Origin of the sequence: Streptomyces sp. NPDC127114, assembly GCF_042677525.1 — a bacterium.
Classification (GTDB): Bacteria; Actinomycetota; Actinomycetes; order Streptomycetales; family Streptomycetaceae; genus Streptomyces.
In genome coordinates this window covers 227180-282458 of sequence record NZ_JBHXTJ010000002.1, presented here as the reverse complement: position 1 = coordinate 282458, position 55279 = coordinate 227180, and the positions used below count along the sequence as shown (strand labels likewise).

The 55279-nt window shown below is 74.2% G+C and carries 54 protein-coding genes, 1 pseudogene and 1 riboswitch (2 of these 56 cut by a window edge); of the genes and pseudogenes, 25 read left to right on the top strand and 30 right to left on the bottom strand.

Translation table 11 applies throughout. The features are described 5' to 3' along the window. Together ACFVGS_RS03370 and ACFVGS_RS03365 are read left to right on the top strand one after the other, a co-directional pair. Positions 1–2093, top strand: partial view of a beta-glucosidase gene (locus ACFVGS_RS03370; RefSeq protein ID WP_385689909.1) — the 3' portion only. The gene continues 511 nt to the left of window position 1, outside the view; the window shows 2093 of its 2604 coding nt (coding positions 512–2604); its start codon lies off the left edge, out of view; its stop codon occupies positions 2091–2093. Between the two features lie 68 nt (positions 2094–2161). Beyond that, on the top strand, positions 2162–2923 hold the full coding sequence (locus tag ACFVGS_RS03365; RefSeq protein ID WP_385689906.1) for a DedA family protein: 762 nt from the start codon (positions 2162–2164) through the stop codon (positions 2921–2923). Positions 2924–2956: 33 nt separating this feature from the next. Here the strand turns inward: ACFVGS_RS03365 and ACFVGS_RS03360 are convergent, their stop codons facing one another. Then, a complete protein-coding gene (locus tag ACFVGS_RS03360) occupies positions 2957–3502 on the bottom strand; it encodes a gamma carbonic anhydrase family protein (protein ID WP_384415966.1) in 546 nt (181 codons plus the stop codon). A 124-nt stretch (positions 3503–3626) separates the two neighbouring features. Between ACFVGS_RS03360 and ACFVGS_RS03355 the strand changes: the two genes are divergently transcribed. Then, positions 3627–4394 carry an acyltransferase gene (locus tag ACFVGS_RS03355; protein ID WP_385689903.1) on the top strand — a complete coding sequence of 256 codons (768 nt, stop codon included), beginning with the start codon at positions 3627–3629 and terminating at the stop codon, positions 4392–4394. Between the two features lie 86 nt (positions 4395–4480). On the opposite strand, the gene ACFVGS_RS03350 is transcribed toward ACFVGS_RS03355, so the two are convergent. Then, positions 4481–5350 (bottom strand): EamA family transporter, encoded by an 870-nt coding sequence (locus tag ACFVGS_RS03350; RefSeq protein ID WP_384416170.1) that lies wholly within the window; start codon positions 5348–5350, stop codon positions 4481–4483. Between the two features lie 104 nt (positions 5351–5454). On the opposite strand from ACFVGS_RS03350, the gene ACFVGS_RS03345 reads away from it, so the two are divergent. Then, positions 5455–6027, top strand: a complete 573-nt coding sequence (locus ACFVGS_RS03345) for a helix-turn-helix domain-containing protein (RefSeq protein WP_385689900.1) — start codon at positions 5455–5457, stop codon at positions 6025–6027. Between the two features lie 44 nt (positions 6028–6071). Next, a complete protein-coding gene (locus tag ACFVGS_RS03340; RefSeq protein ID WP_384415958.1) occupies positions 6072–6653 on the top strand; it encodes a YbaK/EbsC family protein in 582 nt (193 codons plus the stop codon). Between the two features lie 66 nt (positions 6654–6719). On the opposite strand, the gene ACFVGS_RS03335 is transcribed toward ACFVGS_RS03340, so the two are convergent. After that, positions 6720–7121, bottom strand: a complete 402-nt coding sequence (locus ACFVGS_RS03335) for a nuclear transport factor 2 family protein (protein WP_385689897.1) — start codon at positions 7119–7121, stop codon at positions 6720–6722. Positions 7122–7246: 125 nt separating this feature from the next. Next, positions 7247–7675 carry a CoA-binding protein gene (locus ACFVGS_RS03330; protein WP_384415952.1) on the bottom strand — a complete coding sequence of 143 codons (429 nt, stop codon included), beginning with the start codon at positions 7673–7675 and terminating at the stop codon, positions 7247–7249. A gap of 135 nt (positions 7676–7810) precedes the next feature. Here ACFVGS_RS03330 and ACFVGS_RS03325 point away from each other — a divergent pair, with 135 nt between their 5' ends. The 3 genes from ACFVGS_RS03325 (at position 7811) to ACFVGS_RS03315 (ending at position 12864) form a co-directional block, all read left to right on the top strand. After that, complete coding sequence (locus ACFVGS_RS03325; RefSeq protein ID WP_384415949.1) at positions 7811–8437, top strand: YigZ family protein; 627 nt, start codon at positions 7811–7813, stop codon at positions 8435–8437. A 192-nt stretch (positions 8438–8629) separates the two neighbouring features. Beyond that, the gene (locus ACFVGS_RS03320) at positions 8630–9799 is read left to right on the top strand and encodes an exonuclease SbcCD subunit D (RefSeq protein WP_385689894.1); all 1170 of its coding nucleotides are present in this window, start codon (positions 8630–8632) and stop codon (positions 9797–9799) included. Next, positions 9796–12864 carry an AAA family ATPase gene (locus ACFVGS_RS03315; protein ID WP_385689891.1) on the top strand — a complete coding sequence of 1023 codons (3069 nt, stop codon included), beginning with the start codon at positions 9796–9798 and terminating at the stop codon, positions 12862–12864. Before ACFVGS_RS03320 ends, ACFVGS_RS03315 begins: the two co-directional genes overlap by 4 nt. Here ACFVGS_RS03315 and ACFVGS_RS03310 read toward each other — a convergent pair. From ACFVGS_RS03310 to ACFVGS_RS03300, 3 genes are all read right to left on the bottom strand, one after another. Further along, positions 12854–13303, bottom strand: a complete 450-nt coding sequence (locus tag ACFVGS_RS03310) for an Lrp/AsnC family transcriptional regulator (RefSeq protein ID WP_385689888.1) — start codon at positions 13301–13303, stop codon at positions 12854–12856. The two genes, ACFVGS_RS03315 and ACFVGS_RS03310, sit on opposite strands and share 11 nt — an antisense overlap. A gap of 113 nt (positions 13304–13416) precedes the next feature. Then, entirely contained in the window at positions 13417–15135 is a 1719-nt protein-coding gene (locus ACFVGS_RS03305; protein WP_384415938.1) for a DUF885 domain-containing protein, read from the bottom strand. A gap of 49 nt (positions 15136–15184) precedes the next feature. Further along, entirely contained in the window at positions 15185–15682 is a 498-nt protein-coding gene (locus ACFVGS_RS03300; RefSeq protein ID WP_384415935.1) for an Lrp/AsnC family transcriptional regulator, read from the bottom strand. A 66-nt stretch (positions 15683–15748) separates the two neighbouring features. On the opposite strand from ACFVGS_RS03300, the gene ACFVGS_RS03295 reads away from it, so the two are divergent. Continuing rightward, positions 15749–16948, top strand: coding sequence for a trans-sulfuration enzyme family protein (locus ACFVGS_RS03295; RefSeq protein ID WP_384416167.1), 1200 nt, complete (start codon positions 15749–15751; stop codon positions 16946–16948). On the opposite strand, the gene ACFVGS_RS03290 is transcribed toward ACFVGS_RS03295, so the two are convergent. The 6 genes from ACFVGS_RS03290 to ACFVGS_RS03265 all read right to left on the bottom strand — a co-directional run bounded on the left by ACFVGS_RS03290 (position 16896) and on the right by ACFVGS_RS03265 (position 26072). Beyond that, the gene (locus ACFVGS_RS03290) at positions 16896–18356 is read right to left on the bottom strand and encodes a GNAT family N-acetyltransferase (protein WP_385690039.1); all 1461 of its coding nucleotides are present in this window, start codon (positions 18354–18356) and stop codon (positions 16896–16898) included. The genes ACFVGS_RS03295 and ACFVGS_RS03290 overlap by 53 nt on opposite strands. A 97-nt stretch (positions 18357–18453) precedes the next feature. Beyond that, positions 18454–21114, bottom strand: a complete 2661-nt coding sequence (locus ACFVGS_RS03285) for a DUF6493 family protein (protein ID WP_385689884.1) — start codon at positions 21112–21114, stop codon at positions 18454–18456. Beyond that, positions 21111–22517 (bottom strand): SWIM zinc finger family protein, encoded by a 1407-nt coding sequence (locus ACFVGS_RS03280; RefSeq protein ID WP_385689881.1) that lies wholly within the window; start codon positions 22515–22517, stop codon positions 21111–21113. The genes ACFVGS_RS03285 and ACFVGS_RS03280 overlap by 4 nt, the downstream gene beginning before the upstream one ends. 186 nt (positions 22518–22703) lie before the next feature. Beyond that, complete coding sequence (locus ACFVGS_RS03275; protein WP_385689878.1) at positions 22704–24308, bottom strand: alkaline phosphatase D family protein; 1605 nt, start codon at positions 24306–24308, stop codon at positions 22704–22706. A 42-nt stretch (positions 24309–24350) separates the two neighbouring features. After that, complete coding sequence (locus tag ACFVGS_RS03270; protein ID WP_385689875.1) at positions 24351–25850, bottom strand: PLP-dependent aminotransferase family protein; 1500 nt, start codon at positions 25848–25850, stop codon at positions 24351–24353. Between the two features lie 63 nt (positions 25851–25913). Then, on the bottom strand, positions 25914–26072 hold the full coding sequence (locus ACFVGS_RS03265) for a hypothetical protein (RefSeq protein ID WP_384423390.1): 159 nt from the start codon (positions 26070–26072) through the stop codon (positions 25914–25916). Between the two features lie 84 nt (positions 26073–26156). On the opposite strand from ACFVGS_RS03265, the pseudogene ACFVGS_RS03260 reads away from it, so the two are divergent. Beyond that, positions 26157–26993: pseudogene (locus ACFVGS_RS03260) on the top strand (EamA family transporter); the annotation flags it as partial. 54 nt (positions 26994–27047) lie between these two features. On the opposite strand, the gene ACFVGS_RS03255 reads toward ACFVGS_RS03260, so the two are convergent. Beyond that, positions 27048–27890: an alpha/beta fold hydrolase gene (locus ACFVGS_RS03255; protein ID WP_385689872.1), complete on the bottom strand. Its 843-nt coding sequence runs from the start codon at positions 27888–27890 to the stop codon at positions 27048–27050. 164 nt (positions 27891–28054) lie between these two features. On the opposite strand from ACFVGS_RS03255, the gene ACFVGS_RS03250 reads away from it, so the two are divergent. After that, positions 28055–28936, top strand: a complete 882-nt coding sequence (locus ACFVGS_RS03250) for an RNA polymerase sigma-70 factor (protein WP_385690037.1) — start codon at positions 28055–28057, stop codon at positions 28934–28936. A 291-nt stretch (positions 28937–29227) separates the two neighbouring features. Further along, on the top strand, positions 29228–29968 hold the full coding sequence (locus ACFVGS_RS03245) for a GntR family transcriptional regulator (protein WP_385689869.1): 741 nt from the start codon (positions 29228–29230) through the stop codon (positions 29966–29968). 119 nt (positions 29969–30087) lie between these two features. Here ACFVGS_RS03245 and ACFVGS_RS03240 read toward each other — a convergent pair whose 3' ends face one another. Then, positions 30088–31245, bottom strand: coding sequence for an ROK family transcriptional regulator (locus ACFVGS_RS03240; protein ID WP_385689866.1), 1158 nt, complete (start codon positions 31243–31245; stop codon positions 30088–30090). A 152-nt stretch (positions 31246–31397) separates the two neighbouring features. On the opposite strand from ACFVGS_RS03240, the gene ACFVGS_RS03235 reads away from it, so the two are divergent. Then, positions 31398–31766 carry a hypothetical protein gene (locus ACFVGS_RS03235; protein ID WP_384419271.1) on the top strand — a complete coding sequence of 123 codons (369 nt, stop codon included), beginning with the start codon at positions 31398–31400 and terminating at the stop codon, positions 31764–31766. 91 nt (positions 31767–31857) lie between these two features. On the opposite strand, the gene mug is transcribed toward ACFVGS_RS03235, so the two are convergent. From mug to bioB, 11 genes are all read right to left on the bottom strand, one after another. Next, positions 31858–32433 (bottom strand): G/U mismatch-specific DNA glycosylase, encoded by a 576-nt coding sequence (mug, locus tag ACFVGS_RS03230; RefSeq protein ID WP_385690034.1) that lies wholly within the window; start codon positions 32431–32433, stop codon positions 31858–31860. Beyond that, complete coding sequence (purB, locus tag ACFVGS_RS03225) at positions 32430–33872, bottom strand: adenylosuccinate lyase (protein ID WP_384419268.1); 1443 nt, start codon at positions 33870–33872, stop codon at positions 32430–32432. Before purB ends, mug begins: the two co-directional genes overlap by 4 nt. Positions 33873–33945: 73 nt before the next feature. Then, entirely contained in the window at positions 33946–34731 is a 786-nt protein-coding gene (locus ACFVGS_RS03220) for an SGNH/GDSL hydrolase family protein (protein ID WP_384419265.1), read from the bottom strand. Positions 34732–34900: 169 nt separating this feature from the next. Then, complete coding sequence (locus ACFVGS_RS03215; RefSeq protein WP_384419262.1) at positions 34901–35920, bottom strand: hemolysin family protein; 1020 nt, start codon at positions 35918–35920, stop codon at positions 34901–34903. Continuing rightward, positions 35917–37257, bottom strand: a complete 1341-nt coding sequence (locus ACFVGS_RS03210) for a hemolysin family protein (protein WP_384419259.1) — start codon at positions 37255–37257, stop codon at positions 35917–35919. Before ACFVGS_RS03210 ends, ACFVGS_RS03215 begins: the two co-directional genes overlap by 4 nt. Positions 37258–37489: 232 nt before the next feature. Further along, positions 37490–37915, bottom strand: a complete 426-nt coding sequence (locus ACFVGS_RS03205) for a GNAT family N-acetyltransferase (protein WP_384419256.1) — start codon at positions 37913–37915, stop codon at positions 37490–37492. 49 nt (positions 37916–37964) lie between these two features. Next, the gene (locus ACFVGS_RS03200; protein WP_384419253.1) at positions 37965–38855 is read right to left on the bottom strand and encodes a TIGR03621 family F420-dependent LLM class oxidoreductase; all 891 of its coding nucleotides are present in this window, start codon (positions 38853–38855) and stop codon (positions 37965–37967) included. A gap of 55 nt (positions 38856–38910) precedes the next feature. Next, positions 38911–39258, bottom strand: coding sequence for a VOC family protein (locus ACFVGS_RS03195; protein ID WP_384419251.1), 348 nt, complete (start codon positions 39256–39258; stop codon positions 38911–38913). Between the two features lie 130 nt (positions 39259–39388). After that, positions 39389–40108: a dethiobiotin synthase gene (gene bioD / locus ACFVGS_RS03190; RefSeq protein WP_385689859.1), complete on the bottom strand. Its 720-nt coding sequence runs from the start codon at positions 40106–40108 to the stop codon at positions 39389–39391. 68 nt (positions 40109–40176) lie between these two features. Next, positions 40177–41457 (bottom strand): adenosylmethionine--8-amino-7-oxononanoate transaminase, encoded by a 1281-nt coding sequence (locus ACFVGS_RS03185; protein WP_384419246.1) that lies wholly within the window; start codon positions 41455–41457, stop codon positions 40177–40179. After that, positions 41450–42733, bottom strand: a complete 1284-nt coding sequence (gene bioB / locus ACFVGS_RS03180) for a biotin synthase BioB (RefSeq protein ID WP_385689856.1) — start codon at positions 42731–42733, stop codon at positions 41450–41452. Before bioB ends, ACFVGS_RS03185 begins: the two co-directional genes overlap by 8 nt. Before the next feature lie 142 nt (positions 42734–42875). On the opposite strand from bioB, the gene ACFVGS_RS03175 reads away from it, so the two are divergent. From ACFVGS_RS03175 to ACFVGS_RS03160, 4 genes are all read left to right on the top strand, one after another. Beyond that, a complete protein-coding gene (locus tag ACFVGS_RS03175; RefSeq protein WP_384419241.1) occupies positions 42876–44108 on the top strand; it encodes an 8-amino-7-oxononanoate synthase in 1233 nt (410 codons plus the stop codon). Positions 44109–44151: 43 nt separating this feature from the next. Continuing rightward, positions 44152–44763 carry a hypothetical protein gene (locus ACFVGS_RS03170; protein ID WP_384419238.1) on the top strand — a complete coding sequence of 204 codons (612 nt, stop codon included), beginning with the start codon at positions 44152–44154 and terminating at the stop codon, positions 44761–44763. A 69-nt stretch (positions 44764–44832) separates the two neighbouring features. Then, positions 44833–45663, top strand: a complete 831-nt coding sequence (locus ACFVGS_RS03165) for a DUF817 domain-containing protein (protein ID WP_384419235.1) — start codon at positions 44833–44835, stop codon at positions 45661–45663. A gap of 232 nt (positions 45664–45895) precedes the next feature. Then, a complete protein-coding gene (locus tag ACFVGS_RS03160; RefSeq protein WP_384419232.1) occupies positions 45896–46342 on the top strand; it encodes an ATP-binding protein in 447 nt (148 codons plus the stop codon). A gap of 128 nt (positions 46343–46470) precedes the next feature. Here ACFVGS_RS03160 and ACFVGS_RS03155 read toward each other — a convergent pair whose 3' ends face one another. The 3 genes from ACFVGS_RS03155 to ACFVGS_RS03145 all read right to left on the bottom strand — a co-directional run bounded on the left by ACFVGS_RS03155 (position 46471) and on the right by ACFVGS_RS03145 (position 48417). Further along, positions 46471–46947 carry a C40 family peptidase gene (locus ACFVGS_RS03155; RefSeq protein ID WP_384419229.1) on the bottom strand — a complete coding sequence of 159 codons (477 nt, stop codon included), beginning with the start codon at positions 46945–46947 and terminating at the stop codon, positions 46471–46473. 3 nt (positions 46948–46950) lie between these two features. Then, positions 46951–47148: riboswitch (cyclic di-AMP (ydaO/yuaA leader) on the bottom strand. Between the two features lie 314 nt (positions 47149–47462). Continuing rightward, positions 47463–47768, bottom strand: coding sequence for a hypothetical protein (locus tag ACFVGS_RS03150; RefSeq protein WP_384419226.1), 306 nt, complete (start codon positions 47766–47768; stop codon positions 47463–47465). 7 nt (positions 47769–47775) lie between these two features. Beyond that, entirely contained in the window at positions 47776–48417 is a 642-nt protein-coding gene (locus ACFVGS_RS03145) for an ATP-dependent Clp protease proteolytic subunit (protein ID WP_385689852.1), read from the bottom strand. Between the two features lie 56 nt (positions 48418–48473). On the opposite strand from ACFVGS_RS03145, the gene ACFVGS_RS03140 reads away from it, so the two are divergent. Then, complete coding sequence (locus ACFVGS_RS03140) at positions 48474–48758, top strand: type II toxin-antitoxin system Phd/YefM family antitoxin (protein ID WP_384419220.1); 285 nt, start codon at positions 48474–48476, stop codon at positions 48756–48758. A 98-nt stretch (positions 48759–48856) separates the two neighbouring features. Here ACFVGS_RS03140 and ACFVGS_RS03135 read toward each other — a convergent pair whose 3' ends face one another. Continuing rightward, positions 48857–49849 (bottom strand): ABC transporter permease, encoded by a 993-nt coding sequence (locus ACFVGS_RS03135; RefSeq protein ID WP_385689849.1) that lies wholly within the window; start codon positions 49847–49849, stop codon positions 48857–48859. 108 nt (positions 49850–49957) lie between these two features. Here ACFVGS_RS03135 and ACFVGS_RS03130 point away from each other — a divergent pair, with 108 nt between their 5' ends. The 7 genes from ACFVGS_RS03130 to ACFVGS_RS03100 all read left to right on the top strand — a co-directional run. Further along, the gene (locus tag ACFVGS_RS03130; RefSeq protein WP_384419215.1) at positions 49958–50578 is read left to right on the top strand and encodes a TetR/AcrR family transcriptional regulator; all 621 of its coding nucleotides are present in this window, start codon (positions 49958–49960) and stop codon (positions 50576–50578) included. 135 nt (positions 50579–50713) lie between these two features. Next, the gene (locus tag ACFVGS_RS03125) at positions 50714–51016 is read left to right on the top strand and encodes an urease subunit gamma (protein ID WP_384419212.1); all 303 of its coding nucleotides are present in this window, start codon (positions 50714–50716) and stop codon (positions 51014–51016) included. A 16-nt stretch (positions 51017–51032) separates the two neighbouring features. Then, positions 51033–51368, top strand: coding sequence for an urease subunit beta (locus ACFVGS_RS03120; RefSeq protein WP_385689846.1), 336 nt, complete (start codon positions 51033–51035; stop codon positions 51366–51368). After that, complete coding sequence (locus ACFVGS_RS03115) at positions 51361–53082, top strand: urease subunit alpha (RefSeq protein ID WP_385689844.1); 1722 nt, start codon at positions 51361–51363, stop codon at positions 53080–53082. Before ACFVGS_RS03120 ends, ACFVGS_RS03115 begins: the two co-directional genes overlap by 8 nt. 17 nt (positions 53083–53099) lie before the next feature. Further along, a complete protein-coding gene (locus tag ACFVGS_RS03110) occupies positions 53100–53786 on the top strand; it encodes an urease accessory protein UreF (RefSeq protein ID WP_384419203.1) in 687 nt (228 codons plus the stop codon). Positions 53787–53831: 45 nt separating this feature from the next. Then, entirely contained in the window at positions 53832–54509 is a 678-nt protein-coding gene (ureG, locus tag ACFVGS_RS03105; RefSeq protein ID WP_385689841.1) for an urease accessory protein UreG, read from the top strand. Beyond that, a protein-coding gene (locus ACFVGS_RS03100; RefSeq protein WP_384419200.1) for an urease accessory protein UreD crosses the window boundary here: on the top strand, positions 54506–55279 show its 5' portion. 15 nt of this gene lie beyond the right edge of the window; only the first 774 of its 789 coding nucleotides appear in the window; its start codon is at positions 54506–54508; the stop codon falls past the right edge of the window. The genes ureG and ACFVGS_RS03100 overlap by 4 nt, the downstream gene beginning before the upstream one ends.

Below are 55279 nucleotides of genomic sequence, written 5' to 3'. Positions count from 1 at the left end.
CGCTCGGCCAGGACGTGCTGCTCTCGCCGATGGTCAACCTCATCCGCACCCCTTACGCGGGACGGAACTTCGAGACCTTCTCCGAGGACCCGCTGCTCTCCGCAGACCTGGTCGCCGAGGAGGTCCGCGGCATCCAGGCCGAGGGTCTGATCGCCACCGTCAAGCACCTCGCCCTCAACAACCAGGAGCGCGACCGGACCACCGTCGACGTCCGGGCCGACGCCCGGACCCTCCACGAGACCGAGCTGCGCGGCTTCGAGGCCGCCGTCGCCGCCGGCGCGGGCGCCGTCATGGCCGCGTACAACAAGGTCGACGGCGTCCACGCCACCGAGAGCCGGGCCCTGCTCACCGACGTGCTGCGCGGACGCTGGGGATTCGAGGGCTGGGTCATGAGCGACTGGGACGCCGTGCACTCCACCGGGCCCGCCCTCACCGCGGGCTGCGACATGGAGATGCCCGCCGGCGTCCACTACGGCGCCGCCCTGAGCCGCGCCGTGCGCGACGGCCTGGTCGACGAGGGCGCGGTCGACACCGCCGTGCGCCGGATCCTCAGCGTGCGCGCCCGCTTCGGCCTCCTCGACGCCTCCGCGGCCCGGCCGGTCCGCGACCCCGCGGCCGGCGCCCGCCTCGCGTACCGCGTGGCCACCGCCGGTGCCACCCTCCTCCGCAACGAGCGCGGCACGCTGCCGCTCACGGGCCCGGCCGCCCGCTCGATCGCCGTCGTCGGACCCACCGGCGCCGTGCCCTTCGTCAGCGGCGGCGGCAGCGCCCACGTCGTCCCCGACGCCGCCGTCAGCCCGCTCGACGCGCTGCGCGCCCGCGCCGGGGCCGGCGCCACCGTCACGTACGCACTCGGCGAGGACCTGTACGGCAAGCCGCTGCCCGCCACCGGCGCCCGCCTCGAACCGGCCTTCCCGAGCGGCGACATCGGCGTCGCCGCGGGCGCCACCTGGAGCTACGAGGGCAACCTCACCACCACGGCCGACGACGACTGGAGCTTCTTCGTCCACTACGGCGGCGGCCGGCGGCCCACCGTGACCCTCGACGGCGCCGAGCTCTTCCCGGTACGGGAAGGCGTCGCCGAGTACTTCGCCGGCGGCCTCGTCGCGCGCTCCGCCGACGGCCTCGACCTCCGCCGCGCCGACCGCCGCCTCACCGCCGGGACCCACCGGATCACCGTCACCGCGCACGGCGACGCCGTCGGCCTGCGCTTCCGGCTGCGCGCCGCCGACGGCACCACCAGGGCCGCCGACCTCGCCGAGGCCGTCGCCACCGCCCGCGCCGCCCACAGCGTCGTGCTCTTCGCCTACGAGGACGCCACCGAGGGCCGCGACCGCACCCGCCTCGCGCTGCCCGGCGGCCAGGAGTCCCTCATCGCGGCCGTGACCGCCGCCAACCCCCGCACCACCGTGGTCCTCAACACCTCGTCGGCCGTCACCATGCCCTGGCTCGACGCCACCGGCGCCGTGCTCCAGATGTACTACCCGGGCCAGGAGGGCGGCCCCGCCACCGCCGCCGTGCTCTTCGGCGACGCGGACCCGGGCGGCCGGCTCACCCAGACCTTCCCGCGCTCCGACGACGCCCACCCCACCGCCGGCGACCCGCGCCGCTACCCCGGGCAGGACGGCGTCGAGGAGTACGACGAGGGCGTCCACGTCGGCCACCGCTGGTACGACGCCCAGGACGTCGCCCCGCTGTTCCCGTTCGGCCACGGCCTGTCGTACACGACGTTCGCGTACGAGGACCTGCGCGTCGTCCCGGCCGCCGGCGGGGCCGGACTCCACGTCACCTTCACCGTCGCCAACACGGGGACGCGCGCCGGTGTCGAGGTCGCCCAGGTCTACGCCGGGCCCTCGCCCGATCTCGCCGCGCTCGGCGTCGACCAGCCGCGCCGGATCCTCGCCGGCTACCGGCGCCTCGAACTCGCACCCGGCGAGCGCCGCCGGGTCACCGTCCCGGTCGCCGCGCGCACGCTCTCCTCCTGGGACCCGGCCCGGGACGGCTGGGTGCTCGGCACCGGCCGCCGCGAGATCCGGGTCGGGTCCTCCTCGCGCGCGCTCCTCCTCCGGGCCGAGGCCCGGGTCGGCGCGTAGCGGCCCGCCTGCCGCGACCGGGGTAGGCTGCCGGGGATCGGTCACCGACAGGGGGAGAGGAACCCGCCGTGCACGTGCAGGAGTGGCTGGAGACGATCCCCGCGGTCGCCGTCTACGCGCTGGTCGGGGTGGTGATCGGCCTGGAGAGCCTGGGCATCCCGCTGCCCGGCGAGATCGTGCTCGTCAGCTCGGCGCTGCTCGCGTCCCAGCACGGTGAGATCAACCCGTACGTCCTCGGTGCCTGCGCCAGTGCCGGCGCGATCATCGGCGACTCGATCGGCTACGCGATCGGCCGCAGGGGCGGCCGGCCGCTGCTCACCAAGCTCGGCAAGAAGTTCCCCAAGCACTTCAGTGACGCCAACATCGCCCTCGCCGAGCGCTCCTTCGAGAAGTGGGGCATGTGGGCGGTCTTCTTCGGCCGCTTCGTCGCCCTGCTGCGGATCTTCGCCGGACCGCTCGCGGGCGTGCTGCGCATGCCGTACTGGAAGTTCCTGATCGCCAACGTCTTCGGCGGCATCCTCTGGGCGGGCGGCACCACGGCCGTCATCTACTCCGTCGGCATCGTCGCCGAGGCCTGGCTCAAGCGCTTCTCGTGGCTGGGTCTGGTGCTCGCGGTGCTCGTCGGCCTGGCGTCGATGCTGATCCTGAAGAACCGCGCCAAGAAGGCCGCCGCCTCCATGCAGGGCACGGAGCCCACGGAGGCCCGGGGGACCACGGAGGGCGCCGAGTCCGTGGACGCCGCGGAGGTCATGGAGTCCTCGCAGGGCGCGCGGGAGACGGCGCCGGCCGGCGGGGCCGCCGCCAAGGAGGCGACGGCCGCGGCCGAATAGCGCCGGCCAGGCCCGGCCGGGCCGCTCCGGCGGCTACTCCCCGAACGCCTCCGCGTGGGTCTTGGCCAGGTGCAGATACATCTCGGCGTTCAGCCGGATGCCCGCCTGCTCCTCGTCGGTCAGCGGCCGCCGCACCTTCGCGGGCACGCCCGCGACCAGCGAGCCGGGCGGCACCTCCATCCCCTGCGGAACGAGCGCCTGCGCCGCGATCAGCGAGCCGGCGCCGATCCTGGCGCCGTTGAGCACCGTGGCGCCCATGCCGACGAGCACGTCGTCCTCGATGGTGCAGCCGTGGACCGTCGCGTTGTGACCGATGGTCACCCGCGCGCCGATCTTCACCGGGAAGCCGGGGTCGACGTGGACGGTGCAGTTGTCCTGGACGTTGGAGTCCTCGCCGACCTCGATCGGGCCGCAGTCCGCCCGCAGCACGGCGTGGTACCAGATGCCGGCGCGCGGCCCGAGGGTGACCTCGCCGAGCACCACCGAGGTCGGCGCCGTGAAGGCCGTCGGGTCGACCCGCGGCTCCTTGCCGCCCACGCCCTTGATCAACGCCCCGGACACGTCCGTCACCTCTGCCATCGTTTCGCTCCTGCTTCGCTGGATCCGTCGGTCGCGCCTTCGGGCGAAGCGTAGCCGCGGCTCATGACGGACATCACAGCGCACCGCACTGATCAGCGACGACACCGCCGACTACGGTGTCCGGGTGCCCCGGAACCGAAACACGTTCTCATCGCTGACCGCCTGGCGGCGCCGCGTCGTCGCCCGCGCCCTGCAGAGCGGCTGGCGCCGCATCCAGCAGGCGGGCGCGGTCACCGCCGAACACCAGGGCAGGCTGCGCTTCCGCGCGCTCGGCGAGGGCACCCGGCTCGCCTTCCCGCAGGGCACCGTCTTCGGCGAGCCGTGGATCGAGATCGGCGCGTGCTGCATCATCGCCGAACAGGTCACGCTGACCGCGGGCATGCTGCCCGGCCTCGACCTCGGCGAGGACACCGTGCTGACCCTCGGCGACGGCGTCGTCCTCGGCCGCGGCAGCCACGTCATCGCCGACGCGCCGATCACCATCGGCTCCGACACCTACTGCGGGCCGTACGTCTACATCACCTCGACCAACCACAGCTACGACGACCCCGACGTGCCCGTGGGACGCCAGTGGCCGCGCTCCGAGCCCGTCGTCATAGGCCCGGGCTGCTGGCTCGGCACGGGCGCGGTGATCCTGCCCGGCGCGCGGCTCGGCCAGAACGTGGTGGTGGCCGCCGGAGCGGTCGTACGGGGCGAGGTCCCCGACCACGCGGTGGTGGCGGGGGCGCCCGCGAAGGTGGTCCGGTCCTACGACCCGGACCGCGGCTGGCAGCCCCCACTGCGCACGCCCCCGCCGAGGCCGATCCCGGAGGGCATCACCCCGGAGCAGCTCGCCGCGCTCGCGGCGCTGGCGGAGTCCGAGCTCGACGACCTGGCGGAACTGGAGCGCTGAGGGGGGCGACGGACCGGCCGCCGAGGACGGGCCTGGTCCCTCGGTGCCGCCCCTAGGCCGCCCGTCGGGCCCTCCGGGCCCGCCCGTCAGCCCGTTGCCAGGAGGACCGTGCCCACCAGGGCGAGGCCCGCGCCCGCCGCCTGGACCGCGCGGAGGCGTTCCTTGAGTACGCCGCGCGCGGCGAGGGCCGTCACGACGGGGTAGAGGCTGGCGAGGACCGCGGCGACCGTCACCGGGCCGCGCTGGGCGGCCAGCGCGTACGTCCCGTTCGCGGCGACGTCCGCGAGGCCGACGAACGCGAGCGCCGGCAGCGCGGCCCCCACCGCGCGGAGCCCGCCGCCGTCCTCGGGCAGCGCCCGGCCGCCGCGCCGCACGGAGAACCACAGCGCCGCGCCGCCCACCGCCACGTTGGTGACGCGCTGCACGAAGAGCGCGAGGAAGAGCCCGGTCAGGGTGGTGGAAGCCTCGGAGATCAGCGCCATCACCGCGCCGAAGCCGAAGGCCGCGACCAAGGTGAGCAGCACCGCCTGCCGCTGCACCGGCGCGCCCCGCAGCTCGGGGCCGCCCGCGAGGACCACACCGACGACGGCCACGGCGATGCCGGCGAACTGCAGCAGTCCCGGCCGGTCGCCGAGCAGCAGGCCCGCTCCGACGGGGACGACCACGCCGAGCGAACCGAGCGGCGACACCACACCCATGGGTCCGAGCGCGAGGGCCCGGTAGAAGGAGAGCATGGCGACCGGGCCGACGACACCCGCCGCGACCGCGTACCAGAGCAGGGGGCCCGCCTCGTCGAGCGCGCCCGTGGCCAGCACGACGGTGCCGAGGACGACGACGGCCAGGGTCTGCGACACCACGACGACGGTCAGCGCCGGGAAGCGCCGCGTGAGCAGTCCGCCGCCGAAGTCGGCGAGCCCCCAGAGCAGGCTGGTGCCCAGGGCGAGCAGCGCCGTCAGAGCGGTCATCGGTGGTGCCTCGCAGTACAGTGCAGTGAACAATCGGGTGCACCACACGGTAGTACAGCCTGTTGAACTCTGTCATTCACTGTATTGGACGGTACGTGTCGGACCTCGACCAGCTCACCCAGTCGCTCGCCCGGAACCTGAAGCGCTGGCGCAACGAGCGCGGCTTCACCCTGGACGCGCTCGCCGCCCGGGCAGGCGTGAGTCGCGGCATGATCATCCAGATCGAGCAGGCCCGCACCAACCCCAGCGTCGGCACCACGGTCAAACTGGCCGACGCGCTCGGCGTCTCGATCACCACGCTGCTCGACTACGAGCAGGGGCCGCACGTCCGGCTCGTACCGCCGGAGCAGGCCGTCCGCATGTGGTCCACCTCCACCGGGAGCCACACCACGCTCCTCGCCGGCACCGAGGCCCGCGGTCCCCTCGAACTGTGGCACTGGACCCTGATGCCCGGTGACGGCAGCGCCTCCGACCCGCACCCCGACGGCACCACCGAGCTCCTCCACGTCACGGCGGGCACGCTCACCCTCGTCGTCGACGGCGAGGACCACCTCATCCCCGCCGGCAGCTCCGCCGTCTTCGAGAGCAACGTGCCGCACGCCTACCGCAACGCGGGCGAGGAGACGGTCGAGATGACGATGGCCGTCTCCATCCCGCCCGCACGCTGAGACGAACGGCCGCCGTGAGCCCGCCACTTGTTACGGTGCCGGGCATGCGCGCACCCATCGGAGACTTCGACGACGTCCGCCCCGCACCCGACTGCCTCGACCTGCTCACCGCACCCGTCGCCGCGGCCGTCCGCGCCTGGAGCGGCACCGTGCCGGCGGACCGGATCCTCTACGTGGACACCGACCCGTCCATCGCGGACACCGCCGTCTTCGTCGAGCACTACGGTCAGCGGCTGCTCGACGAGTCCGCGAACTGCGTGATCGTCGCCGGCAGGCGCGGCGAGACCACCACCCTGGCCGCCTGCGTGGTCCGCTCCGCGACCCGCGTCGACGTCAACGGTGCCGTGCGCAAGGCGCTCGGCTCGCGCAAGGTGCGCTTCGCGCCGATCGAGACCGCCACCGGTGACACCGGCATGGAGTACGGCGGCATCACGCCGGTCGGACTGCCGGCCGGCTGGCCGGTCCTGGTGGACGCCGGCGTCGTCGACACCGAGTGGGTCCTCGTGGGCAGCGGCCGGCGGCGCGGCAAGCTGATCCTCCCGGGCAAGGCCTTCGCCCAGCTCCCGGGCGCCGTCGTCCTCGAAGGCCTGGGCCTCCAGGCCGAGCCGCAGGGCGCCGCGGGCTGAGAGCCGGCTCCTGACGCGGCGGCCCGCCGGCCCCCTAAGGGTTTCCTCCCGGGCGTCCGGGCCCGTTCACGTGCTCTCCGCCGAGTCCCCGTGGCGGTGGGCGACCCGCCACTCCCCGTCCTCGCGGCGGTAGACCTGCGTCACGCGCAGCGTGTAGCTGGTGGGTTCCCCGTGGACGGAGACGGACGTGCGCTCGAAGCCCGCCGTCCAGGCCACGTCGCCCGCCACGTCCCACGCGCGCAGCTCGAACGCGTACGACGTGCAGTCGGAGAAGGTCTCCGCGAGGTGGGTGAAGAGCTCGTCGACCTCGCGCAGCCCGAAGGCGTTCCGCCACGCGCCGAGCACGCTCACGGGCTCCTCGCGTGACCACAGCGCCCGCCGTGGGGCCGGGTCGCCGTTGTGGATGGCCAGCTCCGCCTCGTACAGGTCGGAGCCGACCCAGGCCAGGAAGTCCTCGCGCTCGCTCATGCCAGTCATCGAAGCGCCGCTCCGGCCCGACCGCCTCCCGGCCCCGGCAGCCGGGTGAGCGCGGCGGGGTGCCCGGCAGGCCGCGAACGGATCGCCCGGCAGGTCGCGGGAGCCGGGCGGCGGGCTCAGCCGAGCTTCGGGATCTCGATCGCGGGGCAGCGGTCCATCACCATGTCGACACCGGCCGCCCGGGTCCGCGCATACGCCTCCACGTCGATCACGTCGAGCTGGAACCAGACCGCCTTGGCACCGATCGCGACCGCCTGGTCCGCGACGGCTCCCGCGAGGTCGCTGTTGACGAACACGTCGACCACGTCGACCGGGAACGGGATCTCCGCCAGCGTCGCGTACCCCTGCTCCCCGTGCACCGTCTCCGCCTTCGGGTGGACCGGGACGATCCGCTTGCCGAAGCGCTGCAGCGTGGCCGCCACCCCGTACGCCGCCCGCGAGCGGTTGTTGGAGAGGCCCACGACCGCCCATGTGTCGCCGCTCTCGGTGAGGATCCGGCGGACGGTCTCCGCCTCGGGCTCGACGGACCTGGACTCGACGCTCATCCCACGCTGCCTTCCGTGAATCGACTGGTCCTCGTGGTGAACGATCCGTGACCCTCGGTCATTCCCGGCCCCGGTCGGCGGTCCCGGACCGCGGCCCGTGCCGGCGGGGCCGGCGCGGGCGCATAGGCTGGCGGGATGCAGGAGCAGTACCGCACGCTCGCGGGTGAGGGCGTCCACGAGACCGAGGTCAACCGATCGCGCTTCATCTGCGCGCTGGCACCCGTCGCCACCGAGGAGGAGGCGCAGGAGTTCGTCGCCCGGATCCGCCGGGAGCACCCCACCGCCACCCACAACTGCTACGCGTACGTCATCGGCGCCGACGCCTCCGTGCAGAAGGCCTCCGACGACGGCGAACCCGGCGGCACCGCGGGCGTGCCCATGCTCCAGATGCTGACGCGCCGCGAGATGCGGTACGTCGCCGCCGTCGTCACCCGCTACTACGGCGGCGTGAAGCTCGGCGCCGGCGGTCTCATCCGCGCGTACGGCGGAGCCGTCGGCGAGGCCCTGGACGCCGTCGGCACCGTCACCCGGCGCCGCTACCGGCTCGCCACGCTCACCGTCGACCACCAGCGGGCCGGAAAGCTGCAGAACGACCTGAGGTCCACCGGCCGGTCGGTGCGCGAGGTCACCTACGGAGCCTCCGTCACCATCGAGATCGGTCTTCCCGACGCCGACGTGACGGACTTCACGGCCTGGCTCGCCGACGCCACGGCAGGCGAGGCGACCTTCGAACTCGGCGGCGAGGCGTACGGCGATGCCTGAGCGCCCGACGACGCCCGGGCGCACGGCGATCCCTGGGTGCAGCGCGATGCCCGAGCGCACCCCGATGCCCGAGCGCACGGCGATGCGCGAGCGCGTCCGCCGTACCGCTTCCGGCGCCGGAGCGCTCGTCCGCCGTACCGCTTCCGGAGTTCCCGCCGCTCCTGTCGTACCCCACCGATACGCTCAGGGATCATGAGGCTTCTGCACACGTCGGACTGGCACCTGGGACGCTCGTTCCACCGGGTCGCCCTGCTCGACGCCCAGGCCGCGTTCCTCGACCACCTGGTGGCGACCGTGCGCGAGCGCGAGGTGGACGCCGTCCTGGTCGCCGGCGACGTCTACGACCGGGCCGTGCCGCCGCTCACCGCCGTCGAGCTGTTCGACACCGCGCTGCACCGGCTCGCCGAGGCCGGCGTGCCCACGGTGATGATCTCCGGCAACCACGACTCGGCCCGCCGCCTCGGCGTCGGCGCGGGACTCATCGACCGCGCCGGCATCCACCTGCGCACCGACCCGGCCGGCGTCGGCACGCCCGTCGTCCTCGCCGACGCCCACGGGGACGTCGCCCTCTACGGCCTTCCCTATCTGGAACCCGCCCTGGTGCGCGAGCAGTTCGGCGCCGAGAAGGCCGGGCACGAGGCCGTGCTCGCCGCCGCCATGGACCGGGTGCGCGCCGACCTCGCGACCCGCCCCGACGGCACCCGCTCCGTCGTCCTCGCCCACGCCTTCGTCGCCGGCGGCGAGTCCAGCGACAGCGAGCGCGACATCACCGTCGGCGGTGTCGCCGCCGTGCCCGCCGGTGTCTTCGACGGAGTCGACTACGTCGCCCTCGGCCACCTCCACGGCAGCCAGACCCTCACGCCCCGCGTCCGCTACTCGGGATCCCCCCTCGCCTACTCCTTCTCCGAGGCCGACCACCGCAAGACCATGTGGCTGATCGAGCTCGGCCCGGACGGCGCCGTCGACACGGCCGAGCGGATCGACTGCCCCGTGCCCCGGCCGCTCGCCAGGATCCGCGGCCGCCTCGACGACCTGCTCGCCGACCCGGACCTCACCCGGCACGAGGAGTCCTGGGTCGAGGCGACCCTCACGGACCCGGTGCGCCCGGCCGAGCCCATGGCCCGCCTCGCCGAACGCTTCCCGCACACCCTCAGCCTGGTCTTCGACCCCGAGCGCGCGGACGACGACCCGGACGTCTCCTACGCCACCCGGCTGCGGGACCGCAGCGACCGGCAGATCGCGGAGGACTTCGTGGCCCACGTGCGCGGCGGCGCCGGACCCGACGGCGCCGAACGCGCCGTCCTGTACGGCGCCTTCGACGACGTCCGCGTCGACACGGCCGAGCGCGAGGTGGGCCGGTGAGACTCCACCGCCTCGCCGTCACCGCCTTCGGGCCGTTCGGCACCACCCAGGAGATCGACTTCGACACCCTGTCGTCGGCCGGTCTCTTCCTGCTCCACGGGCCCACCGGCGCGGGCAAGACCTCCGTCCTCGACGCGGTGTGCTTCGCCCTCTACGGGACCGTGCCCGGCGCCCGCCAGAGCCCTGGCTCCAGCCTCCGCAGCGACCACGCGCCCACCGGCACGTACACCGAGGTCACCCTCGAACTCACCGTGGGGGAGCGGCGCCTGGAGATCACCCGCCGCCCCGCCCAGCAGCGGCCCAAACTCCGCGGCACCGGGTTCACCACCGAGAAGGCCCAGAGCTGGCTGCGCCAGTACGACCCGGCGAGCGGCGAGTGGCGGGCCCTCAGCCGCTCCCACCAGGAGATCGGTGAGGAGATCACCCAGCTCCTCGGGATGAGCCGGGACCAGTTCTGCCAGGTCGTCCTGCTGCCGCAGGGCGACTTCGCCCGCTTCCTGCGCGCCGACGCCGAGGCCCGCGGCAAGCTCCTCGGACGGCTCTTCGACACCCGCCGCTTCGCTGCCGTCGAGGACCGGCTCGCCGAACTGCGCAAGGCCGCCGAGCGCCAGGTCGGCGCGGGCGACGAGCGGCTGCTCGCCCTCGCCCACCGGATGGCGCAGGCCGCCGGGGCAGGATCACCGGCCGCCGCACCCATCGAGGAGCGCCCCGGCGAACCCGGCCTCGCCGACGCCGTTCAGCTCCGCGCCGCCCTCGCCCGCAGCGAGGCCCGTGAAGCCCTCGACATCGCCCGGCTTCGGCTCGCCGCCGCCGAACGGCGGCAGGCCGACGCCCGCGACGCACTCGCCGCCGCACGCGAACTCGCCGACCGGCAGGCCCGGCACGCCGACGCGGTCCGCCGCCAGGAGGAGCTGGCCGCCCGCCGCCCGCAGCGCGACCAGTGGCAGACGGCCCTCGACCGCTCCCTCAAGGCCGACCGGGTCGCGCCCGCGCTCGGTCTGCGCGAGGACGCCGAGCGCGCCCACCGCACCGCGAACGCCGACCGCGACCGGGCCCGCGCGCTGCTGCCCGCCGACCTGGCGGAGGCCGGCGCCGAGCAGCTCTCCACCGTCGAACGCCGCCTGCGCGCGGAGCTCGGCGGCTTGGAGGCGGCCCGCCGCGCCGAGGCCCGCAGCGCCGAACTGTCCGCCGAGCGGGCCGTCCTCGACCGCGAGGCCCGCGCCGACGAGGACTTCCTCCAGGACGCCGCCGCCTGGCTGGCCGGCTGGGAGGCCCGCCGTGCCGAGCTCACGCGGCGCGTGGAGGCCGCCCAGGAGGCCACGGCCCGCGCCGAACAGCTCGCCGGCCGCCTCGAACCGGCCCGCCGCCGGCTCGCGGCCGCCCGCCGCCGCGACGCACTCGCCGCCGAACTCGCCGCGGCACGGGAGCGGCTGACCGCGGCCCGGGAGCGGCGCAACGAGAGCCACGAGCACTGGCTCGACCTCAAGTCCCGCCGCCTGCGCGGCATCGCGGCCGAACTCGCCGCCGCCCTCGACCCCGGCGCCCCCTGCCAGGTCTGCGGCTCGACCGCCCACCCCGACCCGGCCCGCGCCACCGCCGACCACGTCGACCGCGCCGCCGAGGACGCCGCCTACGCCGACTACAGCCGCGCCGACGAGGCCCGTACGGCCGCCGAGACCGCCGTCGCGGCGACCGCCGAGGCCTGGGAGGCCGCCCGCGGCGAGGCCCGCGCGGGCCTCGGGCCGGGAGCCGTCGACGGCCCGGCCGACCCTGCCCGCCCCGTCGACCCCGTCGTCGGCGAACTCGCCTCCGACGTGGAGGAGCTGGCCCGGCGGCATGCCGAGGCCCACGCCCTCGCCGCACAGACGCACGCCGCGCGGGAGGCGCTCGCCCGGGCCGAGCGGGAGTACGAGGAGCGTGGCGCCGCCCAGCGCGAGGCCGAGCGGCGGGTGGCCGCGCGGACCTCGCGGCGCGAGGCGCTGGAGCAGCAGCAGGCCGCCCTGGAGGCGGAACTGGCCGCGTCGCGGGGAGAGTCCGGAAGCGTCGCCGCGCACGCCACGCTCCTGGAGCGGCGGATCGCGCTGCTCACGGAGGCCGCCGAGACCGTGCGGGCCGCCGAGGCCGCCGCGCGCGGCCTGAAGGAGGCCGACGACCGGCTCGCCGACGCCGCGTTCAGGGCCGGTTTCGCCACCCCCGCCGAGGCCGCCGCGGCCCTCCTCGACGAGCCGGAGCGCCGCGCGTTCCAGCACGGCGTGGACGCCTGGCAGGCCGAGGCCGCCGCGGTCGCGGACCGGCTCGCCGAGGCCGCCACCGCGGAGGCCGCCGCGCTCCCGCCCGCCGACCCGGCGTCCGCCGACGCCGCGCACACCGCCGCCGAACGGGCGCTGCGCGAGGCCGCCACGGCGCTCGCCGCCGCACGCGAGCGGTGCGAGGCGCTCGACCGGCTCTCCCGGCAGACGGACGACGAGGTCCGCCGGCTCGGCCCGCTCCGGGAGGAGTACGAGCGGGTGGCCAGGCTCGCCGCGCTCACCGCCGGCACCGCCGCCGAGAACGAGCGCAAGATGCGCCTGGAGTCGTACGTGCTCGCCGCCCGCCTCGAACAGGTCGCGGCCGCGGCCACCGCCCGCCTCCAGCGGATGTCCTCCGGCCGCTACACCCTGGTCCACTCCGACGCCCGCAGCGGCGGCCGGCGCGCCGGCCTCGGCCTGCACGTGGTGGACGCCTGGACGGGCAACGAGCGGGACACCGCCACCCTGTCCGGCGGCGAGACCTTCTTCGCCTCGCTCGCGCTCGCGCTGGGCCTCGCCGACGTCGTCACCGACGAGGCCGGCGGCGTGCGGCTCGACACCCTCTTCATCGACGAGGGCTTCGGCAGCCTCGACGACCAGACCCTCGACGAGGTCCTGGACGTCCTGGACTCGCTGCGCGAGCGGGACCGCAGCGTCGGCATCGTCAGCCACGTGGGCGACCTGCGCCGGCGCATCCCGGCCCAGCTGGAGGTGGTCAAGGCCCGGCACGGCTCCGCCGTGCGGCTGCGCACCGGAGGCGACGCGCTCAGCGGCTGATCGGACGCCGGGGGAGCGGCGAGGAGTACACGACGCTCGTCGTGACCGAGCCGAGCGCGCCGACCTTCCCGGAGATCTCCTCCAGGTGCCGCATGGACCGGGCGGCGACCTTCAGGACGAAGCAGTCGTCACCGGTCACGTGGTGCGCCTCCAGGACCTCCGGAGTGGTGGCGATGAGGTCGTGGAAGGGCTTGTAGTTGCCGTTCGGATAACGCAGCCGGACGAAGGCGAGGATCGGGAGGCCGAGCCGCTCCTGGTCGACGATCGCCGTGTACCCGGCGATCACCCCGGCCTCCTCCAGTCGCCGCACCCGCTCGGTCACCGCCGACGGCGACATCGACACGGCCCGGGCGAGCTCGGCGAAGCTGGCCCGGCCCTGGGCCTGAAGGGCGTCGAGGATCCGCCAGTCCGTGGCGTCCGGGGTGTATCCGCTGGTCATGAGCGTGACCTTGCAGGGAAACCCCCGGGAAGTTCAAGTCCTCCCGGGGGTTTCTCACACTCCGGCCCGAGGGCCCGGCCCGGCGTCAGGGCCGCGCGCCCGCTCGCGGGGTCTCAGAGGCGCGAGATCTCGTCCACCAGGTCGTCGAGACCCAGCGGTCCCTGCGACAGGGCCGCCATGTGCCAGGCCTTGGCGTCGAAGTCGTCGCCGTGCTTGGCCTGCGCGTTGGCCCGGCCGAGCAGCCAGGCCCGCTCGCCCAGCTTGTAGCCGATGGCCTGCGCGGGCACCGACAGGTAGCGGGTCATCTCGCTCTCCACGAAGGCCGGCGGCCGGCTGCTGTGCCGCTGGAAGAACTCCTGCGCCAGCTCCGGCGTCCACCGCTCGCCCGGGTGGAACGGCGAGTCCGCCGGGATCTCCAGCTCCAGGTGCATGCCGATGTCCACGATCACCCGGCAGGCCCGCATCATCTGCGCGTCGAGATAGCCGAGCCGTCGCTCCGGGTCGCCGAGGAAGCCCAGTTCGTCCATCAGCCGCTCGGCGTACAGCGCCCAGCCCTCGGTGTTGGCGCTGATCTTGCCGATGGTGGCCTGGTAGCGGGAGAGCCGGTCGGCCACGTGCGCCCACTGGGCGATCTGCAGGTGGTGGCCCGGCACGCCCTCGTGGTACCAGGTCGACACCAGGTCGTACACCGGGAAGCGGGTCTGTCCGTCGACCGGCAGCCAGGTCCGGCCGGGGCGCGAGAAGTCCTCCGAGGGGCCGGTGTAGTACGGGGCGGCGGCGCCGCCCGGCGGGGCGATCCGGGACTCCACCTGCCGTACCCGCTCCGCGAGTTCGAAGTGGGTGCCGTCCAGCGAGCTGATCGCCTCGTCCATCAGGCCCTGCAGCCAGGCCCGTACCTCGTCCACGCCCTCGATGTGGGCGCCGTGCTCGTCGAGATGGGCCAGGGCCTCCCACGGGTCGGAGCCCGGAAGGATCCGGTCCGCCTCCTTCCGCATCTCGCCGAGCAGGCGGTGGTACTCGGACCAGCCGTACGCGTACGCCTGGTCGAGGTCCAGGTCGGTGCCGTTGAAGAAGCGCGCCCAGCGGCGGTAGCGCTCGCGGCCCACCGTGTCGGGAGCGTCGGCGACCGCCGGGGCGTAGACGTCGCGCATCCAGTCCCGAAGTGCGACCACGGACCCGTCGGCCGCCGGGCCCGCCGCCGCGAGTTCGGCCCGCAGTTCCTGCGGCAGCGTGTCGGGCGCACCGGACGCGAAGCCGGTGAACCAGCCCCGCGCCGTCCCGTCCGGCCCGTCGCCGCCGCCGCAGGCCCACTCGGTGAGCTGTCCGACGAAGGTGGCCGTGGCCCGCGGGCCCGCCCGCATCCCGCGGTCGAGACCCAGGGCGAGCGAGGCGCGATAGCCCTCCAGGGCGGCCGGGACCGCGCGCAGCCGCGCGGCGACCGCCGCCCAGTCCGCCTCCGTCACCGTGGGCAGCATGGTGAAGGAGATGCGCACGCTGTGCGCGGGCGAGCGCAGGTTGCTCACGCAGCACAGGCCCTCGTCCGCCTCGTGCACCAGGAGCTGGGCGGACAGCCGCTCGCGCAGCAGCCGGGCGCAGCGCCGCTCCGCCTCGTCCTCGGCGCCCGGCCGGCGCTCCGCGGCGTCGAGCCGCTCGAGCGTGCGCCGGGCCAGCTCGGCGAGCTCCTCCTGTCCGGCGGGCGAGAAGTCGGGAAGACGGCCCGCGCTTTCGGGGACTCCCAGGTAGGTGCCGGTGATCGGGTCGAGTTCGATGAGCGCGTCGACGTAGTCGTCGGCGACCTGGCGGGGGAGCGCGGTGCTGGAAGACTCTGGCATGGGGCTCATCCTGGCCCGTTCACCGTGCCCGCGTCACCCTCGTTCGATCTCAGTCGGCTGACAAATGAGCGCCCGGTACGGGCGGCAGCAGAGGCCCGCACTCCCACTGCTGGAAGATCAGCCGGGTCTCCACGCGGGCCACCTCGCGCCGGGAGGTGAACGCGTCCAGGACGAGTCGCTGCAGGTCGGCCGGGTCGGCGACGGCCACGTGCACCAGATAGTCGTCGGGTCCGGTGAGGTGGAACAGGGCCCGGGACTCCGGCAGGGCCCTGACCCGCTCGACGAACGGCCCGATGAGTTCACGCCGGTGCGGCCGGACCTGGACGAGCAGCAGCGCTTCGAGACCCCGGCCGAGTTTGGCTGGATTCAGCTGTAGTCGGTGTCCGAGGATCACGCCGGTGCGCCGCAGCCGGGACACCCGGTCGAGACAGGTCGAGGGAGCCACGCCCACCTCGGCGGCGAGCTCCCGGTAGGTGGTCCGGGCGTCGTTCTGCAGCAGGCGAAGAATGTGCAGATCGACCGCGTCCAGTACGACAGAATCAGCCATTGGCCGAACGTAGCACGGCGATTTCCCGCTACTCCCGGGTATCCGTTCAGAGTGCGCCTCATGGACATGACCAGGGACGCCTTCGCATCCGTCTCCTCGCCCGCCCCCACGAGGGCGCTGGCCACCGAAGCCGTGCACGCCGGCCGCGACGACCTCGCCGAGCTCGGTCTGCACGCCCCGCCGATCGATCTGTCCACCACCTACCCCTCGTCCGACGCCCGGGCCGAGGCCGCCCGCATCGACGAGTTCGCCACCACCGGCGCCCGGCCGGACGGCCCGCCGATCTACGCCCGCCTCGACAACCCGACGACCGCACGTTTCGAGACGGCCCTCGCCCGCCTGGAGGGCACGGAGGCGGCCGTCGCCTTCGCCAGCGGCATGGCCGCCCTCAGCGCCGTCCTGCTCGGCCGGGCGAGCCAGGGACTGCGCCACGTGGTGGCCGTCCGCCCGCTCTACGGGTGCAGCGACCACCTCCTGGCCGCCGGACTGCTCGGCACCGAGGTGACCTGGACCGACCCGGCGGGCGTCGCGGACGCCATCCGGCCCGACACCGGCCTGGTCATGGTCGAGTCGCCCGCCAACCCGACGCTCGCCGAGGCCGACATCCGGGCCCTCGCCCACGCGTGCGGATCGGTGCCGCTGCTCGTCGACAACACCTTCGCCACCCCGGTGCTCCAGCGGCCCGCCGAGCTCGGCGCGCGGATCGTGCTGCACAGCGCCACCAAGTACCTCGGCGGCCACGGCGACGTCATGGGCGGCGTCGTCGCCTGCGACGAGGAGTTCGCCCGGACCCTGCGCCAGGTGCGCTTCGCGACCGGCGGAGTGCTCCACCCGCTCGCGGGCTATCTGCTGCTCCGCGGACTGTCGACGCTCCCGGTACGGGTGCGGGCGGCCTCGGCGACCGCCGCCGAGCTGGTCCGCCGGCTCGCCGCCGACCCGCGGATCGCGCGGGTGCACTACCCGCGGATCGGCGGGGCGATGATCGCCTTCGAGGTGTACGGGGACCCGCACGACGTGATCGCCGGGGTACGGCTGATCACGCCGGCGGTCAGCCTCGGCAGCGTCGACACCCTCATCCAGCACCCGGCCTCGATCAGCCACCGCATCGTGGACCCCTCGGACCGCCGCTCGGGCGGGATCGGCGACCGGCTGCTGCGGATGTCCGTCGGCCTGGAGGACGTCGAGGACCTCTGGCGCGACCTCACGCAGGCGCTCAGCGCCGGCCCCGCGGAGGCCGGCCGCCCGGCAGAGGTCGTACGGGCGTAGCCGCGTCCCGGCCCGCGTCCGCCTCCGTGGCGGTGGCGGCGGCCGGCCTCGGGGCCAGCCGTGCGGTGATGACCAGGGTGCCCTCCTCGATCTGGTAGTCGAGCGGCAGGTTCAGCGCCCGCATGGCCGCCACCATGCCGGTGTTGGAGGACTGGGTCACCGCGTAGACGCTGTCGCAGCCGGCCTCCTCGGCCATGGCCACCAGCCGTCCGAGGAGTTCGGAGCCGATGCCGCGCCGCTGCCAGTCGTCCTCGACCATGAGGGCGACCTCGGTCTCGTCGCCGTCCCACAGCAGGTGGCCGAGGGCGACGAACCGGCCGGAGGCGGTCTGCACCGCGAGCGTCCGGCCGAAGCGCGGGCTCAGCAGATGGTCGAGATAGCGGTCGGCGTCCCCGACCGGGCCGTGATAGCGCAGGGCCAGGGTGCGGTCGGAGCAGCGGTCGTGCATGGCCCGCGCCGCGGGCAGGTCGCGCTGGTCGGCGCGGCGCACGGTGATGTCGTTGCCCTCGGGGAGGGTGAGCACGTCGCGGCCGCGCGGGAGGCGCGGTCCGAGCCGGGCGTCGAGCTCGACCAGGGCGCGGGCCCGGGCGAACTCGGTGGGGGTGAAGGGCAGATAGGGCCGCTCGATGACGAGCGTGCCGCCGTTGGGGTCGCGCAGCCGCATCGCGGTCTCCTCCAGGACGCCTTCCACGGGCGCCGGGTCACCGGTGGGGCGGCCGCTGAGCGAGACCGGCGGCACCGAGCGGATGGTGCAGCGGCCGAGCAGCTGACGCAGGGCGAGGGGCAGTTCGGCCGCGTCGAGCGCGGTGCGGGCGGCCAGGCCGAGGACCCGGGTCGGGGTGTCGACGAGGTCGTGGGCGTCGGCCCGCTCGGTCCAGGTGTCCGTGCCGCCGGCCGCGGCGATCTCCCGGGTGAGCACGCCCGGCTGCAGCCCGGCCGGGGCGCGCAGCAGGAACTCGTCGACGGTGCCGCCCTCGGCGAGCGGATGGGTCTGCAGGGTCAGGATGTCGACCCCGTGCCGCGCGAGCACCGTGCACAGCGCGGCCAGACTGCCCGGGGTGTCGCGGACCGTGGTCCGCATGCGCCACAGGGCCGTTCCGGCGGAGTCCCCCACGGGGGTGGGGTCCTCGCCGGACAGGGCGGCCGGCGGCAGCGGGGCCCGGGCCCCGCTGCCGCCGGGATCGTCCGCGGGCGGCGCATGACTGTGCCGCCGGGCCCACCACGTGTGGAAGGCGGCCGTCGCGACCAGCGCGATCGCCGAGAACACCAGCAGGTACGGGCCGTCGGGCCCCTTGGCGATGGTCTTGGCGATCGTGTCGGCCACCACCACGGCGGTGAACAGCGCCGCGAGCTCGATCAGGTCGTGCCGCCAGTGGTGGGTGCGGCGGGCGTTCTTCGTGGGCGTCATGTCGGTCATGACCTCACTGTGACCCAGCGGTGTTGCGTGATCACGAACGCCTTGTGACTGACGGGTTAAGCGCCGATCTGGGGCACTAGTGACCGATTTACGCGGCTTCTGCCGGCGTGTGATCGGTCCGCTGCCCGAGGGCGGCCGCCAGCCTCCGCGCCTGCGTCACCAGCTGCGTCGCTCCCCGCCGGGCCGCCAGCTCGGCGAGCCCCGCCACCTCCCCGGAACCGCCGCTCCGCTCCACGCACTCGGCGGCCACCGCGAGCAGCTCCCCGGCCCCGTGCACCGGCTTCGGCGCGGCGAGCACCGAGGGCAGCAGGCCGAGCAGCACCGCCCGGACCGTCGCGTACGCACCGGTCGCCGCCGCCGTACGGGCCGCGTCCGCCAGCCGGTTCGGCTTGACCGTGCCCTCGGCGACGAGCTCGGCGAGGCGCGCGGCGAGCAGCGACGGGTCAAGCTCGCCACGGGAGGCGAGGACGAGCAGCGCGTCGACGGCCGTCAGCCGGTCCTCGACGTGCCGGCAGCCGAGACCCACGGCGAGGGCCGTGTGGACGGCGGGACCGATCGGACCGTCGGCCTCGGCGAGCGCGGTGAGACCCCAGGCCGCACCCCGCTCCTCCCACTCGGCCCCACCGGCCAGGGTGGGCAGCAGCCAGGCAGCGAGCGTCTCCCGGTCGTCGGGGAGGACGCCGGGCCAGAGCGGGCGCAGGCCGGACCAGTGGTATCCGTTGCATCCGCGGACGATCTCTGTCCGAGACCCGCCCAGCCACTGGAACGCCGGCGGGAACTCGTCCCGTATCGCCCGGCGCTCGCGGACCGCCACCACCAGCCGGTCCGCCAGCCACCACCGTCCCGAGCGCCTGTCCTTGCCACGGGCCAGGAAACGCGTCCCCGGCGCGAGTGATTCGTCCGCCGCCAGCCATTCCGCGAGCCGCGTCCCCGCCCGCGTGCCGAGCGCCGCCGCGTCGGCGGCCGCCTCCGCCGCCGCCGGGTCGGCCTTCCGCAGCAGCGACTGCGCCAGATCCACCGGCAGCGGCTCGACACCGGCGTCCCGGTACTCCCGCAGCCGCTCCACCAGGACCGGCGGATCGATCGCCCCTGTGTGGTGGGTGGGCGTGGCGAGGAGGAAGGGTACCGGCGCTGCCGTGGCCACCAGCCATGCGGCTTCCCAGGCGCGCACGTCGATCACCCGCGTCAGCGCCTCGTGGGCACAACTCGGCGTGCCGGAGGGACGCCTACGGGCGATGTCGAGCTGCTGCGGCCGTACCGCTCCCACGAGGGCGGCCAGCACGGTGAGGACGCCCTCCGAGCCCCGGGACACATGGTCCCGATGCTCCATCCAGTACGCGCCGGCGAACGCCTCCCGCACCGCCGCCGCCAGCGCCTCCCGGTCCAGGTGCGCCAGCCGTACGACACCGTCCAGGGCTCGCTCGAACTCCTCGACGGACTCGTACGGATTCCGCGCCAGGGCGACCAGGTCCTCCATCAGCTCCGCGAGCGTCCCCGCCGCCGGCGCCAGCGGGCGCCGCTCCGGGACCGGCGGCAGCACCTCCACGTACGGCACGTCGTCGGCCGGGGCGGCCAGACCGAACAGCTCCGCGGCTGCCGCGCGGTGCACCGGGCTCAACAGCTCCGCCGCGCCCGCCAGTTCCCTCCGCGCCTGCTCGTCCGGCACGTGCTTCAGGTACCGGCCCACCAATGCGAGCGCCCGCTCCTGGACCGTCGTGTCCTCGTGCCCGAAGGCGTCCGTCACCACCGGCAGCAGCTCGGCCGCCGCTCCCGGCTCGCGCCGCAGCGCCTTGCCCAGCAGCGTCAGCTGCGCCCGCACCAGCTTCTTCTCGCTGCGGAACAGCACCGCACCGGACATCTCCGCGAGCTCCCGCACGGCGAGCCCGCCGCTCAGCGCGAGCTCCGCCAGCACCTCCTGGGCGTACGCCGCCACCGGCGAGGGCGCGTCCGCCGCCATGCCCAGCCAGTCCGGGATCCGCGACCGCCGCTCCTCGTCCGTCGTGCCGAGCAGCCGCAGCAGGGCCAGCGGGAAACGCAGGTCCCGCGGCCGTCCCCCGCGCAGCAGCCGGGACACGCAGCCGTCGACCAGCACCGTCCGGTCGAGCAGTCCCTCCTCGGCGAGCGCCTTCAGCGCGGTCGGCCAGTGTCCGGGATCCTCGGGCCCGGCCGACCAGGTGAGCCGGTCGGGCGTCTCCGTCAGCGCGAGCAGATACGGCACGAGCACCGGCGTCTGCGGGTCCTCGCGCAGCCGGTCGAGCAGCCGCCCGTTCGTCAGGGTCCGCGTCCAGCCCCGGAGGTAGGCCTCGGTGGTGGGCGCCGGGCAGCCGGAGCGGACCACGAGGGTGTGCACCAGGCGGTACTCGTCCTCGGCCACGGACGGCCGCTCGGCGAGCCGCCGCCCCACGTTCGCGAGCCAGTCCGCATCGCGGTCGGCGAGGACCCGGAGGACGTCGTCGACCGTGTTCCCACCCCAGTCCGACAGGTCACGCGCGCCGATCCAGGCCGCCGCCGCGGCGGGTCCGGTGTGGCAGCCGGCGCCCGCCACCCGCAGGGCGCAACGGACCGCCCGCTGCTCGCTCCACCGGTCCCAGCCCCAGCCGCGCACCTCCTTGCGCAGCTCGCCCAGCTTCGGCAGCACCGCCTTGCGGGCGGCGGCGTCCAGCCCCGCCAGCAGGCCGGGCACCTTCTCGTGGCTGCCCGCGCGGACCGCCCCGAGCAGCTCCTCCACCGTGGTCGTCGTCCCCGTCATCGCGCGCTCCCCGCCATCTCCGCCGTTCCTGCCGTCCCCGCCGTCTCCACCACGCCGCCCCGCCGCGCCATGCGCACCGCGAGGGCGTGCTTGCACGGCCCCCGCCGGCCCCGGTACTCCGCCCACCACGGGCAGGTGCAGCTCAGCCGCCCGCCCTCCGACTCCCGTACCTGGTATCGCCTTTCACCGGAGAACACCGACGCGAGGTCGCCGTCCAAGGTCACCGCGCGCTCCGAGAGCAGAGCCCTGGCCGCGACCAGGCGCGGATTGTGCCGCTCGGCGCGGTCCGCGTCGTACGGCAGCTCGCGGTGGAAGTAGGCCGCCTCCGCCACGTCGTAGCCCACGCGCCCCGCCGTCCCCAGCCGGGTGAGGGCGGCCCGTACCCGGTCCACGGTCAGGCCCGACTGCTCCGCCAGATCGGCGAGGTCGATCCGCGGCTCCCAGGCGAGCAGCACCGAGACCAGCTCCGCGTCCTGCGCCGCCTCCTCCGTCGCGAGGGCCTCGAGCACGCCGCCCTCGCCGGAGAAGCCGCGCGCCGGGTCGGGGGACAGGGTCAGGGTCAGCCGCATGCCCGGCAGCTCCACCTCCCAGGCGCTCGGCGCCGCCGTCCCGTCCGGCACCGGCCCGTACACCCGCAGCGCGGTCGCGTGCCGCAGCACCCGCTCCAGGGCCACGAGCCGGTCCGGCCCCGCCAGGCACACCGCACCCGGGACCGGCCGCGTCGTCGGCCGCAGCGTGCGGCCGGACTGCACCACCCACAGCGGGCCCCGGCCCCGCGCCTGGGAACGCGGCAGCGAACGCAGGAAACGCACCGCCTCCGTCCCGGACAGCTCCGCCCGCAGGTCGAAGCCGGCGGAGGAGACCTGGGCCTCGGCGAAGCCGCGCAGCCAGCGGTCCGGCAGCGGCACCTTCTTCTCCACGACAGGCCCGTCGAGTGTGGTCACCGCCAACTCGTCGGGGCCGACCCGGAGGTGCAGCGGATCGTCGCCGGTGAGCCGCGAAAGGGCCTCGCGGAGCGGGTTGTTCACGTCCACGTTCGTCGTGCCGTGACCGGTCTCCGCCCCGTCCAGACCCGCGCTCAGCACGTCCAGACGGGCGTACACCCCGCCGCAGCCCGAGAAGGACTCGAAGCGCAGCCGGTCCCCGTTCCCGGTCACCACGGGGTCCAGCGACCCCGGTCGTATCCGCTGGTGGTAGCGGGCCGCGGCCACGTCGGCCACGGCGAGCAGACCGCGCGCGGCGATCTGCGGGGAGGTGAGGAACCCGGAGAAGAACCGGGGGTTGGCCTCGGCGCCGAGCGGCGTGAGTCCCCCGGCCGTCTCCAGGCCGAGCAGCCGCCCGGAACCCACGGGCTCAAGGGCGGACGGGCGTGCGTAGGCGAGCGCCTGTACGGATCGCGTCATGGAAACGACGGTAGGACCCGGCACTGACAACGGCCCCCGGACCGCCGTCCGCACGCCGCTCCGCCGGCGCCGGACGCACGCCGCTTGCCGCCCTCCGTCGGCCGCCCTCCGCCGCTGAACTGCGCTGGCCGCCCTCCGCCTCCGAACGGCGCCCGCCGGTCCGCCGCCCGCGCGGTGAGCAGGCCTCTACTGCCCCACGCGCCCCGGCTGCAGCACCTTCGAGAACAGCACCGTGCCGCCCTCGGCGCGCAGCCGGACCGTCAGTTCCCCGCTGTCGCCGTCGATGTCGACCTCGCCGAAGTACTGCGGACTCTCCATCGGCGACAGGTTGGCCCGCTCCGGAGCCCGCACGAAGACCCGCTCGGGCCCGAAGGTGCCGTCCAGCCTGTTCGCCGGGAAGCCGCCGGCCGCCAGCGGCCCCGACACGAACTCCCAGAACGGCGCGAAGTCCTGGAACGCGGCGCGCTCCGGCGCGTAGTGCTGTGCCGAGGTGTAGTGCACGTCCGCCGTCAGCCACAGGGTGCCGGTGATCCGCCGGTGCTTGACGAACCGCAGCAGCTCCGCGATCTGCAGCTCACGGCCGAGCGGTGCGCCCGGGTCGCCCTGCGCGACCGCCTCGAAGTCCGTCGCGCCGTCCGTGACGACGAGCCCGAGCGGCATGTCCGCCGCGAGCACCTTCCACACCGCGCGCGAGCGGCTCAGCTCGCGCTTCAGCCACTCCAGCTGCTCCGCGCCCAGGATGCCCGTCGTGTCGTCGGCCTGGCGGCCCGGCGAGTTGGCGTTCCGGTACGAGCGCATGTCGAGCACGAAGACGTCGAGCAGCGGTCCGTAGCGCACCACCCGGTGCATCCGGCCCTCCGCCCGGCTCTCGCCCGCGCGCGCGTGCAGCGTGGACACCGGGAAGTACTCGGCGAAGGCGCGCGAGGCCCGGGCCGCGAGGACGTCGACGTCCTTCTCGGTGTAGCGGGCGTCGTCGAGGATCTGTCCGGGGTACCAGTTGTTGCGGACCTCGTGGTCGTCCCACTGGACGATCGTCGGCACCTGCGCGTTGAAGGCGCGCACGTTGTGGTCGAGCAGGTTGTAGCGGAAGTTGCCCCGGTACTCGGCCAGGGTCTCGGCGACCTTCGACTTCTCGGGCGTGGTGACGTTCCGCCAGATCCGGCCGTCCGGCAGGGTCACGCTGGGCTGGATGACGCCGTCCGCGTAGATCGTGTCGCCGCTGCACAGGAAGAAGTCCGGGTCGAGCCGGCGTATCTCCTCGTACGCGCGGAAGCCGCCGATGTCCGGGTTGATGCCCCAGCCCTGCCCGGCGATGTCGCCCGACCACAGGAACCGCACGCCGTCCCGGCGCCGCGCGGGCGCCGTACGGAAGGTGCCGGTGACCGGCTCACCGGTACGGCGCGGGTCGTCCGGGTCGGCCAGGGTCACCCGGTAGTGGATCTGCTCGCCGGCCGGCAGGCCCCGCAGCGCGGTGGTCCCGGTGAAGTCCGTGCCGGGGCCGAGGAGCGGCCCGAGGTGTCGGCGGACCCGCCGGAACGACTCGCCGGACGAGGTCTCCACGATCATGCGGGCGGGCCGGTCCGAACGGACCCACACCAGGCCCGAGTGCGCGGTCACGTCACCGGTCTGCACGCCCCACGCGGCCGACGGCCGTCCCGACAGCGCGAAGGCCGGGCCCGCGAAGGCACCGCCTCCGACCGTCAGGGCGGCCGCGGACGCGGCGAGTGACCCGCGCAGGACCGTGCGACGGGCGGGAGCGGCGGCTGCCGGGCCGGGTGTGGGCTGGGACATCGGGCGCCTCCGGAGGACGGTTCGGAACGGAACGCCCCATGCCTAGCGCCCGGTTGCGGCGTCCAGCCGAACCCCGCGTGAACAACGGGCGGGACGGGGAAGCGCCCCCGCGCCACCCACCTCCTCCGTGCCGCCCGCGTCCTCGGCCCCGTACGCCTCCGCGAGCAGCCGTACGCCGAGGGCGATGTCCGAGGGCGTCAGGTGCGCGTAGCCGATGACCAGGCGTACGGCACCGTCGTCGGGGCGGATCGTGCCGTAGTCCTCCAGGGGGCGCAGGGCCACTCCGGCGGTGCGGGCCCGTTCCAGGAGGCGGGGCGTCGGGCCGTACGCGTGCGGCAGGCGCGCGATGACGTGGAGTCCGGCGGCGATGCCGCTCACCTCGGTGCCGGGGAAGTGCTGTTCCAGGGCGGTCACTAGGGCGTCCCGCCGCTCGCGGTAGGCGCGCTGGCAGCGCCGCAGCTGGCGGTCGTAGCCGCCGCTCGTCACGAAGCGGGCGAGCACCGCCTGGTCGAGGACCGGGTTGCCGAGGTCCATCGTCCGCTTGCGCTCCACGACCTCGCCGAGCAGCGCCTCGGGGACCAGCATCCAGCCCAGGCGCAGGCCCGGCGCGAGTGACTTGCTCACGGAGCCCGCGTACGCGACCCGCTCGGGGTCGAGGCCCTGCAGCGCGCCGACCGGCGCCCGGTCGTAGCGGAAGTCGCCGTCGTAGTCGTCCTCCAGGACGAAGCCGTCCACGGCCCGTGCCCAGTCGAGCAGTTCGGCCCGCCGCCGCGCCGCGTAGGCGATGCCGGACGGGAACTGGTGCGACGGCGTCACCACCACCGCCCGCACACCGGAAGCGGCCAGCGGTCCCGGCACCAGGCCCTCCGCGTCGACCGGCAGCCACACCGTGTCCAGGCCGGTCGACGCGAACAGCCTGCCGTGCTCCGGGCTGCCCGGATCCTCGACGCCCACCGCGCCGTGCCCGCGCGCCCGCAGTGCGAAACCCAGCAGCGTGGCCGCCTGCGCCACACCGGAGCACACCACCAGTCGCTCAGGGTCGGCCACGACGCCGCGCCGCCGCGCGAGCAGTGCCGCGAGCGCGCCCCGCAGTTCCGGGAGGCCGCGCGGATCGGGATAGCCGAGCCGCCGGTGCGCGAGTTCCGTGAGCACGGCGCGCTGCGCGGCGCCCCAGGCGGACCGAGGGAAGAGCGACAGATCGGGCGTGCCGGCGTGGAAATCCACGCGCGCGCCCGGCGTGCGCGGCGCGAGGTCGCGTACGCCGGGCGCGGCGGCGCGGGCCGTTCCGCCCACCCAGGTCCCGGAACCCCGGTCGCTGCGCAGATAACCCTCCGCCGTGAGCTGCTCGTACGCCTCCGTCACCAGGCCCCGGGAGACGCCGAGGTCGGCGGCGAGCGCCCGGCTCGACGGCAGCCGGGTCCCGGCGGCGAGCCGTCCCGTCCGCACGGCCTCCCGAAGCGCCTCCTGGAGCGCACGGCCCCGCTGTCGCGCCGGGGCCGCCGCCGCGGGCAGCAGCAGTTCCCAGGCCGGTTGCCCGCGCATTCCCACGCCCCCTCGTCCTCCGCTTCGCTCAGGAGCGGAGCGTACCCAGCAGGGGCGCGGACCCTAGAAGAGCAGGTCCCGCACCCAGTCCAGGACCGTGAACATCACCACCGCCAGGACCACGAAGACGGCGACGCACCCGACGTTCACCCAGTTCCAGTCGCCGCCGGCGTCGACGTCGTGCGAATCCCGCCCGCCCGAGTCCCCGTCGAACCAGTCCATGTCCCGCCGCCCCCCAAGTGGTCCCCGATCCCGTCGGGTAAGTGGACCTCCCAACAGGCCGGTCCGGTTCCTAGCGTCGGTGGCATGAACGCGAACTCCCTGCGCGGGGCCCTCCTGGTGACCGTCGCCTACGCCCTCGTCGGCGCCTCCTTCACCGCCAACAGCCTGCTCGGCTCCTATCCTTACGCCGGCGGCCAGGCCCTGCGCTACGCCGCGGCCTGCCTGCTCCTGCTGCCGCTGCTCGGCCGGGGCGGGCTCGCCCCGCTCCGCGCGCTCACCGTCCGGCTGTGGCTGCGGATCGCCCTCCTCGCGGCCGTCGGCATGGTCGGCTTCAACCTGGCGATCCTGGCCGCGGAGCGCACCGCCGAGCCCGCCGTGCCCGGCGTCCTGGTCGGCTGCGCGCCGGTCGTGGTCGCCGTCCTGGTGCCGTTGACGGAGGGGCGCCGGCCCACGAGGGCGGTGCTGTACGGCGCGGTGCTCGTGGCGGCCGGGGCCTTCACCGTGCAGGGCTGGGGCCGCACCGACCTCGCCGGGCTCGGCTGGTCCGCGGCCGCCCTCGCGGGCGAGGTCGGCTTCACGGTGCTCGGGGTGCCGGTGCTGCGGCTGCTCGGGCCGAAGCTCCTGACAGCCGTCGTGTGCGGCATGGCCGCCGTCGAGGCGACGGCGCTCGGCCTGCTCGTCGAGGGCACCGCGGCACTGCGGATGCCGACGGCCGTGGAGGCCGGGGCGCTGGTGTGGCAGGCGGCGCCGGCGACCGTCGTCGGCTTCGTCCTCTTCTACATGGGTGTCCAGCGGATCGGCATGGAGCGCGCCACGCTGTTCACCGGCGCCATTCCGGTGGCCGCCGCGCTCACCGCGGTCGCGGTCTCGCACGGTTCCTTCGGCCCGGCGCAGGCCGCCGGCGGACTTCTGGTGGGGGCCGGGGCGGCCCTGGGCTCGGGCCTGTTCGACGGGCGGGCCCGGACCGGCGGGGCGTCAGACCGCGCTGGCGGCGCTGCCGTCCAGGATCACCCGGGAGACCAGCGCGGGGTCGTCGTTCATGGGGACGTGACCGCAGCCCGGAAGCCGGATCAGCCGGGCGCCCGGAATGGCGCGCTTGGCGCGGATCCCCTGGCGGCGCAGCAGGAGCCGGTCCCTGGTGCCCCAGGCGACGGTCACCGGCACGGCGGGGACGTCCTCGGTGAACAGCACCTTCCGGCCCGCCGCGAGGGTCTCCTCGAAGCCGGTGGCCCGGCTCAGTGACAGCGTCTCGGCGACCGCCGCCTCGGGGGACAGGCGCCCCGGGCGGGCGTAGATGGAGCTGGTGAGGACGGTACGGCCGGCCGCGCTCCTAGACAGCCGCTCGACCAGCGGGACCGGCATCGCCCGTGCGGCGCCCCGCATCGCGCGCAGCGTGGTGAACGCGTAGCGCCGCTCCGCCTCCGACCAGAAGCCGGCCGGCGAGAGCGCCGTCACCGAGCGCACCAGCTTCTCGCGGCCGAGCTCCAGGGCGAGCAGCCCGCCCAGCGAATTGCCCGCCACGTGCGGGCGTTCGATCCCGAGCGCCTCGCAGAACGCGTCGAGCACCGGCACCACCGTCCGCAGGTCGTACGCGAGCGGCGGCGGCAGCGCCGGTGAGGAACCGAAGCCGGGCAGGTCGACGGCGATCACGTCCCGCTCGGTGGCGAGGATGTCGATGACCGGCTCCCACGCCTGCCAGAGGTGACCGATGCCGTGGAGCAGCAACAGGGGTTCACCCGCGCCCCGGCGCTCGTACGTCACGGTGACCGTGCGCGGCCCGGCCGTCGACTCCACCGGGAACGAGATCTGTGCGGACATGGTTCTCCCTGTCGTGCGTGGTCGTGCGTACCGGCACTCTGCAAGACACCCTGTCAGCAAGAATTACCGGTGAGTAGACTCCAGTTCAAGACCTCGGGCCGCAACGGGACCCCAACTGGACACGGGAGAGCGGGTCGGCTGGGATGGAGGGCGTGCCGACCGAGATGCTGACCGACCCCACCGACCTCTTCGAGGAACACCGCGCGATGCTCACCGGCGTCGCCTACCGCATGCTCGGCCGCGCCGCCGACGCCGAGGACGTGGTGCAGGAGGCCTGGCTGCGCTGGACCTCCGGCGACCGTGCCGAGGTCCGCGAGCCGCGCGCGTACCTCGTCCGCATCACCACCCGGCTCGCCGTCGACCGGCTCCGCCAGATCCAGTCCCGCCGCGAGTCCTACGTCGGCCCCTGGCTGCCCGAGCCCATCGTCACCGACTTCGGGCCCTCCGTGCCCGACACCGCCGAACGCGCCCTGCTCGCCGACTCGGTGTCCCTCGCCCTGCTCGTCGTCCTCGAGTCCCTCTCGCCGCTGGAGCGCGCGGTGTTCGTGCTCCGGGAGGCCTTCGGCTTCCCCTTCGCCGAGATCGCCGCCACCCTCGACCGCAGCGAGTCCGCCGTCCGCCAGCTCGCCGCCCGCGCCCGCAAGCACGTCGACGAGGGCCGGCCGCGCTACGACGTCGACCCGGCCCAACGCCGCGACCTCACCGAGCGGTTCCTCGCCGCCGCCGCGAACGGCGACCTGGAGGGCCTGCTCGCCCTCCTCGCGCCGGACGTCCGACTGGTCGGCGACAGCGGCGGCAAGGCCAAGGCCCCGCTGCGCATCATGGAGACCGCCGACAAGATCGGCCGCTTCATGGTCGCCGTCGCCCAGGGCGCGGAAGCGGACTTCGACTTCCGCTTCGAGGAGATCAACGGCGGCCCGGCGCTGGTCGCGCTCGTCGGCGGCAGGGTCGACGCCGTCTACCAGGTCGACGTCCGCGACGGCCGGATCGCCTGCATGTACATCCTGCGCAACCCCGACAAGCTCCAGGGCCTCGCCCTGGACTGAGCCGCTCCAGGTCGCCGCTTGTCGACCACTCGCTTCCCGACCGCCCGCTTCCGACCGCCCGCCCCGGAGCCGAACGCTCCGGGGCGGGCGGTCTGCTGCCGGGGGTTCACGGGGACGCGAACGTCCTGTGAACGATCTAGGTCAGAGGGTCACATTCGGGGCCGCACGACGGAGGATTGGTCTTGACCAAGGGTGGGCCGCGCCTTATGGTCGCAGAGTTAGTGCAGGAACCTTTAATAAACAAGGGCGCGGAAAACGCCGCGGGACACGGCGAATGTGCGGAGGATCAGGGTGGGGACCACGCAGCTCGAAGCAGCACCGGAGCCGAAGTACTGGCACCTCAAGACCGTGATCAGCGAAGCCCTCGACTCGGAATTCGCGGTCGGGGAGATCCTGCCCAACGAGCGCGAGCTGGCCGCCCGCTTCGGCGTCGCCCGCGCCACCCTCCGGCAGGCCCTGGAGCAGCTGGAGCTGGAAGGCCGTCTGCAGCGCCGCCGCGGCGTCGGCACCACGGTCGCCCCGCCGCGCGTCGGCGTCGACGTCTCCACCACCCAGCAGGCCTGGCCCGGCGCCGGCGAGGAGACCTGGCAGTCCGTCGACTGCGCCGCCGACACCGCCCCGGCCGCCGTCGCCCGCCTCCTCGACATCCAGCCCGGCGAGCGCGTGCACATCGTGCGCCGGCTGCGCGTCACCGAAGGCCGGCCCGTCGCGGCCGAACTGCTCTACGTGCCCGCCGGCTCGGTGCCCGGCCTCGTCACGGCCGACAGCGCCGACGGCGCCACCCGCGCCCGCGCCGTGCTGCGCGAACTGCGGCGGCTCGACCTCGAAGGCCAGGACCGCGCCGTCGAACTCGGCTCGGCCCGCGCCGACGACGCCAAGGAACTCGACCGGCTGCCCGGCTCCCCGGTCCTCGTCGTCACCACCCGCTACCTCTCCGGAGGCCGGACCGCCGCCGTGTCCGTGGCCACCTACCGCGCCGACACCTGCCGCCTCACCTTCGGCGACTCCGGCGACCTGGCCATGGCCTCCTGACCCACGCACGCTCTGCGGAAAGGCCCCGGGCACACGCCCGGGGCCTTCCCCGTGCCGTCGGTCCTCCGTACCGCGCCGACGCCCAGGGCCTGTCCGGCGGGATCAGGGCCGGACAGCCCCTAACGCCGGGCCGTGACCCTGCCGTCCACCGCGAACAGCTGCTCCTCCACGTGGTCGAGCGCGAGCCGCAGCGCGCCCGTGCCCACCGCCGCCTCGCCCAGCAACGACAGCACCACCCGCGGCGGCCGCAGACAGAACCGGGCCAGCTCGTCGCGCAGGGGCTGCAGCACACCGTCCAGGCCGGCCGCCCAGCCGCCGATCACCACCAGCTCCGGATCGAGCGCGAGGACGAGCGCCGCCACGTCGTGCACCAGACGCTGGATGAACCGCTCCACCGCGGCCTCCGCCGGCGCGTGACCCTGCCGGGCCAGCGCGAACACCTCCGCCACCGCCTGCTCGTCGAGCGGGTGGAGCGGTACGTCGGTCGGCGACAGCAGGTGCTCGGGCGTGACCCCGCGGCCCAGCAGGTGCAGGGCCCCGATCTCGCCGGCCGCTCCGCCGAAACCGCGGTGCAGCCGCCCGCCGATCAGCGAACCGGCGCCGGGGCTCAGCCCGGCCAGCACGAACACGATGTCGTCGGAATCGGTCGCCGCACCCTTCCAGTGCTCGGCGACCGCCGCCGCGTTGGCGTCGTTCTCCACGATCACCGGGCAGCGGAAGGAGCGCCGCAGCCGCTCACCCAGCGCGAGCCCCGTCCAGCCCGGCAGCGCCGTGCCCAGCCGGACCGTGCCGTCCGCCTCCACGATCCCCGGCGTGCCGACGCCCACCGCCCGCAGGTTCGAGCGGGGCACCCCGGTCCGCCGCAGCACGTCGGCCACCACCGTCCGCACCCGGTCGAGGCGCTCGTCCTCCGGCGCGGTCTCCGCGACCTCACGCGAACCCGCGCCGATGATCCTGCCGTCCAGACCGGAGATCAGCGCGGCGACCCGGTGCGGCCCGATCTCGATGCCGAGCAGATGCCCCGCCTCCGCCCGGAAGCGGAACCTCCGGGCCGGCCGGCCCTGCCGCCGGGTCTCGCCCTCCTCGGGCGCCGCCTCGACGACCAGACCGCCCTCGATCAGCCCCTCGGTCACCCCCTCGACCGTCGGCCGGGAAAGACCCGTGATCCGGGTCAGGTCCGTGAGCGTGAGCGCGTCGGAGCCCCGCAGCGCATGGAGTACCACCGCGGAGTTGATCCGCCGCAGCAGCGACGGATCCCCGCCGGTCAGCCGCCCCACCGTGTGTCCTCCCAGCTCGTGCGCCTCTTTGGCCGGATGTTACTCAATGGACCCGGGAGCGGCGAGCGCCGCCCGGGGCCCGCCGGGCCGCGAGGCACACCCGGGCGTCTGACGGGCCACCAGTTGTCAGTGCCCGGCGCTTTACTGGACCCATGACCCTGGCACGGCACGTCGCCGCACTCGACCTGCTGCGCGGACGCCCCTTCCGCGACGGCGGGCACCACCTGGCCGAGTTATCCGCCGCCGACGCCTCCGAGGAACAGACGGAGGCGGAGCGGACGGCACTCGCCGGCCGTCTCGCCGACCGGTGGGGACCGCCGCAGCACGTCGGCCTCGGCTCGCTGCTGCTCCGGGCCGAACGCGGCGAGCACATACCCACGCCCTGGGACCTGCTGAGCGAGGCGGCGGCCGGCGTCGAGCTGTGGCGCGCGGACGGGAGGTGGATCGCGCTCGGAGTCGTACGGACGGGAGAGGACGAGCACCGCATACTCGTCTGCGTCACCGTCGTGGACCCGCCATGAGATCCGAGCGCGTGACGGAGCGGCCGAGCCCGGCGCGCCACACGCCACACGGACCCCAGGGCCTGTCCGGCCCTGATCCGGAGGAAACGGCCTAGGCGGCGCGCCGGTCCGGTACGCCCGCCGCCTCCCGCAGCCGGCCGAACTCCTCCGCCATGCTCTGCGCCGTCCAACGGGCGTTCAGACCGCTGGGGCTGGGCAGCGCCCAGATCCGGGTGGTCCCGTGCGGCCCGGTGATGGTCCGCTCCTGCGGTCCGATCGCCGCCCCTGGCTCGCCGAAGGCCGTGCGGTACGCGGTGACACCGGCGATCGCGAGCCAGCGCGGGGCCAGCCGCGCCACCTTCTCGGTGAGGATCCGACCGCCCTCCCGGTACTCCTCGGCGGTCAGCTCGTCGGCCCGCGCGCTCGCCCGCGCCACCACGTTGGTGATGCCGAGCCCGTACCGGAGCAGCTCCTCCTGCTCCGCCGGCGCGAACTGCCGCGGCGTGAAACCGGACAGGTACAGGACCGGCCAGAACCGGTTGCCAGGGCGGGCGAAGTGGAGGCCCGTCGCCGCCGTCATCAGACCCGGATTGATCCCGCAGAACAGCACCGAAAGGCCGCCCGCGGTCACGTCGGGGACGAGACGGTCGCGGGCGGCCTCCAGCTGCTGCGGGGTGAAGCGGGTCAGAGGATCGACCCGGGGGTGTAGCCGGCGGCCTCGGGGTGCTGCTTGGCGATCTCCTCGATCCGGGAGACCACGGAGGCGACCTGGTCGGCGGCGGCACCGGTGAAGGACAGCTTGTCCGCCATCAGCGCGTCCAGCTGCTCACGGTCCAGCGGGATCCGGTCGTCGGCGGCCAGCTTGTCGAGCAGCTCGTTGCGCTCGGCGCCCTGCTCGCGCATGGCGAGGGCGGAGGCCACGGCGTTCTCCTTGATCGCCTCATGGGCGACCTCGCGGCCCACGCCGGCCCGCACCGCGCCCATGAGGACCTTGGTGGTGGCCAGGAACGGCAGGTAGCGGTCGAGCTCGCGGGCGACGACGGCCGGGAAGGCGCCGAACTCGTCGAGCACGGTGAGGAAGGTCTCCAGGAGACCGTCGAAGGCGAAGAAGGCGTCCGGCAGGGCCACCCGGCGGACCACCGAGCAGGAGACGTCGCCCTCGTTCCACTGGTCGCCCGCCAGCTCGCCGGTCATCGACGCGTAGCCGCGCAGGATGACCATCAGGCCGTTGACGCGCTCGCAGGAGCGGGTGTTCATCTTGTGCGGCATCGCGGAGGAGCCGACCTGGCCCGGCTTGAAGCCCTCCGTGACCAGCTCGTGGCCCGCCATCAGACGGATCGTCTTGGCGATCGACGACGGGGCGGCGGCCAGCTGCACGAGCGTGGTGACCACGTCGTAGTCGAGCGAGCGCGGGTAGACCTGGCCGACCGAGGTGAAGGCGTGGGCGAAGCCCAGGTGACCGGCGATCCGCTGCTCCAGCTCCGCCAGCTTCGAGGCGTCGCCGCCGAGCAGGTCGAGCATGTCCTGGGCGGTGCCGACCGGGCCCTTGATGCCGCGCAGCGGGTAGCGGCCAAGCAGGTCCTCCAGGCGCGCGTACGCCACGAGCAGCTCGTCGGCGGCGGTCGCGAAGCGCTTGCCGAGGGTGGTGGCCTGCGCGGCCACGTTGTGCGAGCGGCCGGCCATGACCAGCTCGCCGTACTCGGCGGAGAGCCTGCCGAGGCGGGCGAGGACGGCGACCGTACGGTCCCGCATCAGCTCCAGGGAGAGCCGGATCTGCAGCTGCTCGACGTTCTCGGTGAGGTCACGCGAGGTCATGCCCTTGTGCACGTGCTCGTGGCCGGCGAGGGCGTTGAACTCCTCGATGCGGGCCTTCACGTCGTGCCGGGTGACCTTCTCGCGCTCGGCGATCGAGCCGAGGTCGACCTGGTCGAGCACACGCTCGTAGTCGGCGAGGGCGGCGTCGGGAACCTCGATCCCGAGGTCCTTCTGCGCACGCAGCACGGCGAGCCACAGCTGACGCTCCAGCTTCACCTTCTGCTCGGGGGACCAGAGGACGGCGAGCTCCGCGGAGGCGTAGCGGCCGGCCAGGACGTTGGGGATGCGGGGCTTCGCAGTCGCAGCAGTCACGTGTCCAGAGTTTACTGGTGATTTCTGCAGGCCAGCGCCAGGGTCCGGGCTGGAGCTTGCTACGAGACGGGGGTCACGTCAGGGCTTCCGGCGCCTCGTACGGCAGCAGCTCCGGGCGCTTCGGCGGGCGGCCGTCGCCCGAGGAGCGGCCGGTGAGCCGGCGGCCGATCCACGGCCCCAGGTGCTCCCTGGCGAACCGGGCGTCGGCGACCCGGCGGGAGGCCCAGCCCGGGCGGGCGGTCGGGGCGAGCGGCGAACGCCAGTCGTGCTCCTCCGGCAGACCGAGGGTCTGCCAGACCGCCTCCGCGACCCGCCGGTGCCCCTCGGCGGTCAGGTGGAGCCGGTCCACGTCCCACATCCGCGGGTCGGCGAGCGCCGGGGCGCCGTACAGGTCGACCACCAGGGCGCCGTGCCGGGCGGCCAGCTCGTCGACGTACGCGAAGAGCTCCTCCATGCGGGGCCGGAAGCGCTCCAGGACCGGGCCGTTGCGGCCCGGGCTGCGCATCAGGACCAGCCGCTCGCACGAGGGGGCCAGGCGCTCGACGGCCTCGCCGAGCAGGGCCCGCACCCTGCCCATGTCGCACTTGGGGCGCAGGGTGTCGTTGAGGCCGCCGACCAGCGTCACCACGTCGGCCTTCATCGCCGCCGCCGCGTCCACCTGCTCGTCGACGATCTGCCCGATCAGCTTGCCGCGCACGGCCAGGTTGGCGTAACGGAAGCCGGGCGTGCGGGCAGCGAGCCGGCCCGCGAGGACGTCGGCCCAGCCCCGGTAGGAACCGTCCGGCCGCAGATCCGACATACCCTCGGTGAAGCTGTCGCCCACGGCGACGAGACTGGTGTACGTGGCATTGATCTCCATGACCCCGCGATCATACCGCCCGGTATGGAGCGCGCGGCGACGGGGAACCGGGAGGGAGCGCCTGACCGCGGGCAACCTCCGACCCGAGGACCGGAGGCGGACCGCGCCGCGACCGCGAAGGGCCCGGAACGCGCCTCGCGTCCCGGGCCCTCCGGCGGAGCGGCGAGGCCTACGGCGCCGAGGGGCGCCCCACCAGCTCGCGCAGCACGTCCTCCATCGTCACCAGACCGGCCAGCTTGCCGTCCTCGTCGACGACCGCCGCCAGATGGGTACGGCTGCGCCGCATCGCCGTCAGCACGTCGTCCAGCGGCGTCGCCGCCTTCACCTGGGCGATCGGCCGCATCGCCGACACCGGGAACGGCAGGTCCCGGGGCGAGATGTCCAGGGCGTCCTTCACATGGAGATAGCCCAGGATCCCGCGGTCCGCGTCGACCACCGGGAAGCGGGAGAACCCGGAGCGCGCGGACAGCGCCTCGATCTCCTCCGCGGTCGTGCCCACCTGCGCGTACACGACCTTCTCCACCGGCATCACGACGTCACGCACCGGGCGCCGGCCCAGTTCGAGGGCGTCGTGCAGCCGCTCGGCGGCACGGTCGTCGAGCAGACCCGCGTCGCCGGCGTCGGTGACCATCCGGGCCAGTTCGTCGTCCGAGAACGTCGCGGCCACCTCGCCCTTGGCGTCCACCCGCAGCAGTTTCAGGATGCCGTTGGCGAAGGCGTTGATCGAGAAGATCACCGGCTTCAGCGCCCGCGTGAGGGCCACCAGCGGCGGGCCGAGGAGCAGCGCCGTGCGGGTCGGCTCGGCCAGCGCGATGTTCTTCGGCACCATCTCGCCCAGCAGCATGTGCAGGTAGGTGGCGAGCGTGAGCGCGATGACGAACGAGATCGGGTGCACCAGGCCGTGCGGCACGCCGACGGCGTCGAACACCGGCTCCAGCAGGTGCGCGATGGCCGGCTCGGCCACGATGCCGAGCACCAGGGTGCTCAGGGTGATGCCGAGCTGGGCGGCGGCGAGCAGTGCCGAGACGTGCTCGAGCCCCCAGATGACGCTGCGCGCCCGCCGGTCGCCGGACTCGGCGTGCGGCTCGATCTGACTGCGGCGCACGGAGATCATGGCGAACTCGGCGCCGACGAAGAAGGCGTTGACGACCAGGGTCGCCAGGCCGATCAGCAGCTGGATCGCGGTCATCGGCCGGCCTCCTCGTCCGTGTCTCCGGAGCGGGGGAGCGGGGCGTGCAGCAGCACGCGCGCCGCGCGCCGCCCGGAGGCGTCCACCACGTCGAGCCGCCAGCCGGCCAGCTCCATGCTGTCGCCGACGGCCGGGATCCGGCCGAGCTCGGTGGCGAGCACGCCCGCCAGGGTCTCGTACGGGCCCTCCGGCACCTTCAGGCCGATGGTCTGCAGCTGGTCGGTGCGGGCGGCGCCGTCCGCCGACCACAGCTCGCGGCCGTCGGCGTCCTCGCCCGCCCGTGCCAGGTCCGGCGTCTCGTGCGGGTCGTGCTCGTCGCGCACCTCGCCGACGACCTCCTCGACGATGTCCTCCAGCGTCGCGACGCCCGCCGTGCCGCCGTACTCGTCGATGACGACGGCCATGGTCTGCTTCCCGGAGAGCCGGTCGAGCAGCTTGTCCACGGTCAGGCTCTCCGGCACGAGCAGCGGCTCGCGCAGGATGTCGCCGACCGGGCGCAGGCGCCGCTCGTCGGCCGGTATGGCCAGCACGTCCTTGATGTGCGCGATGCCGACGACCGAGTCGAGGCTGCCGCGGTAGACGGGGAAGCGGCTCAGGCCGGTCGCGCGCGTCGCGTTGGCGACGTCCTCGGCGGTGGCCTGCACGTCCAGGGCGGTGACCTGGACGCGCGGGGTCATCACGTTCTCCGCGGTCAGCTCCGCCAGGTTCAGCGTGCGGACGAACAGCTCGGCGGTGTCCGCCTCCAGCGCGCCCTCCTTCGCGGAGTGCCGCGCCAGCGCCACCAGCTCCTTCGGGGAGCGGGCGGAGGCCAGCTCCTCGGTCGGCTCCATGCCGAGCCGGCGGAGGACCCGGTTGGCCGTGTTGTTCAGATGGCTGATCAGCGGCTTGAAGGCGGCGGTGAAGAACCGCTGCGGGTTGCCCACCACCTTGGCGACCGCCAGCGGCGAGGAGATCGCCCAGTTCTTGGGCACGAGCTCGCCGACGACCATGAGGACCACGGTCGACAGGGCGGTGCCGATCACCAGGGCGAGCGAGGAGGCGACCGACTCGGAGAAGCCGAGGGACTCCAGCGGCCCGCGGATCAGCGCGGCGATCGAGGGCTCGGAGAGCATGCCGACGACCAGATTGGTGACGGTGATGCCGAGCTGGGCGCCCGAGAGCTGCAAGGTGAGCGACCTGACCGCCTTCAGCGCGCCGGCCGCGCCGCGCTCGCCGCGCTCCGCCGCGGCCTCGAGCTCGCCGCGCTCGACGGTGGTCAGCGAGAACTCGGCCGCGACGAACGCACCGCACGCCACGGCGAGCAGCAGCGCCACCAGGAGCAGCAGTACCTCGGTCATCGGTTCACCTCCTTCCCCGGGTGAGTCCCATGATCACTCAGAGGAGGGAGGACCGCGCGATGTCGGCTGCGGAAGCGGGAACGGCTACTGGGAGGCTCGCCCATGGGCGGACGCTCACACCTTTCGGTCGGATGATCGGATTCTGCCCACCCATGGTAAAGGATCGGCAAAGCGGTGGCGGCGCGGTGGCCGGCGGGGGCCGACCGGCCCGGCGGGTGGGAGGGCGGCCCGGTCAGGCCGGCAGCGGCTTCACCCAGCGCGTCCACTGCTCCTCCGGGCCGTACGCGGCCGCCCGCCACACCGCCCGCCCGAGCGCGTTGCGGTCGAGGACCATCGCGTCCGCGCGCCGCCCGCCGAGCCGTACGAAGCGCTCCTCGGCCGCCGCGAGGAGCGCGCCGCCGATGCCGCGCCGCCGGTGCCCGGGGTGGACGGCGAGCCGGTACAGATGGCAGCGCCAGCCGTCGAACCCGGCGATCACCGTCCCGACCAGCTCACCGGCCCGCTCGGCGAGCAGCAGCGCCTCGGGGTCCCGCTCCACGAGCCGGGCGACGCCCGCCTGGTCGTCGCTGATGCTCGTGCCCTCGGCGGCGGCCTTCCAGAAGGCGAGCACCGCGTCGATGTCGGCCGCGACCGCGGCCCGTATCCGAAGATCGTCCATGCCCGCATCCCACCACCGGCTGCGCCGGAGGTCGAGCGCGTTTCACCGGTCAGGACGCCGCGTGCCCGGATCGCTCGCGCCCGCGCAGTTCGGCGATCACCGGACCGAAGGCCTCCATGGCGTCGTCCAGGACCGTGAAGTAGGAGAGCCCCAGCCGCTCGCGGAGTGCCGTCAGCCGGTCGGCGATCTCCCGTACCGTGCCGATCGCGAGGATGGGCAGGTCGAGCACCTGCTCCTCGGTGAGATACGGGACGAGCGGAAGGAAGTCCGCCACCGCCGCGGCCGGGTCGTCGGTCACGAGGACGCGCTGGAGCAGCAGATTGAGCTCCGCCGGGCGCTCCCGCCCGGCCTCCGCCTCGAAGCCCCGGTACGTCCCGACCCTCCCGGCCAGCTCCTCGGCGGTCAGCACCGTCACCGATTCGCCGGTGAACCGCCCGCCGCTGAACGCCGTCACGTCCGCGTGCCGGGCCGCGAGCCGCAGCACGCGATCGCCGTTGCCGCCGACGAGCAGCGGGGTGCGGGGGCTCGTCCCGTCGCCCTTCAGCGCCCCGGCCAACTCCTCGACGGTGCGCGCCAGATGGGCGACGCGTTCGCCCGGCGGCAGGAACGGGATCCCCGCCTCCTCGTGCTCGGCGCGCACGTAGCCCGTACCCAGACCGAGCTCCAGCCGGCCGCCGGTCAGAGCGGCCGTCGTGGCCACCTCACGGGCCAGCAGCGCCGGGTTCCAGAAACCCGCGTTGAGCACGAAGGTTCCCAGGCGCGGCCGGGTGGTGGCCTCCGCCGCCGCGACCAGCGAGGGGAACGGGGCGGGCATCCCGAGGTGGTCGGCGACCAGGATCAGGTCGTAACCGAGCTCCTCGGCCCGGCGGCAGCGGCTCCGCCACTCCCCGCCCGAGCCGGGCCTGAGCATGTTGACGGCGAAGCGGAACGGCGACACCACGGCACTACCTCCAGGATCGGGCCCGGCGCGCCCCGGACGCGCGCCTGACGGACCTTCAGCCTGTCACGAAGCAGAACTCGTTGCCCTCCGGATCCCGCATCACCTGGAACGCACCCTGTTCGTCCGTCACGATCCCGCCGGACCGGCTCGCGCCCAGCGGCAGCGCCTCCTCGGCCGCCGCGGCCGGATCGCCGACCTCCAGGTCCAGGTGGACGCGGTTCTTCACCGCCTTGCCCTCCGGGACCCGCTGGAAGGCGAGGCGCACGAACCCGGGCGGGTCGACGTACGACCAGTCCGGGCTCCGGTCGACCGGAGCCCCGCCCAGGAGCGCCGACCAGAACCGCGCGAGGGCGGCCGGGGCGGCGCAGTCGAAGACGATCTCCTGAACACGGGCACGAGGCATGGGCCCAGCCTAGGCCTCGGGCCGCGGGGCCGCGGGGCTGTGGGCCGTCGGGCTGTGGGCCGTGGGGCCGTGGGGCCGTGGGGCCGTGCGGCGCGCGGCCCGGCGGCGGCCGGTGCCGGGCGTCCGTGGATCAGGCGCCGGCCGTCGCGGTGAACCCGGCCGCGTCCCAGGCGCCGCCCAGCGCCGGCGCCAGCCAGCCGGGCGCCGCCGCCCGGAACGCCTCGGGCGCCAGCGCGCCCGCCCCCTCCGGCACCGCCCCGAGGAGCGGGGCGCCCGCCGCCTTCGGCAGATCCGTCAGATTGCAGCGCGCCGCCAGGTCCGGCGCCTCCGGCCAGCTGCCGATCACCACGCCCAGCTGCTCGATGCCGCGCGCCCGCAGCGCCTCCGCGGTCAGGGAGGTGGAGTTGAGCGTGCCGAGACCGGCGGGGACGACGACGAGGACCGGGGCGCCGAGGAGCCGCGCGGCGTCCGCGAGCGTCCCGCCGTCCTCGTCGAACCGTACGAGGAGCCCGCCGGCGCCCTCCACGAGGACCAGGTCGTGCTCCTCCGCCAGCTTCCGCGCCGCGTCCGCGACCTCCGCGGGCGCCACCGGCGCGAGCCCGGCCCGGCGCGCCGCGGTGTCCGGAGCCAGGGGCTCCGGATAACGCGCCAGTTCAGCGCCCGTCACCGCCGCGCCCGCCAGCCGCACGACCTCGTCGGCGTCGCCCGCCTCCCCGGCACCGACACCCGTCTGCGCGGGCTTGAGCACGGCGACGGACCGCCCGCCGGCGGCGGCCAGGGCCGCGACGGCCGCGGTGACGACGGTCTTGCCGATCTCGGTGCCGGTGCCGGTGATGACGATGACGCTCAAGGGGATGTCCTCTTCTTTCCGTGAAACAGACTGCGGTGCGACGGGACGCGGCCCGTCGGAGTGCCGGCTCAGCCCGCGACGGCCGCCGCCCGTACCGCCTCGCAGATGCGCGACACGTCCTCGTCGCCCGTCACGAATGGCGGCATCGTGTACACGAGGTCGCGGAAGGGCCGGAGCCAGACGCCCTGCCGGACGGCTGCGCGGGTCGCGGCCCGCATGTCGACCTCGTGGTCGAGCTGGACCACGCCGATCGCGCCGAGGACGCGGACGTCACGCACACCCGGCAGACCGGCCACGCCGGCGAGCCCCTCGCGCAGACCCGCCTCGATGCGCTTGACCTCGACCCGCCAGTCCTGACCGAGCAGCAGGTCGATCGACGCGAGGGCGACCGCCGAGGCCAGCGGGTTGCCCATGAAGGTCGGGCCGTGGGCGAGGACGGGGACCTCGCCGCGCGAGATGCCCTCCGCGACCCGGCTCGTGCAGAGCGTCGCCGCCATCGACAGATAGCCGCCGGTCAGCGCCTTGCCGAGGCACATCACATCGGGGGAGACCCCGGCGTGGTCGGCGGCGAACAGCGCGCCCGTACGCCCGAACCCCGTCGCGATCTCGTCGAAGATCAGCAGCACGTCGTGCGCGTCGCACGCCTCCCGCAGCACCCGCAGGTACTCCGGACTGTGGAAGCGCATACCGCCGGCACCCTGCACCACGGGCTCCACGATCACCGCGGCCAGTTCGTCGGCGTGCCGCCCGATCGCCTCGCGCAGCAGCTCGGCGTACGACTCCTCGTACCCGGCCGGCGGGGCGTCCACGAAGACCTGCCGTTGCAGCACACCCGACCAGAGCTCGTGCATGCCGCCCTCGGGGTCGCACACCGACATCGGCTGCCAGGTGTCGCCGTGGTAGCCGCCGCGCCAGGTGAGCAGCCGCCGCTTGCCCGGCCGGCCGACCGAGCGCCAGTACTGCAGGCACATCTTCGCGGCGACCTCGACCGAGACCGAGCCGGAGTCGCTGAGGAAGACATGCCGCAGCGGCTCGGGCGTGATCTCCACGAGCCGCGCGGCGAGCCGCACGGCGGGCTCGTGGGTGAGCCCGCCGAACATGACGTGGCTCATGCGGTCGAGCTGGTCGCGCACCGCCTCGTTGAGCACCGGGTGGTTGTAGCCGTGGACGGCCGCCCACCACGACGACATGCCGTCGACCAACTCGGTCCGTCCCTCGACCTGTTCGGCGAGCCGGAGCCGTACCCCGGACGCGGACGCGACGACCAGCGGTTCCGTACGGCCGGGCATGGGGCCGTACGGATGCCAGACGTGCGCCCGGTCCAGGGCGAGGAGTTCGTCGTTACGCATTCGGGGCGAGGTCCGTGCCCGCACCGCGGCGGCGCACCGCCACCAGGTCCGTCCTGGCCCCGGAGGCGGCCGGCGCCTCCGCGTCGGCCGGCGCCTCGGCGGCAGGCGTCGCCTCGGGGGCCGCGCCACCGCACGGGCCGCAGCCGCCGCCGGCCTGCGCGTGCGAACCGCAGCCACCGCCGGCCTCCGCGTGCGAACCGCAGCCCGCACCCGCCTCCGCGTGCGAGCCGCAGCCTCCGCCCGCCGCGGCGGCCGAGGCCGCCGCCACGTCGGCGCGGTGCGCGGGCAGCGTGGTGGTGCCCGCGCCCTCCACCTCGAAGCCGGCGTCGGCGATCATCTCCAGGTCGGCCTTGCCGGCCTGGCCCTCGCTCGTGAGGTAGTCGCCGAGGAAGATCGAGTTGGCGATGTTCAGCGCCAGCGGCTGCATCGTGCGCAGGTGGACCTCGCGTCCGCCCGCGATCCGCACCTCGACGTCGGGGCAGACGAACCGCACCATCGCGAGGATCCGCAGACAGCGCTGCGGGGTGAGGTTCCACTCCTTGGCGAGCGGGGTGCCCTCGAACGGGATGAGGAAGTTGACCGGCACCGAGTCCGAGTCGAGCTCGCGCAGCGCGAACACCACGTCGACCAGGTCCTCGTCGGTCTCGCCCATGCCCGCGATGAGCCCGGAGCAGGCGGAGAGGCCGGCGCCGTGCGCCTTCTGCACCGTGTCCACGCGGTCCGCGTAGGTGTGGGTGGTGGTGATCTCCCCGTACGTCCCCTCGGACGTGTTGAGGTTGTGGTTGTACGCGTCGGCGCCGGCCTCCTTCAGCCGCTCCGCCTGGCCGTCGGAGAGCAGGCCGAGGCAGGCGCAGACCTCCACGCCCTCGTTCTGCTCCTTGATCGCCTCGATGGTCCTGCCGACCCGCTCGACGTCCCGGTCCGTCGGGCCGCGCCCGCTCGCCACCAGGCAGACCCGCTTCGCGCCGCCCGCGACGCCGGCCGCCGCGGCGGCCGAGGCCTCGTCGGGCTTGAGCCAGGAGTACTTGAGGATCCCGGCCGTGGAGCCGAGCCGCTGCGAACAGTACGAGCAGTCCTCGGGGCAGAGACCGGACTTCAGATTGACGAGATAGTTGAGCTTCACCCGCCGCCCGAACCAATGACGGCGCACCTTGCCGGCCGCGCTCACCACATCGAGCAGGTCGTCGTCGGAGGTCGCCAGCACGGCGAGCGCTTCTTCACGGGTCGGCGACTCGCGCCGCAGCCCCTTCTCCACCAGCGTGTTCAGCAGGTCCATAAGCGCTGATCCTGGCCTACGGCACGCCCCGCGGCCAAGGAGGATCCGAACAAACGCCGTCGTTTGAGGTGTGTGTATGGCCACACCTTGACCTCGGCCGGATCCGGTTAGGGTCTGTGCGCTGCCTACAAAAGGATCCGCCATGCCGCCGTACGCCGAGGACCCGCAGGACGTGTCGGCCCCGAACGGGGACCCGCGGGACGGCACGGACCCGCGCCGGGCCGCCTTCGGCTGGACCGAGGCCGCCGCGCGCCGGCGCGCCGAGGCGGGGCTGGTACGGACCCTGCGCCCGCGCGCCGCCGAGTCCGACCTCCTCGACCTCGCGGGCAACGACTACCTCGGCCTGACCCACCGCCCCGAGATCACCGCGGCGGCGGCCGAGGCGGCCCGCCGCTGGGGCGCGGGTTCCACCGGCTCACGCCTCGTCACCGGCTCGACCCGGCTGCACGCCCGGCTCGAACGCGAACTCGCCGAGTTCTGCGGTTTCGAGGCGGCACTCGTCTTCTCCTCCGGCTACACGGCGAACCTGGCCGCGCTCACCGCGCTGTCCGCCCGTGACGGCCTGATCGTGTCCGACGCCGCCAACCACGCCTCGATCGTCGACGGCTGCCGGCTGTCCCGGGCCGAGACGGCGGTCGTCCCGCACGCCGACCCGGCGGCGGTGACCAAGACGCTGGCCGCGCACCCGGGCCGCCGGGCGCTCGTCGTCAGCGACTCCGTCTTCTCGGTGGACGGCGACCGGGCGCCGCTCGCCGGACTCGCGGCGGCCTGCCGGGAGCACGGAGCGGGCCTGGTCGTCGACGACGCCCACGGCTTCGGCGTGCTCGGCGACGGCGGGCGCGGCGCCGTCCACGAGGCGGGGCTCGCGGGCGACCCGGACGTGGTCGCGACGCTCACGCTCTCCAAGTCCCTGGGCAGCCAGGGCGGCGCCGTGCTCGGCCCGGCCCGGGTGATCGAGCACCTGGTCAACGCGGCCCGCACCTTCATCTTCGACACCGGGCTCGCGCCCGCCGCGGCCGGCGGCGCGCTCGCGAGCCTCCGCCTGATCGCGGCCGAGCCGGCCCTCGCGGCCCGGGCCCGTACCGTTGCGGGCACCCTGCACCGCCTGCTCACCGAGGCCGGTCTCGTCGCCGTACGCCCGGACGCGGCCGTGGTGTCGGTGCGCGCGCCGGGACCGAACGAGGCCCTGCGGTGGGCGGCGGACTGCCGTGAACAGGGCCTCGGCGTGGGCTGTTTCCGGCCTCCGTCGGTGCCGGACGGCATCTCCCGGCTGCGCCTGACGGCGCGCGCCGACCTGACGGACGCGCAGATCGAGCGAGCCGTGGCGACGATCGTCCGTACCGCGCCGACCGGCGCGGCGGAGACGGCGGACTGACGGCCGGTCACGCGTTGTCAGTGCCGCTCGCTAGGTTGACCGCATGAGTTCTTCCCTGAGCGTCTACCTGATCGACCCCAAGGCGGCGCGGGCCCTCGTCGGCTCCGGTGACGAGCAGCTGCTCGAGATCATCCGCGAGCGCTTCGCCGATCAGCTCGCGCACGACGACGACTGGTTCTCCTCCGAGATCGAGGACGGCGCGCCCAGCGCGTACGAGGCACTGCGCACGGTGGTGCACGGCGGTCCCTTCGAGGCGGAGCAGCACCATGTCTTCCAGTACGGCTACGCGTACAAGCGCCTGTGCTCCCTCACCGGCTCCTTCCTCGACAACTCCTCCTTCTCGCCGTTCCGCGGCGACTGGCTGGAGATGGTCGACGAGGGGCTGACGGCACTGCGGATCACGGCGGTGTCGGTCGCGGAGTTCGGCTACGGCGGAGGGATGCCCGACCCGCTGCCGCGGTACGACCTGCCGCGGTGCGGCGAGTGGACGCACGAGGAGTGCCTGGCGGCGCTGGAGCAGTTCGAGCGGACGAAGGCGGACGGCCACGCGCCGCCGCTCGATCCGGAGGTCGTCGACGCGGTGATGGACGTCATCGGCTGGCTCCGTCACGTGGAGTCCCGCCCGGGATTCGGTGTCATCGGCTTCGTGTCGTAACACGGGGAAGGGGCGCGTCCGGGCGTTCCCGCAACCGTTCGCGCCCCCGCGTGCGTCCTCCAGCGCACCATGTTCAGCCTCAGCGGACCGTTCACAGAGACCCTGGCCTCGTCCTTCCGCCGCCTGCTCGCCTTCGCCTGGACGCAGACCCGCGCCTGCGCCTTCGCGATCGCGCTGTTGTCCGGCGTGGCGGCGTCCACCCTGCTCACCGGGCTCCCGGTGGCCCGCTACGACCTGCTCGTCGCGTACGGGGTGCTGCTCACCCTGCTCTTCTGGCTGCGCGGCTGGGAGAGCGGGCGGGACATCGCCGTCATCGGCGTCTGCCACGTCATCGGCCTGGCCTTCGAGCTGGTCAAGGTCTCCCTCGGCTCGTGGAGCTATCCGGAGCCCGCGGTGCTGAAGTTCGCCGGGGTTCCGCTGTACGGAGGGTTCCTCTACGCGGCCGTCGGCAGTTACGTCTGCCGGGCCTGGCGTCTCTTCGACCTGGACCTGGTCCGCTACCGGCCCAGGTCGACCGCCGTGGTGGCCGCGGCGATCTACCTCAACTTCTTCACCCACCACTGGCTGCCGGACGCCCGCTGGCCGCTGGCCGCCCTGCTCCTGGCCGTGACCGCGGGCACCTCCGTGCGCTTCACGGTACGCGGGGCGCGCCTGCGCATGCCGCTGGCGCTGTCGTTCGTCCTGATCGGCTTCTTCCTGTGGCTGGCGGAGAACCTCGCCACCTACGTGGGTGCCTGGCGTTATCCGTACCAGTTGCACGGGTGGGAGCCGGTCGGGGTGGAGAAGTTCGGCGCCTGGTCCCTGCTGATCAGCATCACCTTCGTCCTGGCGGCGACCGCCCGCCGCGCGGACGGACGCGTGCGGTCCCGGCGCGGGCGGTCCGGAAGCCGGCAGTCCTGACGCGGGTGGTCCGGAAGCCCGGCCGTTCTGACACCTGCCGTCCTGACCCCTGCCGTCCTGACGCCATCCGCCCTCGCCGCGTCGATATCCGCTCGCCCGTCGCACGGTTCACTGCTTCGGGCGACAGATATCCGTATATCTGGTGGATCGCCGCCCGTCGCGGCGGCATCGGTGGCAGTCTGACGCGAAGCGCAATCCGGGCGGGGCCCGGTGGGAAAGGGACGGCGTCGCCATGGCAGACCACCAGGAAGCAACCGTCACGCTGCCGAGCGATCCCGCTTCGGTCTCCGCCGCTCGGAAGTACGTCGCCGAGGTGCTCGTCTCCTGGGGGCTGGACGAGGCGACGGACACGGCGGACGCGGTCCGGCTGATCGTGTCCGAGCTGGCGACCAACGCCGTGCAGCACACGTTCGGCCAGTCGCCGACCTTCACGGTCGACATCCGGCTGGAGCGGGAGGAGTGGCTGCGCATCGGGGTGACCGACAGTCATCCGCGATGGCCGCAGCGGCTGCCCGCCGCCGTGCAGCAGGACAACGGGCGGGGGATGGTCATCATCCGCTACCTGGCCGCCGAGGCGGGGGGCCGCCTCTCGGTGGCGCCCACGCCGGAGGGCGGCAAGACGGTCTCGATCGGCCTGCCGTGGCCGGTGGCGGTGCCGCACGAGGCGTCTCCGGTGTGAACGGCCGGGAGGAGGGGACGGGGCGCCTCCGGCGCTCCTCCCGGGTCGTTCACCACGTCATGCGGGTCGTGCTTCCCCCGCGGGTCGTGCCCGTCGTGCGGGTCGTGCCCGTCACGACGTCAGGCCGGTCAGCGGACCCGGCCGTACAGGACTTTCGACGACCAGATCTTGTCGAGCTTCACCCATGAGCCGGTCTTCGGTGAGTGCCAGATCTTGTTGTTACCCGCGTAGATCCCGACGTGGTAGACCCTCCCGCCGGAATGGAAGAAGACCAGGTCCCCCTTCTGCCGGCTGGACGCCGAGACGTGCCGGGTCTTGTTGTACTGCTGCTGCGCCGTGCGCGGCAGTGTCTTGCCCGCCTTCTTGTACGAGTAGAGCGTGAGGCCTGAGCAGTCGAACCTGGTGGGGCCTGCCGAGCCGTACTTGTAGGGCGATCCCTTCTTCGAGGCGGCGACGTTCAACGCCCTGTCGGCGTACGAGGTCGCGGCCTGGGCCTCCGATGCCGCTCCTGGGGCGAGCAGCGTGCCGCCGACGGCGGCGAGGGTGAGAGCCGAGACGGCTCCGGCCCGGGACAGCAGGGACGGGACATGAATCTGCGCAGTCATGCGCAACCCTTCGTCAGCCGCCTGTGAAGGATGACCTGTCGGGTTCGGGCAGGCGAAGATGCCCGGCCGCTGTCGCGGCTTCACCCCGAGGAACGTCCCCACTGCCCGGACGTCCCGTGTTGCTCGGGTCCTCCACTCCTGCCGATCCACTCCTGTCGACCAGACGTCCGGAACGGCGGCAGGACTCGGCGTCCGCCCGGACCGCCCCGCCTCGGGTGGCGGGGGCTTGTCGTCGACAGGGATCTTGACCCACACACAGGCCGAAATCCGAGCTGAAACGGCGATATGTGAGGCTCCTCACGACTGATCCATACGGGTGGACAGTCGGGTTTCTGGATCTGCGAGGTTTGGCCGACGAGCCCGTCACCAGCGACGGAACGTTCGATTCCGCCAGATGCGTAGACCTGTTGTGCAACTCACCTGAGCTCTATGTCGATTCGTCTACTACGCCGAACGAGGGAGCGATCCTGCGGTTTCCGTGCCCCGAGTGGACCTCGACACGACACGCGAAGGTGTCAACTCGTCTGCTCTTCGCGGACGGTGACCCGGTCCGATCGCCGAGCCCCGTCCAACACCCGTAGCGCTCGCGCCAGTGTGTCCGTGTGGACCTCGCTCTCGCCCCGCATGTGCATGAGCGTCAGCGCGTCCCGGAGCGCCGAGGCCCGCCCGACCAGGGCCTGGGCCGCGCGCAGCGCCCCATAAGTATGCGAAGTCCTGGATGGATTGATCCTCCCGAGCAGATCGACGACTTCGAGGTACGCGTCCACGAACTCGCCCTCGGCGCGCGTCAGAGCGGGCAGCGGTGGCAGCTCCGGCACCACGGCGGCCTCACCGCTCCCCGTGGCCGGCGGACCCGCGGCGGTCGCGGACCACGTGGTCCACCAGGCCGTACGCGCGTGCCGCCGGTGCGTCGAGCACCGTCGTCCGGTCGATGTCGGCGTCGATCCGGGCGCGGTCCCGGCCGGTGTGCTCGGCGAGCAGGCCGGCGACGAGCTCGCGCTGCCGCAGCAATTCCCGGGCCTGGATGTCGAGATCGCTGGGCTGCCCCTGCAACGGCTCGTCGAGCTCGGGCTGCTGGAGCACGATCCGGGCGCCCGGCAGGGCCATCCGGCGGCCGGGCGAGCCGGCGGCGAGGAGCACGGCGGCCGGGCCGACGGCCTGGCCGAGGCAGGTGGTCTCCACCTCGCACGAGACCGTGCGGATGGTGTCGTAGACCGAGGTCATGGCGCTGATCGAGCCGCCGGGGGAGTTGATGTAGAGGCTGATCAGCTGCTCGGGGGCCGCGTAGTCGAGGTGCAGGAACTGGGCGATGACGTCGTTGGCCGAGGTCTCGTCGATCGCGGTGCCCAGGAAGACGATCCGCTCCTGGAGCAGCTTCGAGTAGGGGTCGAGGGTGCGGGTGCCGAAGCTCGTGCGCTCCGTGAACTCCGGAAGGACGTACCGCATCGTGCTCCGCGTGCTGTTCTCCATGGCACTCCTCCTTCTGTAAAAAATGTACAGGACGTACAGGCCGTAAGATGAGGAGCATGGCCTATGAGATTCCGGTGACGCAAGCGCGCGCAGAGCTCGCGGATCTGATCAACCGCGTCGTCTACGGCGACGAGCGCGTGGTCGTCACCCGCCACGGCAAGCCGCTCGTCGCCCTGGTCTCCGCCGCTGACCTGGAGAAACTCGAGGCGTTGCGGGACGCGGCCGAGGGGCCGGTGATCAGCTCGGTCTCCAGCGGCGGCCGCCTGGCGTCCGCTGCGGGTGAACAGCGCAGGTTCGGCATCGCCGCCCACCACCAGGACCCCGGCGCCTCCCGGTCCTGACACGCGTGAGTGCCCCCGTCCGGCAGGACGGGGGCACTCGCACGCTCATGACGTTCGGGGGCAGGCCTGCGGCTCGCCCGGCCGGCTCGGGGACCGGCTCACCCGACCGGCTCGGGCAGCGGCGCCGGGGCCGGAGCCGCCCCGGCCGCCCGGGCCGTCGCGCGCCGCCCGCCGACGAGCACCGCGGTCAGACCGGCCGCCGCCCACACCGCCAGGACCAGGAGCGCGGACCCGGCGCCCGCGCCGTCGAAGGACGACACCGAGCGCAGCGCCGTGCCCGCCGCGCCCGGCGGAAGCCACTGGCCGAGCGTGCCCAACGGGGCGGGCAGCAGTTCCGGCGCGGTGGCGACCCCGGAGGAGGGGTTGCCGAGCAGGATCATGACGACGGCCCCGAGCGCGAGCCCCGCCCTGCCGATCAGCGCGGCGAGCCCGGCCACGGTCGCCCCGACGGCGAGGACGGTGAGTGCGAGCACCCCGGCCTCCGCCCACCAGGCCCCCGTGAGGCCGCCGAGCCAGCTGTCCGCGAGGGCCGCGCCGACCAGGCCGGCGAACGCCGCCGCACCGGTGAGGGCCGCCGCCGCGCGACCGCCGCGCAGTCCGATCAGCGAGGTGACGGCACCCGAGGCGGCTCCCGCCAGGCCGAGCGGCAGCAGGCCCGCCGCGAGGACCGCGCCGCGCGGGTCGGCGGCCGGCGCCGGTACGACATCGGTGACCTGGGGCGCGGTGCCGGCCGGCAGCTGCGCGGCGACGGCCTCGCGCAGCATCCCGGCGACGACGGGGCCGGCCGCGGAGGCGGTCAGGAGCCGGGGACCCGCAGGCGTCATCACGACGGCGCCGTATACGGACCGGTCCTCGACGGCGGCGCGGGCTGCGGCCTCGTCCGCGTAGCGGTGCACCTCGAACGCGCCCTCGTGAGCCGTGAGGCGCTGCTCCACGGCGGCCGCTGCGGTGGCGGGCCCGGCGATGCCGACGGGCAGGTCGCGCGGGGCGGTGCGGGCGGCCGGCCAGGCGAAGGCCCAGAGGGCGAAGGCCACGACGGCGGGGATCAGCAGCACGACCGCGAGCGTCTTCCGGGTGTCTGTGGCGGACATGGCCCACCTCGATTCAAAGAGAAGGATCGTTCGTTTTACGTCTCGGGCCCACTGTCCTGCGAGCGGTCACGCTTGTCAAGAATGAATATTCGTTTTACGTTTGGCGTCATGGCCCGTGTCTCCCAGGAACACCTCGACGCCCGCCGCCGGCAGATCCTCGACGGCGCGGCCCGCTGCTTCGCCCGCAACGGCTTCCACGCGACGTCCATGCAGGACGTCCTGGCCGAGGTCGGTCTCTCGGCCGGCGCCGTCTACCGCTACTTCCGCGGCAAGGACGAGCTGATCACGGCCATCGCCGACGAGGCCTTCGCCGGCATCCGCGGCGCCTTCCTGGAGGCGTCGAAGACCGTGCCGCCGCCCACGCCCGACGTGCTGCTCGGCGCGGTGCTGCGGCTCTTCCTCGAGGAGCGGATCCCGGGCGCCGACCGGCAGGCCTTCGGCCGGCTGATCCTCCAGGTCTGGAGCGAGACCCTGCGCGACGAGCGGCTCGCCCGCGCCCTCGCGACCGGCTACCACGGCATGCGCGAGGCCTGGTCCGAGCTCGTCGTCGCCTACCGCGCGAACGGGCTGATGACCGCCGACGTCTCCGCCGACCACGTGGCCAGGACCCTCATCGCCGTCGCCCAGGGATTCATCGCCCAGCAGGCGCTCTTCGGGGACGTCAGCGTCGACATCCTGGAGGACGGGCTGCGTGGCCTGATGTCCATGCAGACGCAAAGCCCGAGTTAACGAGCCGGAAAAACTTCCGCCCTAACCTGCAATGTCTGACCCGGCGGCCCCTTCCCGTGGCTCAACGGCATGTTGAAGATCGCTAAGGTCCGCTGCTGTCGGGTGACGCCCGGTGGACGACAGTGAGGTGGAAGCGTGCAACTGAGCCCCCATGAGCAGGAACGTCTGCTCATCCATGTCGCGGCCGACGTGGCCGAGAAGCGCCGGGCCCGCGGGGTGCGGCTCAACCACCCCGAGGCCGTCGCCCTCATCACCTCGCACGTCCTCGAAGGCGCCCGCGACGGCCGCACCGTCGCCGAGCTCATGGCCTCCGGCCGCAAGGTGCTCACCCGCGAGGAGGTCATGGACGGCATCCCCGAGATGATCCACGACGTCCAGGTCGAGGCCACCTTCCCGGACGGGACCAAGCTCGTCACCGTCCATGACCCCATCGTGTGAAGGCGGGCCGTCACCGATGATCCCCGGAGAAATCCTTTACGGTGACGGGCCCGTGGCACTCAACGAGGGCCGCCCCGTCACCCGCCTCACCGTCCTCAACGCCGCCGACCGGCCCGTCCAGGTCGGCTCCCACTACCACTTCGCCGAGGCCAACCCCGGCCTCGACTTCGACCGGGCCGCCGCCCGCGGACTGCGCCTGAACATCGCCGCCGGCACCGCCGTGCGCTTCGAGCCCGGCATCCCCGTCGAGGTCGAGCTGGTGCCGATCGCCGGCCGCCGCATCGTGCCCGGCCTGCGCGGCGAGACCGCCGGCCCGCTCGACACGGACCAGAACGGAGGCGACCGTGCCTGAACTGCACCGCGCCGTGTACGCCGACCTGTTCGGCCCCACCACCGGCGACCGCGTCCGGCTCGCCGACACCGATCTGCTCGTCGAGATCGAGGAGGACCGCTCCGGCGGCCCGGGCCGCGCCGGCGAGGAGGCCGTGTTCGGCGGCGGCAAGGTCATCCGCGAGTCGATGGGCCAGGCCCGCACCACCCGCGCCGAAGGCGCCCCCGACACGGTGATCACCGGCGCCCTGGTCATCGACCACTGGGGGATCGTCAAGGCCGACATCGGCATCCGCGACGGCCGGATCACCGCGCTCGGCAAGGCCGGCAACCCCGACACCATGGACGGCGTCCATCCCGACCTCGTCATCGGTCCCGAGACCGAGGTCATCGTCGGCAACGGCCGGATCCTCACCGCCGGAGCCGTGGACGCCCACGTCCACTTCATCTCGCCGACCGTCGTCGAACAGGCCCTCGCCACCGGTGTGACCACCCTCGTCGGCGGCGGCACCGGACCCGCCGAAGGCACCAAGGCCACCACCATCACCCCCGGCCCCTGGCACATGGCCCGGATGTTCGAGGCCCTGGACACCTTCCCGGTCAACATCGGGCTGCTCGGCAAGGGCAACACCATGTCCCGGGACGCCATGCGGTCCCAGCTGCGCGGCGGCGCCCTCGGGTTCAAGATCCACGAGGACTGGGGCGCCACGCCCGCCGTCATCGACGCCTGCCTGGACGTCTGCGAGGAGACCGGCGCCCAGCTCGCCATCCACACCGACACCCTCAACGAGGCCGGCTTCGTCGGCGACACCCTCGCGGCCATCGCCGGCCGCACGATCCACGCGTACCACACCGAGGGCGCCGGCGGCGGGCACGCGCCGGACATCATCACCGTGGTCTCCGAGCCGCACGTGCTGCCCAGCTCGACCAACCCGACCCGGCCGCACACCGTCAACACCGTCGAGGAACACCTCGACATGCTGATGGTCTGTCACCACCTCAACCCCGCCGTCCCGGAGGACCTCGCCTTCGCCGAGTCCCGCATCCGGCCCTCGACGATCGCCGCCGAGGACGTGCTCCACGACCTCGGCGCCATCTCGATCATCTCCTCCGACTCCCAGGCCATGGGCCGGATCGGCGAGGTGGTCATGCGCACCTGGCAGACCGCCCACGTCATGAAGAAGCGGCGCGGCGCCCTGCCGGGCGACGGCACGGCCGACAACCACCGGGTCCGGCGCTACGTCGCCAAGTACACGATCAACCCGGCCGTCGCCCAGGGCATGGGCCACCTCATCGGCTCCGTCGAACCCGGCAAGCTTGCCGACCTGGTGCTGTGGGAGCCCGCCTTCTTCGGCGTCAAGCCGCTCGTCGTCCTCAAGGGCGGCCAGATCGCGTACGCGCAGATGGGCGACGCCAACGCCTCCATCCCCACGCCCCAGCCCGTGCTGCCCCGGCCGATGTTCGGCGCGCTCGGACGGGCCGCGGCCGCCGGCTCCGTCAACTTCGTCGCCGAGGCGGCGATCGAGGACGACCTGCCGCACAAGCTCGGCCTCCACAAGGAGTTCACCGCCATCGGATCCACCCGACGGATCACCAAGGCCGACATGCGCGAGAACGACGCCCTGCCCCGGGTCGAGGTCGACGCCGACACCTTCTCGGTGACCATCGACGGCGAACGGGTGGAACCGGCCCCCGCCGCCGAACTGCCCATGGCCCAGCGCTACTTCCTCTTCTGAGCACCGAAGTCGCGAAGATGACCCGATCCGCACTCCTCGTGCTCGCCGACGGGCGGTTCCCCGCCGGCGGGCACGCCCACTCCGGCGGCGCCGAGGCCGCCGTCAAGGCCGGCCGGCTGAAGGACGCCGCCGACCTGGCGGCCTTCTGCCGCGGCCGGCTGCACACCACCGGCCTCACCTCGGCCGCGCTCGCGGCGGCCGCCGCCCTCGGCGCCGACCCCTTCGAGCTCGACGCCGCCGCCGACGCCCGTACGCCCTCGCCCGCCCTGCGCGCCGCGAGCCGCCGGCTCGGCCGGCAGCTGATGCGGGCCGCCCGCGCCGCCTGGCCGGGCCCGGAACTCGACCGGCTGGCCGCCGCGTTCCCGCGCGGCGCCCATCAGCCGGCCGTCCTCGGCACCGCCGCCCGCGCCGCCGGACTCGGCCCCGAGGACGCCGCCCACTGCGTCGCGTACGAGACGGTGAGCGGCCCCGCGACCGCCGCGGTGCGCCTGCTCGGCCTCGACCCGTTCCAGGCCACCGCCGTGCTCGCCCGGCTGGCCCCCGCCATGGACGAGGTCGCCGCCCACGCCGCCGAGCGGGCCGCCGCCGCGCTCGGCGACGACGCGGCCTGCGGCCTGGACTCGCTGCCCGCCGCGTCGGCGCCGCTGCTCGACCTGACCGCCGAACAGCACGCGGCCTGGCCCGTCCGCCTCTTCGCCTCGTAACACCCTTCGCGTCCCCCCACCTCCGAGCCCGCAAGGAGCCCACCCATGCACCTCGACCACGGCCACGACCACGGCTCCGCCGTGTCCGCCGACGCCCACCGGCCCGACGGCAGCCGGCGCGCCCTGCGCATCGGGCTCGGCGGTCCGGTCGGCTCCGGCAAGACCGCCACCGTCGCCGCGCTCTGCCGCGAACTGCGCGACACGTACTCCCTCGCCGTCGTCACCAACGACATCTACACCCGCGAGGACGCCGAGTTCCTGCTCCGCGAAGCCGTCCTGCCGCCCGAGCGGATCCAGGCCGTCGAGACCGGGGCCTGCCCGCACACCGCGATCCGCGACGACATCTCCGCCAACCTCGAAGCCGTCGAGGCGCTGGAGGACTCGATCGGTCCGCTCGACCTCGCCCTCGTCGAGTCCGGCGGCGACAACCTCACCGCGACCTTCTCCAAGGGCCTCGTCGACGCCCAGATCTTCGTCATCGACGTCGCCGGCGGCGACGACATCCCGCGCAAGGGCGGTCCCGGCGTCACCTCCGCCGACCTGCTCGTCGTCAACAAGACCGACCTCGCCCCGTACGTCGGCTCCGACCTGGAGCGCATGGCGCGCGACGCCAAGGAGCAGCGCGGCGAGCTGCCCGTCGCCTTCACCTCGCTGCGCTCGGAGCAGGGCGTCGGTCCCGTCGCGGACTGGGTCCGCGCCCGGCTCGCGGAATGGACCGCATGAGCCTCGCCGTCCCGGTGGCGCCGGACCGCCGGAGCCTCACCGCCACCGCCCGGATCGTCGCGGGCCCCGGCGGCTCGCTCCCGGTCCTGGAGAGCGCCGGGCCGTTCGCGCTGCGCCGCACCCGCGCCACCGGCCCGTACACCCGGGTCACCGTCGTCGGCGCCATGAGCGCCCCGCTCGGCGGCGACCGGCTCGCCCTGGAGGCCCAGGTGGACGACGGGGCCCGGCTGCTCGTCGACTCCGCAGCCGCCACCGTCGCCCTGCCCGGTGCCGACGGTGCACCCGCCTCGTACGACGTGCGGCTCTCCGTCGGCGCCGGCGCCGAGCTGCGCTGGCTGCCCGAACAGCTGGTCTGCGCCGCCGGATCCGCGCTGCGGATGCGCACCACCGTCGAACTCGCGCCCACCGCACGGCTCGTGCTCCGTGAGGAACAGGTCCTCGGCCGCCATGCCGAGGAGCCCGGCACCCTCGTCAGCCGGCTCACCGTGCGCCGGGCCGGCCGTCCCCTGCTCGACCAGGAACTCGGCCACGGCCCCGGCGCCCCCGGAGGCTGGGACGGACCCGCGGTCCTCGCCGGACACCGCGCCACCGGGCAACTCCTGGTCGTCGACCCGGACTTCGGTGACAATGCGGGCAGAACGGTGGAAACGCGACTCATCGGCGACCATGCGGTGCTCGCCCCGCTCGCCGGGCCCGCCGCCCTCGTCACCGCCGTCGCCCCCGACGCCCTCGCCCTGCGCCGCGCCCTCGACGAGGCACTCGGCCTGCTC

Bases quoted from the DNA above. Each gene is read 5' to 3' on its own strand.
- ACFVGS_RS03360 (WP_384415966.1), bottom strand. From the start codon at position 3,502: ATGGCAGAGGTGACGGACGTGTCCGGGGCGTTGATCAAGGGCGTGGGC.
- ACFVGS_RS03340 (WP_384415958.1), top strand. From the start codon at position 6,072: ATGCGCGCACCCATCGGAGACTTCGACGACGTCCGCCCCGCACCCGAC.
- ACFVGS_RS03335 (WP_385689897.1), bottom strand. From the start codon at position 7,121: ATGAGCGAGCGCGAGGACTTCCTGGCCTGGGTCGGCTCCGACCTGTAC.
- ACFVGS_RS03330 (WP_384415952.1), bottom strand. From the start codon at position 7,675: ATGAGCGTCGAGTCCAGGTCCGTCGAGCCCGAGGCGGAGACCGTCCGC.
- ACFVGS_RS03325 (WP_384415949.1), top strand. From the start codon at position 7,811: ATGCAGGAGCAGTACCGCACGCTCGCGGGTGAGGGCGTCCACGAGACC.
- ACFVGS_RS03320 (WP_385689894.1), top strand. From the start codon at position 8,630: ATGAGGCTTCTGCACACGTCGGACTGGCACCTGGGACGCTCGTTCCAC.
- ACFVGS_RS03310 (WP_385689888.1), bottom strand. From the start codon at position 13,303: ATGACCAGCGGATACACCCCGGACGCCACGGACTGGCGGATCCTCGAC.
- ACFVGS_RS03305 (WP_384415938.1), bottom strand. From the start codon at position 15,135: ATGCCAGAGTCTTCCAGCACCGCGCTCCCCCGCCAGGTCGCCGACGAC.
- ACFVGS_RS03300 (WP_384415935.1), bottom strand. From the start codon at position 15,682: ATGGCTGATTCTGTCGTACTGGACGCGGTCGATCTGCACATTCTTCGC.
- ACFVGS_RS03295 (WP_384416167.1), top strand. From the start codon at position 15,749: ATGACCAGGGACGCCTTCGCATCCGTCTCCTCGCCCGCCCCCACGAGG.
- ACFVGS_RS03290 (WP_385690039.1), bottom strand. From the start codon at position 18,356: ATGACGCCCACGAAGAACGCCCGCCGCACCCACCACTGGCGGCACGAC.
- ACFVGS_RS03285 (WP_385689884.1), bottom strand. From the start codon at position 21,114: ATGACGGGGACGACGACCACGGTGGAGGAGCTGCTCGGGGCGGTCCGC.
- ACFVGS_RS03280 (WP_385689881.1), bottom strand. From the start codon at position 22,517: ATGACGCGATCCGTACAGGCGCTCGCCTACGCACGCCCGTCCGCCCTT.
- ACFVGS_RS03275 (WP_385689878.1), bottom strand. From the start codon at position 24,308: ATGTCCCAGCCCACACCCGGCCCGGCAGCCGCCGCTCCCGCCCGTCGC.
- ACFVGS_RS03270 (WP_385689875.1), bottom strand. From the start codon at position 25,850: ATGCGCGGGCAACCGGCCTGGGAACTGCTGCTGCCCGCGGCGGCGGCC.
- ACFVGS_RS03265 (WP_384423390.1), bottom strand. From the start codon at position 26,072: ATGGACTGGTTCGACGGGGACTCGGGCGGGCGGGATTCGCACGACGTC.
- ACFVGS_RS03255 (WP_385689872.1), bottom strand. From the start codon at position 27,890: ATGTCCGCACAGATCTCGTTCCCGGTGGAGTCGACGGCCGGGCCGCGC.
- ACFVGS_RS03250 (WP_385690037.1), top strand. From the start codon at position 28,055: ATGCTGACCGACCCCACCGACCTCTTCGAGGAACACCGCGCGATGCTC.
- ACFVGS_RS03235 (WP_384419271.1), top strand. From the start codon at position 31,398: ATGACCCTGGCACGGCACGTCGCCGCACTCGACCTGCTGCGCGGACGC.
- ACFVGS_RS03220 (WP_384419265.1), bottom strand. From the start codon at position 34,731: ATGGAGATCAATGCCACGTACACCAGTCTCGTCGCCGTGGGCGACAGC.
- ACFVGS_RS03215 (WP_384419262.1), bottom strand. From the start codon at position 35,920: ATGACCGCGATCCAGCTGCTGATCGGCCTGGCGACCCTGGTCGTCAAC.
- ACFVGS_RS03210 (WP_384419259.1), bottom strand. From the start codon at position 37,257: ATGACCGAGGTACTGCTGCTCCTGGTGGCGCTGCTGCTCGCCGTGGCG.
- ACFVGS_RS03205 (WP_384419256.1), bottom strand. From the start codon at position 37,915: ATGGACGATCTTCGGATACGGGCCGCGGTCGCGGCCGACATCGACGCG.
- ACFVGS_RS03195 (WP_384419251.1), bottom strand. From the start codon at position 39,258: ATGCCTCGTGCCCGTGTTCAGGAGATCGTCTTCGACTGCGCCGCCCCG.
- ACFVGS_RS03185 (WP_384419246.1), bottom strand. From the start codon at position 41,457: ATGCGTAACGACGAACTCCTCGCCCTGGACCGGGCGCACGTCTGGCAT.
- bioB (WP_385689856.1), bottom strand. From the start codon at position 42,733: ATGGACCTGCTGAACACGCTGGTGGAGAAGGGGCTGCGGCGCGAGTCG.
- ACFVGS_RS03175 (WP_384419241.1), top strand. From the start codon at position 42,876: ATGCCGCCGTACGCCGAGGACCCGCAGGACGTGTCGGCCCCGAACGGG.
- ACFVGS_RS03170 (WP_384419238.1), top strand. From the start codon at position 44,152: ATGAGTTCTTCCCTGAGCGTCTACCTGATCGACCCCAAGGCGGCGCGG.
- ACFVGS_RS03165 (WP_384419235.1), top strand. From the start codon at position 44,833: ATGTTCAGCCTCAGCGGACCGTTCACAGAGACCCTGGCCTCGTCCTTC.
- ACFVGS_RS03160 (WP_384419232.1), top strand. From the start codon at position 45,896: ATGGCAGACCACCAGGAAGCAACCGTCACGCTGCCGAGCGATCCCGCT.
- ACFVGS_RS03155 (WP_384419229.1), bottom strand. From the start codon at position 46,947: ATGACTGCGCAGATTCATGTCCCGTCCCTGCTGTCCCGGGCCGGAGCC.
- ACFVGS_RS03145 (WP_385689852.1), bottom strand. From the start codon at position 48,417: ATGGAGAACAGCACGCGGAGCACGATGCGGTACGTCCTTCCGGAGTTC.
- ACFVGS_RS03140 (WP_384419220.1), top strand. From the start codon at position 48,474: ATGGCCTATGAGATTCCGGTGACGCAAGCGCGCGCAGAGCTCGCGGAT.
- ACFVGS_RS03135 (WP_385689849.1), bottom strand. From the start codon at position 49,849: ATGTCCGCCACAGACACCCGGAAGACGCTCGCGGTCGTGCTGCTGATC.
- ACFVGS_RS03130 (WP_384419215.1), top strand. From the start codon at position 49,958: ATGGCCCGTGTCTCCCAGGAACACCTCGACGCCCGCCGCCGGCAGATC.
- ACFVGS_RS03120 (WP_385689846.1), top strand. From the start codon at position 51,033: ATGATCCCCGGAGAAATCCTTTACGGTGACGGGCCCGTGGCACTCAAC.
- ACFVGS_RS03110 (WP_384419203.1), top strand. From the start codon at position 53,100: ATGACCCGATCCGCACTCCTCGTGCTCGCCGACGGGCGGTTCCCCGCC.
- ureG (WP_385689841.1), top strand. From the start codon at position 53,832: ATGCACCTCGACCACGGCCACGACCACGGCTCCGCCGTGTCCGCCGAC.